The sequence below is a fragment of the Mesorhizobium sp. M0136 genome (assembly GCF_040322515.1).
In the GTDB taxonomy this organism is placed as follows: domain Bacteria; phylum Pseudomonadota; class Alphaproteobacteria; order Rhizobiales; family Rhizobiaceae; genus Mesorhizobium.
This window is the reverse complement of sequence record NZ_JAMYTP010000015.1, coordinates 109,833-163,503: the sequence shown is the minus strand read 5'-3', so window position 1 is coordinate 163,503 and position 53,671 is coordinate 109,833. Positions and strand designations below refer to the sequence as shown.

Annotated in this window: 63 protein-coding genes, 1 tRNA gene and 1 pseudogene (1 of these 65 running past the window's edge); 40 read left to right on the top strand and 25 right to left on the bottom strand. The window is 62.0% G+C overall.

Features of this window, described 5'->3' with window-relative positions:
- Positions 1-69: 69 nt before the first annotated feature.
- Positions 70-1,035: a glutaminase gene (locus NKJ35_RS19585; RefSeq protein ID WP_254817099.1), complete on the bottom strand. Its 966-nt coding sequence runs from the start codon at positions 1,033-1,035 to the stop codon at positions 70-72.
- Between the two features lie 10 nt (positions 1,036-1,045).
- Positions 1,046-2,194, bottom strand: a complete 1,149-nt coding sequence (locus tag NKJ35_RS19580; protein WP_352649234.1) for a pyridoxal phosphate-dependent aminotransferase — start codon at positions 2,192-2,194, stop codon at positions 1,046-1,048.
- Positions 2,195-2,339: 145 nt separating this feature from the next.
- Between NKJ35_RS19580 and NKJ35_RS19575 the strand changes: the two genes are divergently transcribed.
- The 6 genes from NKJ35_RS19575 to aat all read left to right on the top strand — a co-directional run bounded on the left by NKJ35_RS19575 (position 2,340) and on the right by aat (position 7,688).
- Entirely contained in the window at positions 2,340-3,734 is a 1,395-nt protein-coding gene (locus NKJ35_RS19575; RefSeq protein ID WP_352649233.1) for a M48 family metalloprotease, read from the top strand.
- A gap of 70 nt (positions 3,735-3,804) precedes the next feature.
- Complete coding sequence (locus NKJ35_RS19570) at positions 3,805-4,608, top strand: DsbA family protein (RefSeq protein ID WP_352649232.1); 804 nt, start codon at positions 3,805-3,807, stop codon at positions 4,606-4,608.
- 164 nt (positions 4,609-4,772) lie between these two features.
- Positions 4,773-5,207: a type II 3-dehydroquinate dehydratase gene (gene aroQ / locus NKJ35_RS19565; protein WP_031211260.1), complete on the top strand. Its 435-nt coding sequence runs from the start codon at positions 4,773-4,775 to the stop codon at positions 5,205-5,207.
- A gap of 26 nt (positions 5,208-5,233) precedes the next feature.
- Positions 5,234-5,692, top strand: a complete 459-nt coding sequence (accB, locus tag NKJ35_RS19560; RefSeq protein ID WP_352649231.1) for an acetyl-CoA carboxylase biotin carboxyl carrier protein — start codon at positions 5,234-5,236, stop codon at positions 5,690-5,692.
- Between the two features lie 19 nt (positions 5,693-5,711).
- The gene (accC, locus tag NKJ35_RS19555) at positions 5,712-7,055 is read left to right on the top strand and encodes an acetyl-CoA carboxylase biotin carboxylase subunit (protein ID WP_352477446.1); all 1,344 of its coding nucleotides are present in this window, start codon (positions 5,712-5,714) and stop codon (positions 7,053-7,055) included.
- 15 nt (positions 7,056-7,070) lie between these two features.
- Positions 7,071-7,688 (top strand): leucyl/phenylalanyl-tRNA--protein transferase, encoded by a 618-nt coding sequence (gene aat / locus NKJ35_RS19550; RefSeq protein ID WP_023674821.1) that lies wholly within the window; start codon positions 7,071-7,073, stop codon positions 7,686-7,688.
- 83 nt (positions 7,689-7,771) lie between these two features.
- On the opposite strand, the gene NKJ35_RS19545 is transcribed toward aat, so the two are convergent.
- Complete coding sequence (locus NKJ35_RS19545; RefSeq protein ID WP_352649242.1) at positions 7,772-8,140, bottom strand: hypothetical protein; 369 nt, start codon at positions 8,138-8,140, stop codon at positions 7,772-7,774.
- Between the two features lie 175 nt (positions 8,141-8,315).
- On the opposite strand from NKJ35_RS19545, the gene NKJ35_RS19540 reads away from it, so the two are divergent.
- Positions 8,316-9,269, top strand: a complete 954-nt coding sequence (locus tag NKJ35_RS19540; protein ID WP_352649230.1) for an IS630 family transposase — start codon at positions 8,316-8,318, stop codon at positions 9,267-9,269.
- Between the two features lie 12 nt (positions 9,270-9,281).
- Here the strand turns inward: NKJ35_RS19540 and NKJ35_RS19535 are convergent, their stop codons facing one another.
- The 3 genes from NKJ35_RS19535 to NKJ35_RS19525 all read right to left on the bottom strand — a co-directional run bounded on the left by NKJ35_RS19535 (position 9,282) and on the right by NKJ35_RS19525 (position 11,024).
- Complete coding sequence (locus NKJ35_RS19535; RefSeq protein ID WP_352649229.1) at positions 9,282-9,764, bottom strand: DUF2155 domain-containing protein; 483 nt, start codon at positions 9,762-9,764, stop codon at positions 9,282-9,284.
- Positions 9,765-9,919: 155 nt separating this feature from the next.
- Positions 9,920-10,318, bottom strand: coding sequence for an NADH:ubiquinone oxidoreductase subunit NDUFA12 (locus NKJ35_RS19530; RefSeq protein ID WP_254817092.1), 399 nt, complete (start codon positions 10,316-10,318; stop codon positions 9,920-9,922).
- A gap of 256 nt (positions 10,319-10,574) precedes the next feature.
- Complete coding sequence (locus NKJ35_RS19525; RefSeq protein ID WP_352649228.1) at positions 10,575-11,024, bottom strand: hypothetical protein; 450 nt, start codon at positions 11,022-11,024, stop codon at positions 10,575-10,577.
- Here NKJ35_RS19525 and NKJ35_RS19520 point away from each other — a divergent pair.
- From NKJ35_RS19520 to NKJ35_RS19500, 5 genes are all read left to right on the top strand, one after another.
- Positions 11,014-11,733 carry a helix-turn-helix transcriptional regulator gene (locus tag NKJ35_RS19520; protein WP_352649227.1) on the top strand — a complete coding sequence of 240 codons (720 nt, stop codon included), beginning with the start codon at positions 11,014-11,016 and terminating at the stop codon, positions 11,731-11,733. The two genes, NKJ35_RS19525 and NKJ35_RS19520, sit on opposite strands and share 11 nt — an antisense overlap.
- A 205-nt stretch (positions 11,734-11,938) precedes the next feature.
- On the top strand, positions 11,939-13,339 hold the full coding sequence (locus NKJ35_RS19515; RefSeq protein ID WP_352649226.1) for an ArnT family glycosyltransferase: 1,401 nt from the start codon (positions 11,939-11,941) through the stop codon (positions 13,337-13,339).
- A gap of 94 nt (positions 13,340-13,433) precedes the next feature.
- The gene (locus NKJ35_RS19510; RefSeq protein WP_352646745.1) at positions 13,434-13,733 is read left to right on the top strand and encodes a hypothetical protein; all 300 of its coding nucleotides are present in this window, start codon (positions 13,434-13,436) and stop codon (positions 13,731-13,733) included.
- 146 nt (positions 13,734-13,879) lie between these two features.
- On the top strand, positions 13,880-15,091 hold the full coding sequence (locus NKJ35_RS19505) for a hypothetical protein (RefSeq protein WP_352649225.1): 1,212 nt from the start codon (positions 13,880-13,882) through the stop codon (positions 15,089-15,091).
- A 142-nt stretch (positions 15,092-15,233) separates the two neighbouring features.
- The gene (locus NKJ35_RS19500) at positions 15,234-15,575 is read left to right on the top strand and encodes a hypothetical protein (protein WP_352649224.1); all 342 of its coding nucleotides are present in this window, start codon (positions 15,234-15,236) and stop codon (positions 15,573-15,575) included.
- Positions 15,576-15,591: 16 nt separating this feature from the next.
- Here the strand turns inward: NKJ35_RS19500 and NKJ35_RS19495 are convergent, their stop codons facing one another.
- From NKJ35_RS19495 to NKJ35_RS19480, 4 genes are all read right to left on the bottom strand, one after another.
- A complete protein-coding gene (locus NKJ35_RS19495; protein ID WP_352649223.1) occupies positions 15,592-16,080 on the bottom strand; it encodes a GNAT family N-acetyltransferase in 489 nt (162 codons plus the stop codon).
- Between the two features lies 1 nt (position 16,081).
- Positions 16,082-17,581 carry an Asp-tRNA(Asn)/Glu-tRNA(Gln) amidotransferase subunit GatB gene (gatB, locus tag NKJ35_RS19490; RefSeq protein WP_352649222.1) on the bottom strand — a complete coding sequence of 500 codons (1,500 nt, stop codon included), beginning with the start codon at positions 17,579-17,581 and terminating at the stop codon, positions 16,082-16,084.
- 190 nt (positions 17,582-17,771) lie between these two features.
- Complete coding sequence (locus tag NKJ35_RS19485; RefSeq protein WP_023717464.1) at positions 17,772-18,203, bottom strand: CBS domain-containing protein; 432 nt, start codon at positions 18,201-18,203, stop codon at positions 17,772-17,774.
- A 100-nt stretch (positions 18,204-18,303) separates the two neighbouring features.
- Positions 18,304-19,074: a rhomboid family intramembrane serine protease gene (locus NKJ35_RS19480; RefSeq protein ID WP_352508576.1), complete on the bottom strand. Its 771-nt coding sequence runs from the start codon at positions 19,072-19,074 to the stop codon at positions 18,304-18,306.
- A 392-nt stretch (positions 19,075-19,466) separates the two neighbouring features.
- On the opposite strand from NKJ35_RS19480, the gene NKJ35_RS19475 reads away from it, so the two are divergent.
- The 4 genes from NKJ35_RS19475 (at position 19,467) to NKJ35_RS19460 (ending at position 22,833) form a co-directional block, all read left to right on the top strand.
- Positions 19,467-20,105 carry a PAS domain-containing protein gene (locus tag NKJ35_RS19475; protein WP_352649221.1) on the top strand — a complete coding sequence of 213 codons (639 nt, stop codon included), beginning with the start codon at positions 19,467-19,469 and terminating at the stop codon, positions 20,103-20,105.
- Positions 20,106-20,222: 117 nt separating this feature from the next.
- On the top strand, positions 20,223-20,840 hold the full coding sequence (locus NKJ35_RS19470) for a PilZ domain-containing protein (protein ID WP_254817716.1): 618 nt from the start codon (positions 20,223-20,225) through the stop codon (positions 20,838-20,840).
- Positions 20,841-21,099: 259 nt separating this feature from the next.
- Positions 21,100-21,699 carry a transglutaminase-like cysteine peptidase gene (locus NKJ35_RS19465; protein WP_352649241.1) on the top strand — a complete coding sequence of 200 codons (600 nt, stop codon included), beginning with the start codon at positions 21,100-21,102 and terminating at the stop codon, positions 21,697-21,699.
- A gap of 213 nt (positions 21,700-21,912) precedes the next feature.
- Positions 21,913-22,833, top strand: a complete 921-nt coding sequence (locus NKJ35_RS19460; RefSeq protein ID WP_352649220.1) for an HNH endonuclease — start codon at positions 21,913-21,915, stop codon at positions 22,831-22,833.
- Between the two features lie 89 nt (positions 22,834-22,922).
- On the opposite strand, the gene NKJ35_RS19455 is transcribed toward NKJ35_RS19460, so the two are convergent.
- Positions 22,923-23,819: a LysR family transcriptional regulator gene (locus NKJ35_RS19455; protein WP_254817715.1), complete on the bottom strand. Its 897-nt coding sequence runs from the start codon at positions 23,817-23,819 to the stop codon at positions 22,923-22,925.
- Between the two features lie 96 nt (positions 23,820-23,915).
- On the opposite strand from NKJ35_RS19455, the gene NKJ35_RS19450 reads away from it, so the two are divergent.
- Both NKJ35_RS19450 and NKJ35_RS19445 read left to right on the top strand, forming a co-directional pair.
- Entirely contained in the window at positions 23,916-25,124 is a 1,209-nt protein-coding gene (locus NKJ35_RS19450; RefSeq protein WP_352649219.1) for an MFS transporter, read from the top strand.
- Positions 25,125-25,133: 9 nt separating this feature from the next.
- Complete coding sequence (locus tag NKJ35_RS19445) at positions 25,134-25,880, top strand: SDR family oxidoreductase (protein ID WP_352649218.1); 747 nt, start codon at positions 25,134-25,136, stop codon at positions 25,878-25,880.
- A 57-nt stretch (positions 25,881-25,937) separates the two neighbouring features.
- Here NKJ35_RS19445 and NKJ35_RS19440 read toward each other — a convergent pair whose 3' ends face one another.
- Both NKJ35_RS19440 and NKJ35_RS19435 read right to left on the bottom strand, forming a co-directional pair.
- Positions 25,938-26,465 (bottom strand): gamma carbonic anhydrase family protein, encoded by a 528-nt coding sequence (locus NKJ35_RS19440; protein ID WP_352649217.1) that lies wholly within the window; start codon positions 26,463-26,465, stop codon positions 25,938-25,940.
- Positions 26,466-26,483: 18 nt separating this feature from the next.
- Positions 26,484-26,828 (bottom strand): DUF6949 family protein, encoded by a 345-nt coding sequence (locus NKJ35_RS19435; RefSeq protein ID WP_254817711.1) that lies wholly within the window; start codon positions 26,826-26,828, stop codon positions 26,484-26,486.
- Positions 26,829-26,949: 121 nt separating this feature from the next.
- Between NKJ35_RS19435 and NKJ35_RS19430 the strand changes: the two genes are divergently transcribed.
- A complete protein-coding gene (locus NKJ35_RS19430; RefSeq protein ID WP_352649216.1) occupies positions 26,950-27,681 on the top strand; it encodes a hypothetical protein in 732 nt (243 codons plus the stop codon).
- A gap of 268 nt (positions 27,682-27,949) precedes the next feature.
- On the opposite strand, the gene NKJ35_RS19425 is transcribed toward NKJ35_RS19430, so the two are convergent.
- Positions 27,950-28,153, bottom strand: a complete 204-nt coding sequence (locus tag NKJ35_RS19425) for a DUF3126 family protein (RefSeq protein ID WP_023674799.1) — start codon at positions 28,151-28,153, stop codon at positions 27,950-27,952.
- Positions 28,154-28,366: 213 nt separating this feature from the next.
- Positions 28,367-29,215, bottom strand: a complete 849-nt coding sequence (gene cysE / locus NKJ35_RS19420) for a serine O-acetyltransferase (protein ID WP_352649215.1) — start codon at positions 29,213-29,215, stop codon at positions 28,367-28,369.
- A gap of 159 nt (positions 29,216-29,374) precedes the next feature.
- Here cysE and NKJ35_RS19415 point away from each other — a divergent pair, with 159 nt between their 5' ends.
- Complete coding sequence (locus NKJ35_RS19415) at positions 29,375-29,986, top strand: HD domain-containing protein (protein ID WP_352649214.1); 612 nt, start codon at positions 29,375-29,377, stop codon at positions 29,984-29,986.
- Between the two features lie 42 nt (positions 29,987-30,028).
- Here the strand turns inward: NKJ35_RS19415 and NKJ35_RS19410 are convergent, their stop codons facing one another.
- The 4 genes from NKJ35_RS19410 to NKJ35_RS19395 form a co-directional block, all read right to left on the bottom strand.
- Positions 30,029-30,400: a hypothetical protein gene (locus NKJ35_RS19410; protein ID WP_352649213.1), complete on the bottom strand. Its 372-nt coding sequence runs from the start codon at positions 30,398-30,400 to the stop codon at positions 30,029-30,031.
- 134 nt (positions 30,401-30,534) lie between these two features.
- A complete protein-coding gene (locus tag NKJ35_RS19405; RefSeq protein ID WP_352649212.1) occupies positions 30,535-31,302 on the bottom strand; it encodes an alpha/beta fold hydrolase in 768 nt (255 codons plus the stop codon).
- 24 nt (positions 31,303-31,326) lie between these two features.
- Positions 31,327-31,890, bottom strand: a complete 564-nt coding sequence (locus tag NKJ35_RS19400; protein ID WP_352477423.1) for a DUF192 domain-containing protein — start codon at positions 31,888-31,890, stop codon at positions 31,327-31,329.
- Positions 31,891-31,909: 19 nt separating this feature from the next.
- The gene (locus NKJ35_RS19395; RefSeq protein WP_502901847.1) at positions 31,910-32,506 is read right to left on the bottom strand and encodes a cold-shock protein; all 597 of its coding nucleotides are present in this window, start codon (positions 32,504-32,506) and stop codon (positions 31,910-31,912) included.
- 215 nt (positions 32,507-32,721) lie between these two features.
- On the opposite strand from NKJ35_RS19395, the gene gloA reads away from it, so the two are divergent.
- Complete coding sequence (gloA, locus tag NKJ35_RS19390) at positions 32,722-33,162, top strand: lactoylglutathione lyase (protein ID WP_254817704.1); 441 nt, start codon at positions 32,722-32,724, stop codon at positions 33,160-33,162.
- Between the two features lie 77 nt (positions 33,163-33,239).
- Positions 33,240-33,450: pseudogene (locus tag NKJ35_RS19385) on the top strand (DUF2218 domain-containing protein); the annotation flags it as partial.
- 86 nt (positions 33,451-33,536) lie between these two features.
- Here the strand turns inward: NKJ35_RS19385 and NKJ35_RS19380 are convergent.
- Together NKJ35_RS19380 and ilvA are read right to left on the bottom strand one after the other, a co-directional pair.
- Positions 33,537-34,109, bottom strand: coding sequence for a DUF1697 domain-containing protein (locus NKJ35_RS19380; protein ID WP_352477417.1), 573 nt, complete (start codon positions 34,107-34,109; stop codon positions 33,537-33,539).
- Entirely contained in the window at positions 34,106-35,362 is a 1,257-nt protein-coding gene (ilvA, locus tag NKJ35_RS19375; protein ID WP_352477415.1) for a threonine ammonia-lyase IlvA, read from the bottom strand. The genes NKJ35_RS19380 and ilvA overlap by 4 nt, the downstream gene beginning before the upstream one ends.
- 127 nt (positions 35,363-35,489) lie before the next feature.
- On the opposite strand from ilvA, the gene NKJ35_RS19370 reads away from it, so the two are divergent.
- From NKJ35_RS19370 to NKJ35_RS19360, 3 genes are all read left to right on the top strand, one after another.
- Entirely contained in the window at positions 35,490-36,776 is a 1,287-nt protein-coding gene (locus tag NKJ35_RS19370) for an aminopeptidase P family N-terminal domain-containing protein (protein ID WP_352477413.1), read from the top strand.
- A gap of 219 nt (positions 36,777-36,995) precedes the next feature.
- Positions 36,996-38,069, top strand: coding sequence for an alpha/beta hydrolase (locus tag NKJ35_RS19365; protein ID WP_352649211.1), 1,074 nt, complete (start codon positions 36,996-36,998; stop codon positions 38,067-38,069).
- A 131-nt stretch (positions 38,070-38,200) separates the two neighbouring features.
- Positions 38,201-39,364 (top strand): alpha/beta hydrolase, encoded by a 1,164-nt coding sequence (locus tag NKJ35_RS19360; RefSeq protein ID WP_352649210.1) that lies wholly within the window; start codon positions 38,201-38,203, stop codon positions 39,362-39,364.
- Positions 39,365-39,383: 19 nt separating this feature from the next.
- On the opposite strand, the gene ade is transcribed toward NKJ35_RS19360, so the two are convergent.
- Positions 39,384-41,195, bottom strand: a complete 1,812-nt coding sequence (ade, locus tag NKJ35_RS19355) for an adenine deaminase (protein ID WP_352649209.1) — start codon at positions 41,193-41,195, stop codon at positions 39,384-39,386.
- A 542-nt stretch (positions 41,196-41,737) separates the two neighbouring features.
- Positions 41,738-42,190 carry a cupin domain-containing protein gene (locus NKJ35_RS19350; protein WP_254817696.1) on the bottom strand — a complete coding sequence of 151 codons (453 nt, stop codon included), beginning with the start codon at positions 42,188-42,190 and terminating at the stop codon, positions 41,738-41,740.
- Between the two features lie 280 nt (positions 42,191-42,470).
- On the opposite strand from NKJ35_RS19350, the gene NKJ35_RS19345 reads away from it, so the two are divergent.
- The 3 genes from NKJ35_RS19345 to NKJ35_RS19335 all read left to right on the top strand — a co-directional run bounded on the left by NKJ35_RS19345 (position 42,471) and on the right by NKJ35_RS19335 (position 43,104).
- Positions 42,471-42,556: transfer RNA gene (locus NKJ35_RS19345), tRNA-Leu, on the top strand.
- Positions 42,557-42,592: 36 nt separating this feature from the next.
- Entirely contained in the window at positions 42,593-42,751 is a 159-nt protein-coding gene (locus tag NKJ35_RS19340) for a type II toxin-antitoxin system RelE/ParE family toxin (RefSeq protein ID WP_352649240.1), read from the top strand.
- A 29-nt stretch (positions 42,752-42,780) separates the two neighbouring features.
- Positions 42,781-43,104: a helix-turn-helix domain-containing protein gene (locus NKJ35_RS19335; RefSeq protein ID WP_352649208.1), complete on the top strand. Its 324-nt coding sequence runs from the start codon at positions 42,781-42,783 to the stop codon at positions 43,102-43,104.
- Between the two features lie 86 nt (positions 43,105-43,190).
- Here NKJ35_RS19335 and NKJ35_RS19330 read toward each other — a convergent pair whose 3' ends face one another.
- The gene (locus NKJ35_RS19330; protein ID WP_352649207.1) at positions 43,191-44,096 is read right to left on the bottom strand and encodes a hypothetical protein; all 906 of its coding nucleotides are present in this window, start codon (positions 44,094-44,096) and stop codon (positions 43,191-43,193) included.
- A 104-nt stretch (positions 44,097-44,200) separates the two neighbouring features.
- On the opposite strand from NKJ35_RS19330, the gene NKJ35_RS19325 reads away from it, so the two are divergent.
- The 4 genes from NKJ35_RS19325 to NKJ35_RS19310 all read left to right on the top strand — a co-directional run bounded on the left by NKJ35_RS19325 (position 44,201) and on the right by NKJ35_RS19310 (position 46,627).
- A complete protein-coding gene (locus tag NKJ35_RS19325) occupies positions 44,201-45,109 on the top strand; it encodes a hypothetical protein (protein ID WP_352649206.1) in 909 nt (302 codons plus the stop codon).
- Positions 45,110-45,265: 156 nt separating this feature from the next.
- Positions 45,266-45,733, top strand: a complete 468-nt coding sequence (locus tag NKJ35_RS19320) for a hypothetical protein (RefSeq protein WP_352649205.1) — start codon at positions 45,266-45,268, stop codon at positions 45,731-45,733.
- Positions 45,733-46,149 (top strand): helix-turn-helix domain-containing protein, encoded by a 417-nt coding sequence (locus NKJ35_RS19315; RefSeq protein ID WP_352649204.1) that lies wholly within the window; start codon positions 45,733-45,735, stop codon positions 46,147-46,149. Before NKJ35_RS19320 ends, NKJ35_RS19315 begins: the two co-directional genes overlap by 1 nt.
- A 1-nt stretch (position 46,150) precedes the next feature.
- A complete protein-coding gene (locus NKJ35_RS19310) occupies positions 46,151-46,627 on the top strand; it encodes a hypothetical protein (RefSeq protein ID WP_352649203.1) in 477 nt (158 codons plus the stop codon).
- Positions 46,628-46,741: 114 nt separating this feature from the next.
- Here NKJ35_RS19310 and NKJ35_RS19305 read toward each other — a convergent pair whose 3' ends face one another.
- A complete protein-coding gene (locus NKJ35_RS19305; protein ID WP_254817694.1) occupies positions 46,742-47,320 on the bottom strand; it encodes an NUDIX domain-containing protein in 579 nt (192 codons plus the stop codon).
- Positions 47,321-47,472: 152 nt separating this feature from the next.
- Between NKJ35_RS19305 and NKJ35_RS19300 the strand changes: the two genes are divergently transcribed.
- From NKJ35_RS19300 to NKJ35_RS19265, 8 genes are all read left to right on the top strand, one after another.
- Entirely contained in the window at positions 47,473-48,576 is a 1,104-nt protein-coding gene (locus NKJ35_RS19300; RefSeq protein WP_352649202.1) for an NADH:flavin oxidoreductase/NADH oxidase, read from the top strand.
- Positions 48,577-48,667: 91 nt separating this feature from the next.
- The gene (locus NKJ35_RS19295; protein ID WP_352649201.1) at positions 48,668-48,985 is read left to right on the top strand and encodes an SH3 domain-containing protein; all 318 of its coding nucleotides are present in this window, start codon (positions 48,668-48,670) and stop codon (positions 48,983-48,985) included.
- 62 nt (positions 48,986-49,047) lie between these two features.
- Complete coding sequence (locus tag NKJ35_RS19290; RefSeq protein WP_352467305.1) at positions 49,048-49,341, top strand: DUF982 domain-containing protein; 294 nt, start codon at positions 49,048-49,050, stop codon at positions 49,339-49,341.
- 28 nt (positions 49,342-49,369) lie between these two features.
- Positions 49,370-49,609 carry a DUF2188 domain-containing protein gene (locus tag NKJ35_RS19285; RefSeq protein WP_254817690.1) on the top strand — a complete coding sequence of 80 codons (240 nt, stop codon included), beginning with the start codon at positions 49,370-49,372 and terminating at the stop codon, positions 49,607-49,609.
- Between the two features lie 164 nt (positions 49,610-49,773).
- Positions 49,774-50,859, top strand: coding sequence for an ABC transporter ATP-binding protein (locus NKJ35_RS19280; RefSeq protein ID WP_352649200.1), 1,086 nt, complete (start codon positions 49,774-49,776; stop codon positions 50,857-50,859).
- Positions 50,860-50,892: 33 nt separating this feature from the next.
- On the top strand, positions 50,893-52,218 hold the full coding sequence (locus tag NKJ35_RS19275) for an ABC transporter substrate-binding protein (protein WP_254817688.1): 1,326 nt from the start codon (positions 50,893-50,895) through the stop codon (positions 52,216-52,218).
- An 86-nt stretch (positions 52,219-52,304) separates the two neighbouring features.
- Positions 52,305-53,255, top strand: coding sequence for a carbohydrate ABC transporter permease (locus NKJ35_RS19270; RefSeq protein WP_254817687.1), 951 nt, complete (start codon positions 52,305-52,307; stop codon positions 53,253-53,255).
- A gap of 1 nt (position 53,256) precedes the next feature.
- Positions 53,257-53,671: the start of a carbohydrate ABC transporter permease gene (locus tag NKJ35_RS19265; protein ID WP_352477400.1), read on the top strand. The gene runs 479 nt beyond the window's last position; the window shows 415 of its 894 coding nt (coding positions 1-415); it begins with the start codon at positions 53,257-53,259; its stop codon lies off the right edge, out of view.

Sequence of the window (53,671 nt, the reverse complement as noted above, 5' to 3'; positions counted from 1 at the left end):
TGATTAGAAAAGTCCCGCGTCGCCGATCGGCTGCACGGGATTTTTTTTCCCCAATTGCAGGCGACGACACTATGGTGCGAAGATCGACCAGTTCATTATCTTCGCCAGTTTTTCCAGCGCGATCGAGCCCAGCCTGGAATTGCCGTTGGCATTGAGGCCAGGCGACCAGACGGCAAGGGAGGCGACGCCCGGCACGATTCCCAATATGCCGCCGCCAACGCCGCTCTTGCCGGGAATGCCGACGCGGAAAGCGAAGTCGCCGGAGCCGTCATAGTGGCCGCAGGTCAGCATCATCGCGCCGATGCGGCGCGCGCGCTCTGCCGAGACGACGGAATGCCCGGTCGCCGGGTTCTTGCCGCCATTGGCGAGAAAGCGGCCAGCCAGGGCCAGTTGCCGGCAGCTCATGGCGATAGCGCAATGGTGAAAGTAAACGCCCAGCGCCAGTTCCGGCGCATGGTGGAGATTGCCGAACGATTTCATGTAATTGGCGAGCGCGAAATTGCGAAAGCCGGTGGCGCGTTCGGACGCCGCGACCTCGCGGTCGACGATAATCGTGTCGTCATCGGCCAGGAACTGGATGAAGCGCAGGATCTCGCCGATCGCCTCGCGCGGCTGATGGCCGGCAAGCAGGATGTCTGAGACCACGATGGCGCCGGCATTGATGAATGGATTGCGCGGAATGCCGTTCTCGTGCTCGAGCTGGACGATCGAGTTAAACGGATTGCCCGAAGGTTCGCGCCCAACCCGCTGCCACAGCGCGTCGCCGACATTGCCGAGCGCCAGCGTCAGCGTGAACACCTTTGAGATGCTCTGGATTGAAAACGCCTCGTCGGCGTCGCCCGCGGTCAGCACGCGGCCGTCATTGGTCACCGCGGCGATGCCAAATTTTTTCGGATCGATCTTGCCGAGCTGGGGAATATAGCTGGCGACGTCGCCGCGATCGGTGCGCTCCGCCATTTCGGTGGCGACCTCGCGCAAGGCCTGTTCAAGCTGGGGCGCCTGTTCAAGTTGAGACGCCTGTTCAAGCTCCGGCATCGTCGCCCCGCTACTTTAGCCAGCGTTCGATACGCGCCATCGCCTCGACCATGTCGTCGTGGCTGCCGGCGTAGGAAAAGCGCATCGTGCGATGGCCCTGCAGCGGGTCGAAATCGCGGCCGGGCGTCGCCGCCACATGCGCCTCGGCCAGCATCCGGCGCGCAAACGCCATGCTGTCATTGGTGTGCCTGGTGACGTCGCAGAAGGCGTAGAACGCGCCGTCCATGGGCGCGGCCAAAGCAAAGCCGAGCTCCGGCAGGCGTTGCATCAGGAGCTCGCGGTTCCAGGCATAGCGCGCCTTCACCGCTTCCAGCTCTGGGGTCGCCTTGAACGCCTCGATCGCCGCAATCTGGGACAGCTCGGGCGGCGAGATGTAGAGGCTCTGGGCGATGCGCTCGACCGGCCGCACCAGCTCCTGCGGCAGCACCATCCAGCCGATGCGCCAGCCGGTCATGCAATAATATTTCGAGAAGGAATTGATCACCGTCACATCCGCGCCGAAAGAAAGCGCGGTCGTGTCTGGCGCCGCATAGGCCAGCCGGTGATAGATTTCGTCCGAGATTACGGCGATGCCGAGCTCTTGCGCCGTCTTGACCAGCGCCTCGAGATCGCCGGCGGGAATGACCGCGCCGGTCGGGTTGGCCGGGCTGGCGAACAGCACGCCCTTCAGAGGTTTTTCGCGATGCGCGGCTTGCAGGTGCTCGGCATGGAGATAGGCGGCGCCGTCCAACTCGATCTCGGCGATGTCGATGCCGAGCGCGGCCATGATGTTGCGATAGGCCGGATAGCCGGGGGCGGCGATGGCGACGCGATCGCCTGGATCGAACATCGCCAGAAAAGCAAGGTTGAAGGCAGCCGACGATCCGGTGGTGACGGCTATCCGCTCGGGCGAAACGTCAATCCCGTAATGCTCGCCATAGTGCGCCGCGATCGCCTTGCGCAGACCGGCGAGGCCCAGCGCGTCGGTATAGCCGATGCGGCCTGCCTTCAAGGCATTGGCCGCCGCTTCGCGAACCCCGGCCGGCGCCGGATCGGAAGGCTGGCCGACGGCCATGGATACGACTGGCAGGCCCTTGGCTTTCAGCCGATTCGCCTCGGCCAGGATGTCCATGGCGTGGAACGGTTCGACCGCGCCGCGGCGCGAAAGCGAAACAATCATTTTTCAATCCACCACACTTGTCCGCGCGTGCCGGCCATGGTGGCCGCGCCGCACAAATGCCCGATTGGTGTGGGGATCACAAGTTCGGTAAGTTTAGGCTGCCGACTTTTCATCCTTCGCCCACTCGTCTACCAGTGGACCTGCCATGTTGAGCCGACCCAAATCGACGATCGCCAGGACAGCGCGCGCCTTCGCGACGCTTGCGCTTGCCGCGGTGGTCGCCATGGCCGGCTCGGTCGATGCATTTGCGCAGAATGTGCCGGTGGTGCGCGATGCCGAGATCGAGGCGCTGGTACGCGACTACGCGCGGCCGATCTTCAAGGCGGCCGGCTTGTCGGGCGACGCCATCAACATCGTGCTGGTCAACGACCAGAGCTTCAACGCCTTTGTTGCCGGCCGCCGCATGTTCATCAACACCGGCGCGCTGATGACGGCCGAAACGCCCAACGAGATCATCGGCGTCATCGCCCACGAGGCCGGCCATATCGCCGGCGGGCATCAGCAGAAACTGCGCGAGCAGCTCGAGCGTGCCAAGACGATGGCGATACTGGCGACGCTGCTTGGCGCCGGCGCCATGGTTGCCGGCGCCACCAGCAACAGCCGCGGCCTCGCTGGGGCCGGCATGGGCGTGATGGCCGGCGGCGGCGAGATGGCGCAACGCAGTATCCTCGCCTATCAGCGCACCGAAGAGATGACCGCCGACCGTTCGGCAATCGCTTATCTGAATGCAACCGGCCAGTCCGGCATGGGCATGCTGAAGACGTTCGGCCGTTTCCAGAACGCATTGTCGCTCTCGGGCGCGCAAGTCGATCCCTATCGCATCAGTCATCCGATGCCGCAGGAGCGTATCGCCAATCTCGAAGTGCTGGTGAAGCAGAGCCCTTACGTCGACAAGGTCGACCCGCCGGCACTGCAGCAGCGCCACGATATGATGCGCATCAAGATCGCCGCCTACATGCAAGGCCAGGCGGCGGCGTCACGATTGATGCGCAAGAACCCCGGCAGCCTCGCCTCGCGCTATGGCGACGCACAGATGACCTACCTTTTCGGCAATCTGGCTTCGGCGCTCACCAAGACCAACGCGTTTATCAAGGAACAGCCGAAAAACCCGTATTTCCAGGAATTGCGCGGCGACATCCTGATGAAGGCGAACCGGCCGAAGGATGCTGCCGACGCCTATGCCAAGGCGGTCAGCCTCGATCCGGCGCGATCCGGGCTGCTGCCGGTCTCTTACGGCCAGGCGCTGATGGCCATCGGCACGGAGGATTCGCTGAAGAAGGCAGTGGCGCAGATCAACACCGGCCTCGGACGGGATCGCGAAAACGCTGACGGATACCGCTATCTGGCACAGGCTTATGGGGAACTCGGCAACATCCCGGCCGCCGAGCTTGCAACCGCCGAAGGGCATTTCTATTCCGGCGACTACAAGAATGCGAAGATCTTCGCCATGCGGGCGCAGCAGAGCATGAAGCGGGGCGAGCCGGGCTGGCTTCGCGCGCAGGACATTATAAACTACGCACCATCAGGTAAGAAGAAGTGAACCTTTCGGACGCAGGCTGCGACACAGCCAAAGCGAGCGGACTGGAACACGGGCAAGAGGATCGAGGATCATGACCAAGGCAATTCTGCTGGGCACTACCGGAGTGGCAGCGGCTCTCGCCATGCTGGCGTTCGGCTTCGTCGCCGGCAATCCGCAGACGGCGAAGGCCGGCACGGCGCAGCTTGCCCAGACGGCGTCCTCGGGTACCAAGCTCGACCGCACCGAAGTCGAAGGCATCGTCCGCGACTATCTCCTGAAGAACCCGGAAGTGCTTCTGGAGGCACAGCAGGCACTCGAGGCCAAGCAGAAGGAAGAACAGCGCGTCGCCAGTCTCGGCGTCATCAAAGACGCCAAGGACCAGATCTTCAATTCCTCCTTTGACGGCGTTGTCGGCAATCCCAACGGCAAGGTCACCATCGTCGAATTCTATGATTATAATTGCGGCTACTGCAAACGCGCCATCGACGACATGCGCGCGCTGACCAAGGCCGATCCGGACCTGCGCTTCGTGCTCAAGGAATTCCCGATCCTCGGCCCGGATTCGCAGAAGGCGAGCGTCGTCTCGATGGCCTTCCATTTGCTGAAGCCGGAGAAATACGGCGAATTCCATAATGCGCTGCTCGGCGGCCAGGGGCGCGCCACCGAGGCGGCGGCAATCAAGGTGGCGCTGTCGCTCGGCGCCGACGAGACGGCGCTGCGCGAAAAGATGAAGGACCCGAGCATCACCGAGGCCTTCTCCAAGACCTATGATCTCGCCACCAAGCTCGCCATCACCGGAACGCCGTCCTACGTGGTCGGCAACGAGGTTGTGTTCGGCGCGCTTGGCCAGGAAGTGCTGGCCGAAAAGATCGAGGCGGCGAAGGCGGCGCTCTGATTAGCGTTCGGGTTTCGATTGGGGCTGCGGGTTTCCGGCGCGGGCCGTTTTCCGGCTGTTGTGGACGGCGAAAGAACGCACTTGCGCTCTTTTCGCCAGCGTCTATGCCCATTATAGAGGGTCCGGCGCGCCGGCTTAGCCGCGCCGGGAAAGGTCGGCATTTTTTGAAAACGGTTTTCGTCCTGAACGGCCCCAATCTCAACGCGCTCGGCAAGCGCGAGCCGGGTATCTATGGCGGCAAGACGCTTGCCGCGATCGCCGACGACTGCAAGCAGGCAGGTGCCGCACTTGGGCTGGAGATCGATTTCCGCCAGTCGAACCATGAGGGCGACCTCGTCGACTGGATCCAGGAGGCCGCCGACAAGGCCGCCGCAATCGTCATCAATCCGGGCGCCTACGGCCATACCTCGATCGCCATTCACGATGCCATCCGCGCCGTCGCGCCGCTGCCGGTGGCTGAGGTGCATCTTTCCAACATCCACGCGCGGGAACCATTCCGCCACGTCTCCATGGTCGCGCCGGTCGCCGTCGGCATGATCTGCGGGTTCGGGCCGCTCGGCTACACGCTGGCGCTGCAGGCGCTGGCTGCACGCCTATGACCGGCCCACAAACAGAAGGCTCGAAAATGTCGATAAAGAAGAACGGTGTTGACCAGCAGCTGATCCGCGATCTGGCGGGCATACTGAACGACACCAACCTGACCGAGATCGAGGTCGAGCTGGGCGATCTGAAGGTGCGCGTCTCGCGGCAGGCGCCGGCCGTCCATCCGGTCGCCGCAGCGCAGCCGGCCCACGCGCCGGCAGCCGCGCAGCCCGTGGCAGCCGCCGCGCCGGCGGCGCCCGACGTGTCGAAGAACGCCGTCGCCTCGCCGATGGTCGGCACAGCCTATCTGGCGCCGTCGCCCGACGCCAAGGCGTTCATCGAGGTCGGACAGAAGGTCAAGGAAGGCCAGACGCTGCTGATCATCGAGGCGATGAAGACGATGAACCAGATCCCCTCGCCGCGCGCCGGCACGGTGACGGCGATCCTGTTCGAAGACGCGCAGCCGGTCGAATATGGCATGCCGCTCGTCGTGATCGAGTAGAGCCGGGAACAGGCGAAAGATGTTCCAGAAAATCCTCATCGCCAATCGCGGCGAAATCGCCCTCAGGGTGCTGCGCGCCTGCAAGGAGCTCGGCATCCAGACGGTGGTGGTGCATTCGACCGCCGACGCCGACGCCATGCATGTGCGTCTCGCCGACGAGAGCGTCTGCATCGGCCCGCCGCCGTCGCGCGACAGCTATCTCAACATCCACCAGATCGTCGCCGCCTGCGAGATCACCGGCGCCGACGCAGTGCATCCCGGCTACGGTTTTCTGTCGGAGAACGCCAAGTTCGCCGACATCCTCGCCGCGCACAACATCACCTTCATCGGCCCGACCGGCGACCATATCCGCATTATGGGTGACAAGATCGAGGCCAAGCGCACCGCAAAGCGCCTCGGCATCCCCGTGGTGCCCGGCTCCGACGGCGCGGTCACCGAGGACAAGGAAGCCAAGCGCATTGCCGCCGCGATCGGCTACCCCGTGATCATCAAGGCGTCGGCCGGCGGCGGCGGGCGCGGCATGAAAGTGGCGCATAGCGAGGCCGACCTCGAGGTGGCGCTGCAGACGGCACGCTCGGAGGCGGGTGCGGCCTTCGGCGACGACGCCGTCTACATCGAGAAATATCTGCAGAAGCCGCGCCATATCGAAGTGCAGGTGTTCGGCGATGGCGCCGGGCGCGGCGTGCATTTCGGCGAGCGCGACTGCTCGCTGCAGCGCCGTCACCAGAAGGTCTGGGAAGAAGCGCCCTCGCCGGCGCTCAATGCCGAGGAGCGCGCGCATATTGGCGGCGTCTGCGCCAGGGCGATCGCCGATCTCGGCTATTCCGGCGCCGGCACCATCGAATTCCTCTATGAAGACGGCGAGTTCTATTTCATCGAGATGAACACGCGCCTGCAGGTCGAACATCCGGTAACCGAGGCGATCACGGGCATCGATCTCGTGCACGAGCAGATCCGCGTCGCCTCGGGCGGCGGGCTTTCGGTGCGCCAGGAGGATATCCGCTTCCACGGCCATGCCATCGAATGCCGCATCAACGCCGAGGATCCGCGCACCTTCACCCCCTCGCCAGGCACCATCACCCACTTTCACACGCCGGGCGGCCTCGGTATCCGCGTCGATTCCGGCGTCTATTCGGGCTACAAGATCCCACCCTACTACGACAGCCTGATCGGCAAGCTGATCGTGCACGGCCGCAACCGCGTCGAGTGCATGATGCGGCTGCGGCGCGCGCTCGACGAATTCGTCGTCGACGGCATCAAAACGACCCTGCCGCTGTTTCGCGACCTCGTTGGCAACGCCGACATCGCCAATGGCGACTACGATATCCACTGGCTGGAAAAATACCTGGCCGAAGGCGAGTGATACAGGGGCGAAGCGATGACCCGTCCCTACGCACCCGGTTATCGCATCCCGACCGACCTTTTGCTCAAAGCCTATGCCTCCGGCGTCTTCCCGATGGCCGAAAGCGCCAATGACCCCGAAGTATTCTGGGTGCGGCCGGAGACGCGCGGCATCATTCCGCTCGACGGGTTTCACATACCGAAAAGCCTGAGAAAGACGATCCGCAAGAACCTGTTCGAGTTCCGCATCGATTTCGACTTCGAGGCGACGATCGAGGCCTGCGCCGAAAGGCGCGAGGAACGTCGATCGACCTGGATCAACGCGCCGATCCGCGAAGCCTATATCGAGCTGCATCGGATGGGCCATTGCCATTCGGTCGAGGCCTGGCACAACGACCGGTTGGTCGGCGGGCTCTACGGCGTATCGCTCGGCCGCGTGTTTTTCGGCGAGAGCATGTTCGCCAGGGAGACCGACGCGTCAAAGGCCTGCCTGGTTCACCTCGTCGAACGCCTGAAGGCGCGCGGCTTTGCACTGCTCGACACGCAGTTCACCACCGAGCATCTCAAACGCTTCGGCGCAATCGACGTGCCGCGCGGCAAATACGAGAAGATGCTGGCCGAGGCGCTGAAGGGCGAGGCCGTGTTTTTTCCATAACCTGGAGAATGGTTCATCGTTCACAGAACGCAATTCCGGACGGAAACCGTTCACACTTTTCGTGGAATTGCTCTAGCGGCCAGTCAGCCTTTTGCTGCCGTCACCAGCGGCGTCTGTGCGTGGAACATCATCTTCCAGCCATTGACGCGGTGGACATAGCCAGTGCTGACCAGCGCCGCATAGGCTTCGCCATTTTGCCGGATCGCACGCGCCTCGTAAGTCAGCATGACGATGTCGCTGCCCGGCTCGATGATGCCCTTGAGGTCGATGTCGAGATCGCGCCAGCGGTTCGGGTCCGTGGCGGTTTCGGCCAGATCGGAATTGCTCATCACCCGCGCCATCTGCGGGAAGGCCACCAGGCATTCGGTATCGGCATTGGCCTTGAAGTAGTCGGCACCGCCGCTCCAGAATCCCCTTTCGATGTCGAGAAGTTCGTTCTTGTTGGCCATCATCATGGCAACCTCCTCCGTAGAGAGGCACCAACGCTCGGGCAACGCGGCGGTTCCGCAAGGCGCGGGTATCCACCGCGCGCTGACAGATTCTAGAGCGTCGGACATTCAGGTTGAATCGCGAAGGATTCCGCTAACGTCGGGTTTGTGGTTCACTTCCTTAAGGAGGTGATTTGCCATGCCCAAGCCCTATTCGCTCGATTTGCGTGAACGCGTTGTGCGGTTTGTCGAGGCTGGCCATTCGCGGCGTGCGGCGGCGGCACATTTTGGGGTGTCGGTTTCGTTCGTCGTGATCCTGATGAGGAACTATCGAAAGACCGAGAGCCTGGTGCCCAAGCCGAGCGGAGGCCGCCGCCATTCCAAGCTCGACCCCCATCGTGCGTTCCTGATTGGTTGTGTGGCCGAGAAGGACGACATCACCATGCCGGAGCTTGCCGCCGAGCTGGTTACTGCTACAGGCGTCCAAGTGGCTCCCGCCTCGATCTCACGTTGGCTCATCAGGAACGGCTACCGCTTCAAAAAAACGCTGCTGGCCAGCGAGCAAGATCGACCCGACATCAGCAAGGCGCGCCAGCAGTGGCGGGCCAAACGCCAGCCGCGGATGCGGCTTGAGCCACATCGGCTGGTGTTTATCGACGAGACCGGAACCACTACGAAGATGACGCGCCTGCGCGGTCGCTGCCTGAAGGGCCAACGGCTGCGCTCAAAGGCACCGTTCGGACATTGGAAGACGCAGACCTTCATCGCCGGGCTGCGCTGCCATGGGCTCACCGCCCCTTTCGTCGTCGACACGCCGATGAACCGTCGCATCTTCGACACCTACGTCGAAACGCAGCTCGCTCCGACGCTGGCAAAGGGCGATGTGGTCATCCTCGACAATCTCGCAGCCCACAAGAGCCCGCTCGCTGAGGCGGCGATCCGGGCAAGAGGCGCATGGCTTCTCTTCCTGCCGCCCTATAGCCCAGACCTCAACCCGATCGAAATGGCCTTCGCCAAGCTTAAGGCGCATCTGCGCGCAAAAGCCATCCGAACCATCGATGCCCTGTGGCAGGCCATCGGCGATATCTGCAATCTCTTCTCCCCAACAGAATGCAGAAACTACTTCACTGCCGCAGCCTATGGACTCACATGAAAGTCCGCCGCTCTAGTTGGTTTTGGGGGCGGCCGGTGCCGGCACGTCGGACTTTTGCTTGCAGCCCTTCAGCCAGATATCATAGACGGCATGCTCGACGGCGTTGATCCCGGGGCTTTCGGCAAACATCCAGCCGGTGAAGATACGGCGTATCTTCCGGTCGAGCGTGATCTCGTCGACCTCGACGAACGAATCCGTCTTCGGCTCTTCGTTTTCGGGCCGCGAATAGCAGATGCGCGGCGTCACCTGCAAAGCGCCGAACTGCACCGTCTCGTCGATATAGACATCGAAGGTGATGATACGGCCGGTGATCTTGTCGATGCCGGCGAATTCAGCGACGGGATTGGTGAGGCGTTCGGGTACTGCCGGTGCTGCAGGCGCCACCGACGCGTCAGGCGCGGGCGGCGCCAATTCCTGCGCAGCAGCAAGCGTCACCATAGAAGCGAGAACGACCGCGGTTAATCCGCCCGTCAAAATTCGGCTGAACATGCTCATGCAAGGTCCGGTGGTTTGCGCCCGGGTGATTCTCTTAACGCCAAGGCTAGTTGCTGCTGTCGGATCAGCAAACAGCTAAACAGTAATTGTGGCGACAAAGGACCGCCCCGTGGGGACCGCGCCCTTGGGGACCGCGCGCCTGTCGCGGCGATCGATCACGAACCGGGCGTCCAGGCGTCGTAGTCGCCCGTCACCTGCGGACGATGCCGGTTGGTCAGCACCGACCCCTTCGGCCGATAGGCTGCGGGGCTGCCGGTGAGGTTCGGCACATGCGGCTTTTGCCAGTCGCGTGGCTTGTAGTCTTCGCTTGGCGGCGGAACGTCTACACGGTGATGGATCCAGCCATGCCAGCCGGGCGGAATCGCCGAGGCTTCCGAATAGTCGCGGTAGATGACCCAGCGGCGGGTCCGGCCTTCCGAATCGACGCCGCCCTCATAGTAGACGTTGCCGACCTCGTCCTGCCCGACCTTCTTGCCATGCCGCCAGGTGTGAAAGCGCGTTCCCAATGTCTGGCTATTCCACCAGGTGAAAAACTGCAGAAGGAAAGTCTTCATCCAAATCCTCGTGGCAAGTCCTTGTGGCAAGTCCTCGCGGCGGCTGCGGCGCCTGTACCTGCTTATGGCGTCACGGCATTGCGAAGGCAAGGGTCTTGCCGCAACCGGCGAGCAAATGGCTGACGGAAAAGCGATACGTTCATGCTATTTTCGCGGCCGTCCGAAGCAGATGAAATAAGTTGTTGGCAACCTTACGCAGCGTTATTCTAACAGTTGATGCTTCGTTGCCTAGGACGGCAAATGAGAGGGGTTTATGTCATCGCTGGCGGGCACGGCCGGTCGCGCATTGCCGCAGGTCGTTGAGGCGATCTACGATTCGATTGCCGACGTCGACCGCTGGCAGGCGACACTCGAGGCCATCTGCAATCTGGCGGAAGGCCGGCTTGCCATGCTCGCCGTCATCGACACGATCAGCAGCTCTGCGCGGTTTTCGGTATCCTGCGGCGATCCCGCAGTTCTTGAGCCGTTGAAGCATGACTACGGCTCGCAAGTACCGTTCTATGCGGCGGTTCCCAAGATGGAGATCGACGTGCCCTTCACCGTCGATTCGATCTACGCCCTGCAAGGCCCGGATACACGACAGAGATGGCTCGAAAGCCGCATCGTGCGCGAATGGGTACAACACCAACCGGCTGGACGATTTCTTCTGGGTGGCGTTGATGAAGCGGCCGACCCGGATCGGTACGCTAATGGTGGTGACCGACAAGGACAGACGCCAGATTTCCCGCGAGGATCTCGAGCTTGTCTGCCTGCTGGCGCCGCATGTGCGGCGCGCGGTGACCATCGGCGACCTGTTCGAGGCCGAGCGGCGCAAGGCCGAAATCTTCCGCTCCATCATCGAAAGCCTCGACCATCCGGTGCTGATCGTCGCCGAAGACATGACCATCATCTTCGCCAACCCGTCAGCCGAAGCGCTGCTCGCCGAAAACATTTCGGTCGCTTGCGTGCGCGGACAGCTGTCCTTCACCTATGCCAACGCCAACGCCGCGATCGGCCGTGCCGTCCAGCTCGGCACGCGCGACGAATTCGCACTCGGACCTTGCGGCATCAACATTCCCCTGGCCAAGACGGCCGTTCCGGCGGTGGCCCATGTTATGCCGCTGGCGCGGCGTGAAATCTCGGCGCGCATCTCGCAGCGGGCCGCCGCAGCGATCTTCATCGCCGCGGCCGGTTCGACACCGACCCCGGCGCTGGACGCCATTGCGGCGCTGTTCGGACTGACCGCGGCAGAAAGGCGAGTCGCCGGTCACGTTGCCGCCGGCCTGACGCGAAAGGAAATCGCCGCGGCCGGCGGCGTCTCGGACGGCACCGTCAAGTCGCAGCTGGCGACGATCTTCGACAAGACCGGCACCGGCGATCAGCGCGAGCTCGAACTCTTGATGCGCGAATTGTCACCGCCGTTGCGCTCCAGTTGATTTGCGCAGATTCTCGAACCGGCGGTGGTCCAAATGACTCGGCCGGTAAGTTTTTCAACCTTTGCCACCATCGTCCGCAAAATCTGGGAAACGAAACCGGCATCGTTGCAATTCGGCCAAAATCGTGGTGCGGTCGTTCGCGGTCCAGAAACGCAGCACTCTGCTCGGCTGGAAAGAAAATGGTTTCTGGCGCGGATCTCAATCTTTGACACCGACATCTACCAAGCGGCTGCTCCCCTACCTCTTTTTGCTTGGGCTGATCGTAATCGCAGTCGCTTTCCGGCCACTGCTGCCCGTCGACGAAACGCGATATCTCAGCGTCACCTGGGAAATGTATCTGAGCGGACAGATCTTCGTCCCGACGATGAATTTCGCGCCCTATCTGCAGAAGCCGCCTCTGATGTTTTGGCTTATCGACCTTGTCTGGAAGATTTTCGGCGCCAGCCGGCCGGCCGCGATGCTGGTCATCTTCGCCGCCTCCTCGCTCGTCATCTGGCTGACGACGGCTTTGGCAAAGACCCTGTTTCCGGGCCGCGACGACATCGCACGGCGCATCCCCTGGCTGGTTGCCGGAAGCTGCGTGTTCGTCATCTATTCGACGCTGATCCTATTCGACCTGTTGCTGACGGTGTTTGTGCTCGCCGCGCTGTTGTCGTTGATTGCCTTTGCCCGGAGCGGCAATCGCTGGCAGGCCGTTCTGGCCGGGCTGTTCATCGGCATGGGCGTGCTGACGAAAGGCCCGGTGGTGCTGATCCATATCGGCGCGCCCATCCTGTTCTACCCGTTCTGGCGCGACCGACGGGCGGGACTGACGACACCGAACTTCCTCGCTGGAGTGGGCCTGGCGGTGCTTGCCGCGCTGATTCCGGTGGCGATCTGGCTGGTGCCGGCGACGATCCTGACAAAGGGCAGTTTCGTCTATGATCTGGTCTGGAACCAATCGGCGGGGCGCGTCACCGGCAATTTGCGCAATTCGCACGGCCGGCCGTTCTATTTCTATCTGCTGCTGCTGCCGGTCATGTTCATACCGTGGATCTTCATACCCGAGGTCTGGCGGTTGAAGCTGCGCACGCGGATACGCAGCCTGATCGAGACGAAGTCGCCGGATCTGCGCGCCTTGCGCCTGCTGTCGTTCTCGTTCGTTGCCGTGTTGCTGGCGTTCAGCGCGATATCCGGCAAGCAGCCTCACTATGTCGTGCCGATGTTGCCGTTCGTGACCATCCTGTTCGGGTATTTCATGGCGGAGATCCCGCTCGCCAGGCTGAAAAGCTCGGCCGTCGTCATGCTTGTCATTTTCGGCATCGGCCACGCGGTGGCATCGGCAACCGCGTTCAAACGCTATGACCTGACGCCGCTCGCCAACTTCATAGACGAGCGAAAGGATGCGGACTGGGCCGTGGCTTTCGACTATCAAGGCGAAGTCGGCTTCCTGGCCCGGTTGCAAAGGCCATTCGAAAGCACCGACAAACCGGAAGAATGGCTTGGCTCGCATCCCAGCGGCTATGTCATCGACAAGGTTTCCAAGGATCCCGGCACTGCAGGGCAAATCGCCTTCCGGCTTCGCGTCGAACGCGGTTATCTCGTCGTGCTGAAGGGACAGCATTGACGATCGTCACCGGTATGCGAGTTCGTCCCCCGCGCGGGAGATGAAAGCGTTGCTGCTTCGTGGTTCCATCGCTCGATAGAACCGGGAGGTATTCATGCGCAAGCTCATCTCGACGACGCTTTTTGCCTTATCGCTCGCTGTGGCCGGCCTTGCCGCCGATCCGGCATGGAGCTTCAAATGTCAGTCCGGAACGATCGGGCAAGGCAGTTGCTCCTGCTCCGGGACCGCCGACTGCACCGATATGCGGCACTCCAAAATGTGCAAGGGCGACCTGAACTGCGGTTCGGGCAAGTGCTCCTGCACGGCTGCATTGGTAGTCGACCCCGGCCCGAAAACCCCCAAGCCCAAGGTCGTCGCGCCGAAGGCGACAACCAAAGGCGTCGTGAAGCAGTAGATGTCCGATCCGAAAGGACGGCGGCTCGACGTCGCTGGGCCGGCCCGACGTTTCGCGGTTCATCCCCCGTGCGGGCGATGAACCGCCATCGAAGAAGTGCTGCTGTCTAGCCGGAGGGTGGTTTCCAACGACAGAGCGAGGATACCATGTTGAAAACCTGCATGATGCTGTTCTTCTGCCTGATGGCGGCCACCGCGGCCGCCCAGCCGCCGCCTTCGGGGCCGCCGGTTCCCAGTGCGGCACTTGCCCCATGCAACGCCACACAATCGAACAAGCCGTGCAAAGCCGAACTCGGCGTGTTCCTGATCACCAACACCGTCCGCAACCTGGCGCAAGCCAAGGTCGACGCCACCAACGCACAGCTGGCCGCCCAGGGACGATCGTCACGCGCATCGATCGAATCGCTGAAGCAATGGCGGCCGTCGCGCTTTGCGACGCAGATGCTGAACCAGCCGAACAGCTGGTTTGTCAAAGTTCCTTACATCCTGACCATCAAAGTCTCGATCCCGGTGACCTCCGACCGCCACATCGGCATTCCCATAGACGTCAACGTCTTCTGCAGCGGCTGGCAGACCGATTCCAGCCAGGTCATCATCCGCTCGCAACCCGGCCCGGCGAGCTTCGAGGGCGGCAACATCCTCGAGGACGTTTTCAACGTCGGCAATTACATCGACGCGCAGGTACGCAACTCGTTTTCGGCACCCCTACCGGTGACGACGCCGGTTCCAAATTCGAAATGCTCGGCAATAGACGGCTCCGATGCCGGCACGCAGGCTACCGGCGATGATCTCATCTTCTGGACGGTGCCGCGGCGCAACCTGGTGGTGACGGACGCCATAGCCAAGCCGACGGTTGAAGTCACCTTCGACAGCCTCACACGCCTGTCAGCCCGCGACTTCCACAGCAATGTCGTCTATGCGGAATCCGAGGCTATAAACCTCAACGTCTACGCCAATGAGGACGGCCTTCAGAAGGCGCTGACGATGCGCGAAGGCGACGTGGCTGCGCTGAACCTTCCCGCAGTACGGCTCGACGCGCGAAAATACGATTCGCTGGTGGTCATCGGCAATGTCGACCAGCCGCCGAACGATCCCAGAGACAGCGCCTTCGCAGTAGCGGCCAAGACTGCGGGATTCGGTGCCGGTTCCAAGATCATGCAGATCCCGAAGTGGTATTCGAGGCCTCCGGACCAGTTCAATCCCAAGCCTACATGGATCAGAGTTCCCGCCTATGAGCTGCACTATACGGTACGCTATCTCAATAGCGGCGAGCTGGCCGTCGATGGTGGAACCAGTACGGTCCGGCCTCCAAAAGTCGCCGTTCCGATAAAGACGCTTATCAAGCCGAAAACGCGCTGACGCGGCCGCTCGCGGATCACGGCGGCAGTTCCCGCCATCCCCCGCGCGGCCGATGCGGCAGCGCCGGCGTCATGGCCTGATCTTGCGGAAACAAACGCGCCGCTGCGCCGCGAGCGAGCGGCGCCATCGATGGAGACGCACGATGCTGCACTCGCCCCACACCATGCCCGCCGTCCGGATCATTGCGGCAATCTCGCTGCTTGCCTTCCCGAACTTCCTGCCGCCGGTCACGATCCCGGCGAACGCGCTGCCGGTCAGCCAATCCTGCCGGATCACCACCTATTACAAGACGGCGGCAAAGGCGACGGAGGTTGGCGTGCGCTCGACGTGCCAGGGCGTTAAAAAATGGGGCGTCACCTCGAAATATTACGAGGTCGAAAAGATCGAAGCCGCTACGCCCCCGCACACGTCGGGCGGCGGCGGCAGCCTGCCGTGCGAGTTTCTCGCCGCCGGCTGCTTCAACCTGCCCGTGAAACGCAACTGAGCGCCAGGCGAACGAGCTAGCCGATCGCCTTCTCCAAAACCAGCGCCGGCAATCCTGAGGCGCCGCCGCAATCGGCCGTGTTGCCGGCGGGCGTGAACCCTCTCGAGCGGTAAAAGGCAACGGCCGGAGCATTTGCTTCCTCGACCTCGACGCGCAGCGTTCGGGCCTCCGGAAAGCTGGCCTCGATCTCGTCCAGCAGGGCCTGGCCGATGCCTTGCCTCTGCCAGGCCGGATGCACGTAAAGCTGGTTCAGCATGACGACCCCGGCATCCGTCGTGGCGGCCGCGAAAGCCATGCCACCGATGCTTTTGCCGTCGTCCGCGACCAGGAATTCCGAGTTCGGTCGTGTCAACCGCGCTTTGAGCGCGGCGATCGAATGCCATTCGTCGGTGATTTCGGTGACCCGCGCCGCGCCGTAGATGGCGTCATAGGTGGCGTGCCATGTCTCCACCAGCAATGCGCGCACCGCCGCAAGATCGCGCTCGCTGGCGGTGCGGACGAACATCCTATTCGATCCCGAGCTTGGCCTTGACCAGCTCGTTGACCACCTGCGGGTTGGCCTTGCCGCCGGTCGCCTTCATCACCTGGCCGACGAACCAGCCGGCCATGGTCGGCTTGGCGCGCGCCTGTTCGACCTTGTCCGGGTTGGCGGCGATCACCTCGTCCACCGCCGTTTCGATAGCCCCGGTATCGGTGACCTGCTTCATGCCGCGGCTTTCGACCAGCTGACGCGGATCGCCGCCCTCGTTCCAGACGATCTCGAACAGATCCTTGGCGATCTTGCCGGAGATGGTGCCCTCCTTGATCAGATCGATGACCGCGCCGAGCTGATCGGGCGAAACCGGAGCATTTTCAATACTCTTGCCGGCTCTGTTCAACGCACCCAGCAAATCGTTGATGACCCAGTTGGCGGCAAGCTTGCCATCCCGACCAGCGGCCACCTTCTCGAAATAGTCGGCGACCGCCTTTTCCGATACCAGGATCGAGGCGTCGTAGGTCGACAGGCCGAGCGAGGAGATCAGCCGTGCCTTCTTGGCGTCCGGAAGTTCAGGCAGGTCCTTTGCCAGCGCATCGACATAGGCCTGGTCGAATTCCAGCGGCAGAAGGTCGGGATCCGGGAAATAGCGATAGTCGTGCGCTTCTTCCTTGGAACGCATCGAGCGCGTTTCGCCCTTATTGGGATCGAACAGCCGCGTTTCCTGGTCGATCTTGCCGCCGTCCTCCAGGATGGCGATCTGGCGGCGCGCCTCGGAGTCGATGGCCTGGCCGATGAAACGGATCGAGTTGACGTTCTTGATCTCGCAGCGCGTGCCGAATTCACCGCCAGGCCGGCGTACCGAGACGTTGACGTCGGCGCGCAGCGAGCCTTCGTCCATGTTGCCGTCGCACGTGCCGAGGTAGCGCACGATGGTGCGCAGCTTGGTGACATAGGCCTTGGCTTCATCGGCGGAGCGCATATCCGGCTTCGAAACGATCTCCATCAGCGCCACGCCGGAGCGGTTGAGATCGACATAGGACATCGTCGCATGCTGGTCGTGCATCGACTTGCCGGCATCCTGCTCCAGATGCAGGCGCTCGATGCCGACCTCGATATCCTCGAACTCGCCCTGCCGGTCGGGGCCGACGGAGACGATCACCTTGCCCTCGCCGACGATCGGTTGCTTGAACTGCGAGATCTGGTAGCCCTGCGGCAGGTCGGGGTAGAAATAGTTTTTCCTGTCGAAGACCGATTTGTGGTTGATCTGGGCCTTCAGGCCCAGACCGGTACGGATCGCCTGCTTGACGCATTCCTCGTTGATCACCGGCAGCATGCCAGGCATCGCCGCATCGACCAGGCTGACATTGGCATTGGGCGCGGCGCCGAAAGTGGTCGAGGCGCCGGAAAACAGCTTTGCCTGCGAGGTCACCTGCGCGTGGACTTCGAGGCCGATGATGATCTCCCAGTCGCCGGTGGCGCCGGGAACCAGGCGCTTGGCGTCGGGCGTGCGGGTATCGATGATGCTCATAAGGGCCTGCATATTGGAATTGCGGATATGCGGAACGCATATTTTGGTGTGCAACTTCGCTAGTGCAAACCGCTTCGCGAGACAAGCGCCAAGCCGCAGGTGCCGACGCGGCACAGGCCCGCAGCTGCCGCGATGGACTGCTATAGCAGCTTGAAAAATTCAAATGGCCGGCAACCCGGCCGCCGCCGCCTCATGCCGTGGCGATATAGGCCCTGATCTCCTCGGCCTCGCGCTCGACATCCTCGATGCGCCGCTTGACCACATCGCCGATCGACACGATGCCGTCGAGCAGCCCGTTCTTTTCCACCGGCAGATGGCGGAAGCGACCCTTGGTCATGATCTCCATCACCTCGTTGACGGTGTGGTTCTCATTGCAGATCTTCACCTTGGGCGTCATCGCCGAGCGGATGGCAAGGTCGAGCGCCGCGGCTCCCTCCTTGGCGAGAACCCGCACCACATCGCGCTCGGAAAGAATGCCGACGATCTTGTGATCGCCGTTGGTGATGACCAGCGCGCCGATCCTGTGTTCGGAAAGCATGCGGATGGCTTCGCTGAGCTTTTCGTTCGGCCCGAGCGTCACCACGTCGTGGCCTTTCGCCTCGAGAATTGCCTTAACAGTCATGGCGTCCTCCTCTGCATTTCCTGCCGGCTCCTGCCCTGGCCGGCTTTCCCTGGGATGAACATGGTGCGCCGCGATCGGTTGCTTTTCAAGTGCGGAGGTCTCAGCTCTCCGGCTCCTCCGTCTGCCGGGGCACCTGCTCTCGCCGATCAAAAAACCGCAGGCCGAAGAAGCCGGCAACAAAGCCGCCAATATGGGCTTCCCAGGCGATCTGGCCGTCAATGCCGGGCGCCAGGCCGAAGAGGCCGGTCGCCAGGTTGATCACCATCCACATGGCGAGAAAGGTGACGACGCCGCGCGAGCGGAGGACCGCCGCCATCGGTAAGGGCCGGCCAGCGAAGGCGGCCCTGCCCGACGAGCGGTCGATGCGGAAGCCGTAGCGCGCCGCCGCGCCCATCATGCCGGAAATCGCGCCGGAGGCGCCGACCAGCGGTGCGTCGCCAAGCGGGTGCATGGCCCAGAACAGCGCCACCGCCGCCAGTCCGGTGGCGGCGAAGAACAGGCTGAAGCGCAGCGCGCCGAAGCGGTTGGCCAACGGTGAGCCGAAGGCCGCAAGCCACACCATATTGATGGCAAGATGGGCAAAGCCGCCATGCAGGAAGGCATAGGTAAAAGGGCTTGAAAACGCGAAGAAATCCAGGTCGAAGCGGCCGGAATAGCGAATCGGCACGAAGGCAGCCCGGACAAGCAGTTCGAAGTCCTGGTCGTCGGTCAGCCAATAGACCCGGATCAGATGGACCGCGACGCAGATGCCGATCACCGCCAGCACCACGGGCGGCAGGTTGAACACCGGCTCGCGGCGCTGCTCCGGTTCGCGGGCGACAGGCCCACCCTGGCCCTGCTCGATCTCCGGTGGGCTTTCTGGGTCACTCATATGGCTTGCACTCAGTCGCTGGATTGGACTTCGCGAGCATGTAGATCACGGCCAACCGAATCACAAACGGCGAATCAGCAGGCCCGAATCGAAAAAGAAGCCGTCCAAGGTTTCCCTTGAACGGCTGGTCGAGCCCCCTTGCTCCCCCTGAACTCTTGACTGAAGTGCTGCCGATCGTCGCAAAACGACCGCTTCTGGAGTGGTTTTTGTGTGCCACAGGGCTGGCAGGCGCGCAACGTAAACTAGTTGTTAACCTTAACCGCCCCGACCCGTGAACAAGTATTAACGATGCTGGCACGCATCCTGCTCCGCAACGCATGTAGGTCTTCGGAGGGCGCCCTTCTGTTCACCGATGGGACATCTGAAGACAGAATGCGCGGAGCAGCATTAGCATGAACCAGACCGGATCGATCACGCTGTTCCATTATTGGAACCGGTTGCGTGACGGACGCCCTGCCCCGAAGCGCTCGGAAGTCGAACCGGCCGACATCAAGTCGCTGCTGGCCGACACGTTCATCCTGGAAAAGGACACGCGCGGCGAAGCGGTGTTCCGGCTCGCCGGCACCAGGCTTTGCGCAGTCTATGGCCGCGAATTAAAGGGATTTTCATTCCCTTCGCTGTGGCGCGAAAAGGACCAGCGGCTGATCTCGAAGCTCACCGACGGCGTCTTCGACCTGAAATCGGCGGCCCTCATTACCTATGAGGGTTTCAGCCGCAATGGCCGCTCCAACAGGTTTGAGCTGCTCGCGCTGCCGCTCGACGGCGGGGTCGAGAGCCCGCGCTGCCTCGGCGTGATAAGCGCCGTCGAAAAGCCCTTCTGGCTGGGCGCGGACCCGGTTTTCGACGCGTTGATCGATTCGATCCGTGTCGTCGATCCCGACAAGGAGCCGATGTTCCTGAAGAACCGGCCGGCGATGGAGGTTCCCTCGCTCGCCCCGTCGGAATACGACCCGCCCGAGACGATTTCGGCGCTCGGCCAGGCCCGCCGCATCCGTCACCTGGTCGTCTTCGACGGCGGACGCGAGGAATGATGCCCAAAGCTTAAAGCAACAGCGCCGGATTTTCCCCTTTGTTAACCTGCTTTGTTGTAGTTTTCCGCTGAAATTCCCCGCATCCATGCGCGGAATGCCGAACGGGGTATGGCAGTGATGAGGTCAGCGGCGGTCGACCATGCACCGTCCCAAGCTGAAAGGCGTAACTTTCAGCGCGTCCGCGTGAAGATTTACGGACGCTTCATGCTGGAAGACCGCACCGAACATCCCTGCCAGGTAGTCGACATGTCGCCCGGCAACGTTTCGCTGCGCACCGAGCGCGCCGGCCTGGCTGGCGAAAAGGTCATTGCCTATATCGATCATATCGGACGCATCGAGGGCGTCATTACCCGCACTTTGCAGGATGGCTTTGCGATGACCGTCATCGCGTCGGAGCGCAAGAGGGACAAGCTCGCCGCGCAACTGACCTGGCTTGCCAACAAGCACGAGCTCGACTTGCCGGAAGACCGCCGCCATGAACGCGTCGCGCCGCGCAACCCGACGAGCGTGCTGCAGCTTGCCGACGGACGCCAGTACCAGTGCCGCATCATCGACCTGTCGCTGTCGGGCGCGGCGATCGAGATCGACGTCAAGCCGGCCATCGGCGTCCAGGTGACGCTGGGCACCATGCGCGGCCAGGTGGTGCGCCATTTCGAAGATGGCATCGCCATCGAGTTCGCCGTCATCCAGCGCCCCGAAACGCTTGATACCGAATTCAGCTCACCGCGCGGCTGACGCGGAAGCGTTAGCGCCATCGGGAAGCGAGGCTGGCGACCTTCGCGCCCCCTCGTCCCGCCATCTTAGCTGTTCGAACGGGGCGACGAAGCATGGGAACGCACCCGGCTAGAATCCATAAACAATTCTATACTCAATTGCATCAAATTTTATGTTTATTCTATTGCTGTTTTACTTAATGTCTACTTCGCGCTTTTGCGTCAAATAAATCCAGCCGTGTCATTGTCTCCTCAAACGGGGAGACGGAATAATGAACAGGATGAGGGGCAAGCTGTTGCTGGCGGCAATAGCGATGCAGCTTTTCGGCTGGGGGACTGCAAACGCGGCGGAGCCGGCCTTCATGCACACCGGCGGCCGCACCACACAGCCGGTCGGTCACTACGAATTGTGCCAGCAGTTTCCGCGGGAATGCAATCAGAGGACGCCTGGCGGGGCACCGGTCGAGCTCACCCGCAAGCTGTGGGCGACAATCGTCAAGGTCAACAATTCGGTCAACAGCAAGGTCACGCCGCGCACCGACATGGAAATGTGGGGCAAGGAGGAAGTCTGGTCCTTTCCCAATAACGGCTTCGGCGACTGCGAGGACTATGCGCTGGAAAAGCGCCGCGAGCTGATGAGCATCGGCGTGCCGGCCGGCGATCTGCTGATGACGGTCGTGCGCCAGCGCAACGGCGACGGCCATGCTGTGCTGACCGTGCGCACCAGTCTTGGCGAGTTCATCCTCGACAATCTCCAGCCCAAGGTGCTGTCCTGGACCAATACCGGCTACACCTACCTGAAGCGCCAGTCCGAGCGGAATTCCGGCGCCTGGGTGACGATCAACGACGGCCGCTCCGACGCGGTCGCCAGCGTCCGCTGAGGACGCGACGCAAAACCCGGTCGAGTCCCCACCCTCCCCGTCCCCAACGACGGGTTTTAAGGAGCCGGCCCCGTCCCCGGGCCGGCTCCACCATTCCCAAGCAAGCGGTTGGCGCTAATTGCAAAACGGCGCAACATCGCCGTGAGGCCTCTGAAACGTGTATGGTGTTGAGATCACCATGTGCAACGCTGCATGATAGTGATGGGGGTCTCAATGGCGGTCACGATCGCGGTAGCTGTAACGGATGGCGACTGGTTCAATCAGCTGCGCCGTCAACCGGAGCTTACTGAAGTCAATTTCTGGTCGCCTTCGCCAAAATCATTCCGAGCTTTGGAACCGGGCGAGTTGTTCCTGTTCAAACTGCATTATCCTATCAACATGATCGTTGGTGGTGGCATCTTCGCTTCATCGACGATCATGCCGCTATCACTCGCCTGGGACGCCTTCGGGGTAGCGAATGGCGCGACCGGCCTTGCCGAAATGCGAACTCGCATTCTTCGCTACCGAAAAATGGACCCGGCTACAGCAGGGCCGGTGGAGATCGGTTGCCGAATACTGACACAGCCCTTTTTTCTGCCCGAGAGCCGGTGGTTTCCTCCCCCTTTGTCTTGGGCAAGAAACCTTGTGTCATTTCGAGGATACGGTACGGACGAAGCAGAAGGCAGGGCCCTTTGGGAAAGCGTTCAAGATGCGATGGCACCAGCTATTGAATCCACGGGCTTCTCTGAACCCGTACGCTACGGGGAGCCGACGTTGATCCGACCACGGCTTGGTCAGGGAGCATTTCGCCTCGTTGTGACAGACTTGTACGGAAGACGTTGCGCCATAACCAAGGAGCGCACGTTACCAGCTCTGGAAGCAGCACATATTCGCCCTTACGCGGATGGCGGCGAACACTCTGCAAGCAATGGAATCCTCATGCGAAGGGACATCCACAGCCTCTTTGATCAGGGTTATGTCACGGTGTCGCAAGACCACCGATTTGAGGTTAGCGGTCGGATCCGAGAGGAATTTGAGAACGGTCGGCACTATTACGAACTGCACGGATCAGAGATCTCACTCCCGGCCAACAAGAGCCAGCAACCGGATGCGGCGGCGCTGCGCTGGCACAATGAGAGCCGATACCTCGGCTAATGAGCATCATACTGACGGGCTCGATCATTAGGCGCGCTGTCTCACGATCGTTTGTGGGATACGAGCTGCCGTTTGCCGTCGAAACGCTGTTACTTGCCCCTGATACGGAACGCGTCGACAAAGGCGGAAAACGCCGGAGAGGGATGGCGTCGGCTTGGATAGTACAGGTGGTAACCCTGGAACGTCGGGCACCATTTGGTCAGGACTTCCTGAAGAAGGCCACTCTCAATATGTGGCAGGACGAGTTCGCGCGGTAGATAGGCCAAGCCCACTCCGTCAAGCGCGGCCTGGATCGCCGGCCCCATGTTGTTAAGCGTCAGTTGCCCCTCGACCCGAGCACTGAACTCGCGCGCTCCTTCCCGCAATTCCCATGCATAGACCGATCCTGACGTCGGCAGCCGGTAGTTGATGCAGTTATGGTCGGTCAGCTCCTGCGGCGTCTGCGGCGGTGTCCGGTGGGCGAAGTAACGGCGTGAGCCGACGACAGTGTAGGTCACGTCGGCTCCGATGCGCACGGCTACCATGTCCCGGGCAATGGACTCGCCCAGCCGAACACCGGCGTCGAACTGGCGCTCGACGATGTTGGTGAAGGCGTTATCGACCACCAGCTCGACATTGATATCGGGGAAGTCGCTCAGGAACTTTGGCAGCCGGGCGCGGAAGACAATGTCGACCGAATCGTCGGTGCACACCAGGCGAATGTTGCCGGACGGCCTGTCGCGCAGGACGCCGAGAGCGCTGACCTCAGCCGCGATGCCTTCGAAATGCGGTTCGATGCCTTCCTTGAGGCGTTGACCGGCCGCCGTCGGGGCCACGTCGCGCGTGGTGCGAGACAGAAGACGGACGCCAAGCCGCGACTCCAGCGACTTGATGGTGTGGCTAAGAGCCGAAGGAGTGACGCCGAGCTTGGCGGCTGCTCGGGTGAAGCTCCGCGTCCGGGTGATCTCCAGAAACGCGCGCATTTCGGCGAACTCGTCGCGTGGCATTGATGAGCCTCATTCACAACCACATCAAAATTATACCCGCTAGTCGCATTTGGCCAGCCCGACTACTTAATTCGGGAACGGACAGGAGACTGCCTTATGACCATTGAACTCGCGCTGGGCGAGGCCGCCGCTGCTGACAGCACGACGACCCCATGGTCTGCGGTGGTCTGCCTGTCGCTGCTGACCTTCCTTCTAGTCGGACTGGAGTTCCTGCCGGTGAGCCTGCTCACCCCGATCGCTCAGGATCTGGCCGTCTCCGAGGGTCAGGCCGGCCAGGCAATCGCGGTATCCGGATTCTTCGCCGTGGTTACCAGCCTCTTCGGCAACTCGCTGTTGCGAAACGTCGATCGACGGACGGTGGTTCTGCTCCATACGGCAGTGCTGGCCGCATCGAGCCTGGCGGTGGCGGTTGCTCCCAACTTCCTGGTCTTCCTGGCCGGGCGGGCGCTGGTCGGCATCGCGATCGGCGGTTTCTGGTCACTGTCGACGGCCATTCTGGCCCGCTTGGCCCCGGGACCCGACCTGCCCAAGGCCATTGCCTTGCTCCAGGGTGGCACTGCGTTCGCATTGGTGATCGCCGCGCCCGTCGGCAGCTTCCTCGGATCGCTGATCGGATGGCGGGGAACCTTTTTCGTCACTGTCCCCATCGGCCTTGGGGCGCTCGTGTGGCAGTTGGCCGTTCTCCCGAAGATGCCACCGATGGAGGCCGCCTCGGTGTCGAGCATGTTCGGCCTGCTGCGGAATCGCAGATTCGCCATCGGCATGGGCGCAACCGGGCTCGCGTTCATCGGGCAGAACGCGCTCTCGATCTACCTGCGGCCGTTTCTGGAAAACGTGACGGGCCTCGAGGTCAACACCCTCTCAATGGCTCTATTGGGCGTCGGCCTCGGCGGCCTGGCGGGACTGTCGATCATCGGCCTCATACTCCGGCGGCACCTCACAGCCGTGCTGATCGGGCTGCCGAGTGCACTCGCGGTCTTCGCTCTACTGCTGATTGCCTTTGGACCGTTTGCACGCGCCACGGCCGGCCTGCTGGTTCTTTGGGGACTGTTCGCGACCCCGATCCCGGTGGCGTGGAACACCTGGATGACCACGCTCATCCCTGAAGACCTGGAGGCCGGGGGCGGACTCCAGGTCGCCCTGATCCAGTTCGCGATCGCGGGCGGCGCTATCGCGGGAGGCCTGCTGTTCGACGCGGCCGGCTGGTGGAGCGCCTTCCTTCTCGCCGCCGTCCTGCTCACGGGTTCGGCCTTGCTCGCCGCCTCGGCCGGCCCCCGCACCCGAACTCTTTCAATTCTTGTCTAGGAGAATCTCATGTCCGAAGGAATCGAGAACAAGGTCGTCGTCATCACCGGTGCCAGCAGCGGCCTCGGTGAAGCGACGGCACGCCATCTTGCCGCGCGAGGCGCTTCCGTGGTCCTAGGTGCACGCCGGTCACACCGCATCGACGCCCTTGTCCAGGAACTGACCGCCGCTGGGCTCGAAGCCAAGGCCGTCACTACGGACGTCACCGACGCCGGCCAGGTCCAGAACCTGGTGAACACGGCGGTCCGGGAATTCGGCCGCATCGACGTGATGCTGAACAATGCGGGCCTCATGCCGTTGGCCCCGCTCGAACGGCTCAAGATTGACGAATGGGACCGGATGATCGACGTCAACATCAAGGGCGTCCTTTACGGCATCGCGGCCGCACTTCCGTACATGAAGGAACAGCGATCGGGGCACATTATCAATGTCTCGTCCGTATACGGCCATGTGGTCGACCCGGGTGCGGCGGTCTATTGCGCCACCAAGTTCGCCGTGCGTGCGCTGTCCGAGGGTCTGCGGAAAGAGGTGAAACCCTACAACATCCGCACCACGGTGATCTCGCCGGGCGCTGTCAGCACAGAGTTGCTCGAGCACATCAGCGAGAAGGATATCCAGCAGGACACTAGGGACTTCGTGAGCAAGATCGCCGTGGGGCCGGATACGTTTGCCCGCACGGTCGCCTTCGCGATCAACGAGCCCGACGACGTCGATATCAGCGAGATCTTGTTCCGGCCGACCGCCCAGCCGGTTTGACTTGGAAGGGGCTATGCTTTCGGTATCCCAAGGCCGGCTCCACCATTTCTGGATCGGCTAGACCTTCTTCAGCCCAGCCCTGAATCGCCTGCCGTTGGCCACATAATGCGCGGCCGAGGCGCGCAGCCTGGCGATTGCGGCTTCGTCGAGCGTCCTGACGACGCGCGCGGGCGAGCCGACGATCAGCGAATTGTCGGGGAATTGCTTACCTTCGGTGACCAGCGCGCCGGCCCCGACCAGCGAGTTGTTACCGATCTTCGCGCCGTTCAGCACGATGGCGCCCATGCCGATCAGGCTGTTGTCGCCGATCGTGCAGCCATGCAGCAAGGCACGGTGGCCGATCGTGCAGCCTTGGCCGACGGTCAGCGGAAAGCCGGCGTCGGTGTGCATGATTGTATGCTCCTGCACGTTGGTGTCGGCGCCGACGACGATCGGCTCGTCGTCGCCGCGGACGACGACGCCGAACCAGAAGCCGGCATTGCGGCCGATCCTGATATTGCCGATCAGCGTGGCGTCGGGCGCGATCCAGTTGCTGTCGGCGTCCTCGAAGGCGGGCGCTTTTCCGTCAATCGCGTAGATCGGCATTGCTGTCTCCAGATCGTCTCACACCGACAAGCTGCCAGACCCTAGAAGCGAAGCCGCCCAGGACGCAATGGCGATCACCACCATGCCCAGCGCCAGCGCCCAGATGGTCGCCGTACAGCCGCAGGAGATCAGCCCCAGCACCGAGATGCGACGCTCGCGCCAGGCGTCCAGCGCCTCGTTGGCGAACATCAGCGGCCCGGCGCAAGCCGTCGCGGCGAGCGAGCGCAGCATGTGCTTCGACGATACATAGGGCTGGACGAAGGCCAGCCTACGGCCGGCGATCAGCTCCATCGCCGATCCGGCCAGGCCGCAAGCCGTCAGCCCAGCCATAAAACTGAATATGATTTGTTCGACCGGCCCCATCTTTACTCTCTGTTTACCATGAAATCGCACAGTCGTCCGCAAAAGCTGCGAAGCAAGAGCCGTGCCGCGCCGAGATGTGCCGCTCAGGTACACCCCGATGAGACGGCAAACGAGGGTCGCGATGAAGCAGGCAGCCGCCACAGAGGGCCCGCAACTCAGCGTCGTCGATTCGACGCTGATGAAGCGGGTGTTTCATGCGTTCGCGACGCTGGCGCTGCTTTCCGTGGCGATCAGCCTCGGCGGCAAATGGTTCGGCCGCTCGATCGCCATGGCCGGGTACACCGACGACACCACGGTCCACAAGGTCGTCATCGGCAACAACGTCATCGCCGTGCCGGCCAATGTCATCCGCTTTGCCCAGGCCCGGCGCGACGGCATCGCCTCGCGGCTCGACCTCTATCTGCGCTATCCCGAGATGGACGGCTACAGCGAGGCTGCCCGCAACGACTTCAACCACACCGGACCCAGCAAGGACATCGTCTTCCTGTCGTTCGAGCCGCAGATGATGTCGCGCGACATGAGCGGCCGCTTTGCGCCGATCTACAGCGCGCTGATTGCCAAGCCGGGTACGCCCGGGCCTGGCGGCGCGACGCTTTACGCCTTCAGCGAAAAATCGGGCTATCTCAACGAAGTGCTGGCGGTGGCCGACCGCCCCGGCAAGGATCCGTTCGTCGCACGCTGCCTGAGCGGCCCGAGCGCGGACGAATCGCTGGCGCCCTGCGAGCGCGACATCCTGGTCGGCGACAATCTCAGCCTCACCTACCGCTTCCCCCGGGAATTCCTGGGCGACTGGCAGACGCTCGATGCAGCGATTTTGGGCGAGGCAGCGCGTGTGCTGAAGACCGGGCGGTAAGCAACGAAACGAGCCGTTCCGTAGCGATCCTTCGCGCCCCTCTCTGTCCTGCCGGACATCTCCCCCACGAGCGGGGAGATCGGCCGTCATCTTGGCTTTCGCCAATGTTGCAGGAAGAGCGCAGCGCCGAGGCTGCCAATCTCCCCCCAAGTGGGCCCAAGTGGGGGAGATGGCCGGCAGGCCAGAGGGAGGCGCTGTCCCGCCGGCGTCTTGCAAGGTTCCGTACCGCCGCTGCGCTTGAGGCGTAGCGGCCAGCTAAATCTCCGGCTCAGGCCAGATCGATGTCGAGGATCGCCATCGAGAAATTATAGTCCCCGTCGTCCTCGTCCTTGAAGACGATGCCGAGGAACTCGTCGCCGACATAGACCTCGGCCGAATCTTCCTTGCGCGGCCGCGCCTTCACTTCGAGTTTTGGGTTCTGGAAGGTGCGCTTGAAATAGGCGTCCAGCTTTCTGATTTCGTCCGGCTTCAACAGTCTTCTCCGATCGTCGCTTGCTAAAAGTGCGTCGCGTCTGAAGAGATCGATGCGACGCGCTTTGAATCTTGCTTCATCCATGTCGCTATCCCAAAACCGCTGGGCACTTTTGGGCGACATGCATTGGTGAGCGCGCTTCTGGCACGTCGACAATGGCCATGTAAAGGCAAGCCGGCATAGGGGGCAGGAATTCAGCCCCTGCCCGAGCACTCAGATGTCGAAGCTGACGACGTGGTCCATCGTCTGTGATGGCAACAGCTGGTCCATCTGCCGCGAAGGCTGATCGCAGCCGGTCTCGCCGACGACGCGGGCCGGCACGCCGGCAACCGTCTTGTTGTGCGGCACCGGTGACAGCACCACCGAGCCGGCCGCGATCTTCGAACAATGGCCGATCTCGATGTTACCGAGGATCTTGGCGCCGGCGCCGATCAGCACGCCGTAGCGGATCTTGGGATGGCGGTCGCCGCCGGCCTTGCCGGTGCCGCCCAGCGTCACGCCGTGCAGGATCGACACGTCGTCCTCGATCACCGCCGTCTGGCCGACGACGAGGCCGGTGGCGTGGTCGAGGAAGATGCCCTTGCCGATGCGGGCGGCCGGATTGATGTCGGTCTGGAACACCGAGGACGACCGGCTCTGCAAATACAGTGCAAAATCCTGGCGGCCCTGGTTCCACAGCCAATGCGCCAGCCGGTGCGTCTGGATGGCATGAAAACCCTTGAAGTAGAGCACCGGCATGATGAAGCGGTCGCAGGCCGGATCGCGGTCGTAATAGGCCTGGATGTCGACGCGCACCGTCGTCGACCAATCATTGTCGTCGGCCGCCATCGCCTTGAACGTCTGGCGGATGAGGTCGGAGCCGATGTCCTGGTGGGCGAGGCGCTCGGCCAGCCGGTGAATGACCGCTTCTTCCAGGTTTTCCTGGTTGAGGATGGTCGAATAGAGGAACGCCGCCAGCAGCGGATCGCGGTTGACCGCTTCCATCGCTTCGTCGCGGATCGAACGCCAGATCGGATCTACCGGCTGCACCATGGTGGGACGAGAAATCGTAACGCTGTTCATCTGATGTCTCCGGCCATCCAATGTCTCGGCCATCCACTGTCTCGGTTGGCGGCTTGCCTATTCTCCGGCCGCACCTATAAGCCAGATCATAGCACGGGTGAACTCAATTTTCCTTAGTGCTTCGTCAAATGGATTTGGTTGGCGGAATTTCAAGCAGCCATGGAAAACGCAACCTTGATCGACGAGACCCTGAAGCGCGAGCTTTCCGCGCTCTATGCGGCCGAAGATCGCCACTACCACGACCTTGACCATATCGAGGCGATGCTGGCGCTAGCCAACGATTACAAGGCATTGCTGCATGATCCTGAAGCAGTTGAAGCGGCGATCTGGTTCCACGACGCGATCTACGACAGCCGCGCCAAGGACAATGAGGCGAGGAGTGCCGCACTTGCCGAGGAGAAGCTCGCCGGCCGCGCCGACGCACGACGCCTCGGCCACATCGCGGCGATGATCACTGCCACTGCCAGCCACGAATTGCCGCCCCTTGGCGATCAACATTCGGTTCGTGACGCGGCGCTCTTCCTCGACATGGACCTGGCGATCCTGGGTGCTGCGCCTGACGTGTTTGACGCCTACGAACAGGCGGTTCGCCTCGAATACCAGTGGGTCGACGAGCCTATGTGGCGGGCCGGCCGTGCCGCTGTCCTAAAGGGCTTCCTCGCGCGCCCGCATATCTTTCACAGCGAGGAATTCCGCCGGCACTTCGAAACCCAAGCCCGGCAAAACATGGCGCGCTCGCTCCAGGCGCTTGGGCACGGCCCGGGCGGATAGTAGTTTGCGTCGCTCGCGTGCGTCCGCGATATTTGCCCGAAATCAGGTGAATGCGCCAAAAGTCGATGCCATTCCCCACAACATGAACACCCCAGCCGCCAGCGACGCACCATTGACCACGATGCCAGCCAGGCCGAGCACACGATTGTCGTTTGGGCGACCAACGGCTATCAACCCGAAGACCACTCCCGTAAGATGTGCCAAAGGCCCGGCCAGAAAAAATACCGCAGCGAAGAAGCCCGTCGCACTGTTCTGGAGCAGTGGAGACGCGTCGCTCGGCATTGCTATCAACGCGGTGATCGCCATCGCCCCTGCCGCTAAGGCAGCCAGCGCTAGAACAACGGACCATTCGCCGAACGTGCTTTTTGCAATGACGCCCGGTAAAGCGGCGTCGGTCCTTCCCCATTGTGCCATGATACCCCCTGCCCTCCGTTCAGCGCATGGCGGGTTTGAACCGATCCATACGTCGCGCTTATTTACTCCTGTATCGTTGCAAAACCGCTAAGGACCCCAGCTTCAGGCGCAATGGTCGCTTTGGGAGCCGTCCATCAAAGCGGATGCTCGGCATAAAACTCCAGCACGCGCTGCTTGAAGGTCTTGTCGCCGACCGCCAGCATATGGTCGCGGCCTTCGATGTGAAAGGCCCTGGCGTTGGGCATCAAGGCGGCGAGCTTATCCGGCGAGCCGCCGATGTCGTCCTTGGTGCCGACGGCGATCAGCGTCGGCTGGGCAATGCGGGCAATGTCGGCCTCGCTCAGCAATTCGCGCGAGGTGGCGATGCAGGCGGCGAGCGCCCGGCGATCACTGCGGGTCTGATCGGCGAAGGCGCGGAACGAGCGGCCGCGCGGATCGCTGGTGCCTGCCGGATCGTCGGCCAGAAGGGCGTCGGCTATCGGATCCCAGTCGCCGACGCCGTCGACCATGCCGATGCCGAGACCGCCGAAGACCAGCGTCGCCACCTTGTCCGGGTCGGAGAGCGCCAGGAACGCCGATATGCGCGCGCCCATCGAATAACCCATGACATGGGCGCGTTCGATGCCGAGATGGTTCAAAAGCGCTGCCGCGTCGGACGCCATTTTTGCCGGCGTGTAGTCGGCTTCGTCATAGCTCTTCGACGACGAGCCATGGCCGCGATTGTCGAAGGCGATCGCACGGTAGCCGGCATCGTTCAGCGTCTTGAACCAGCCGGGCGACACCCAGTTGACGTAATGGCTCGAGGCAAAGCCGTGGATCATCAGCACCGGATCGCCCTGCCCTGACGCCGGTTGGCGATCAAGGAAAGCAAGGTCGAAACCATCATGGGAGAAGAACTGCATCGGCCGAAGATCCTGCACGTTCGTTCAGTCGGAATCGACACTCGGCGCGTCGCCCTTGTCGGGCGGCGGCATGGCCGGCCCCGGCGCCGTGCCGATGGCCGGATGGCGCAGCAGGTCGCCGTCCTTAATGCCCTTTTTGGCGGCGGTGCCTGCCTTGAGCTCGAGCACGAAGCGCACCGGTTCGTCCGGCGAGATGATCGCCTCCGACTGCGGCTCGCCCTGCTCGATCGCCCGGATCCGGCCGTCCTGGCCGACGAAGATCAGGTCGAGCGGCATCGGCGTGTTCTTCATCCAGAAGCTCACATCCTGCGGCGCACCGAACACGAACAGCATGCCGTGATTGTCGGCCATGTGCCGGCGGAACATCAGGCCGGCCTCGCGCTCGGCGGGCGTGTCGGCAATTTCGACGGAGAAAGAACGCTCGCCGGCCTTCGTCACCGCGACCAGCGGCGCCGGGTCGACGGGAAGGATCATCGCCTTGCCGTCGGCCGAACTCGGTTGCTGAAAATAGAAGAACGCACTTGCGGCGACGATGAGGAAAATCCCGGCGCAGAGCGCGCCCGCCGTCAGCCGGTTCCTGTGAGCCATATGAAATCCTCGACCGGAACTAATGCGAGACCGGCAAGGTACCCATATCGGGGTGAATTTCGGCAGCCATAAGGCCTTTGTCGCCGCGCCCGAAGCGGACCAGCACCACCTGGCCCGGGCGGAGTTCGGTGATGCCGTAGCGGCGCAGCGTCTCCATGTGGACGAAAATGTCCTCGGTGCCCTCGCCCCTGGTCAGAAAGCCGAACCCTTTGGTGCGGTTGAACCATTTCACCAGCGCCCGTTCGAGGCCGCTTTCCGGCGTCACCGCGACATGGGTGCGCTGCTCCTGCATCTCCGCCGGATGGATCGCCGTGGTGACATCCATCGAGAGCACGCGGAAGGCCTGCAGCCCGCGCTCGCCCTGCTTGACCAGGCAGACGACACGGGCGCCTTCAAGCGCGGTCTGAAAACCGTCCTTTCGAAGGCATGTCACATGGAGGAGGATGTCGCCCGAAGTACCATCATCGGGAAGGATGAAACCGTAGCCCTTGGCCACGTCGAACCATTTGATGGCGCCGGCGATTTCGACGAGATCGGCCGTATCGGCGCTCTCATCCCGCTTCAACGCATCGCTACCGGCCCCGTCCCGCCCCATGAAAGAGGCCTTTTCCCCCATAAGAACGCCCCCTTTTTTCAAGAAACACTGCAACTGATTCTTGGTATCAGATTAACACCGCGGCTTCCGGTGTGTGCAAGACCTGACGTGCCTTTTTTCACGGTTCCGTACAGGAATAGCGGATTTGCCGTTTGCCGGCGCTGGCAAGCGTGGCCGATTGCCCTTTGGCCGGGCCGCCCCTATGGTGCGCCGCAACGCAACATAAGGAGGAAATCATGCGCTATCTGCACACCATGGTCCGCATCGCCGACATCGATGCTTCGCTCGATTTCTACTGCAACAAGCTTGGTCTCAAGGAAGTGCGTCGCCATGAAAACGAGCAGGGCCGCTACACGCTGATCTTCCTCGCCGCGACCGAAGACGAGCAGAGCGGCATCTCCGAAAAGGCGCCGCTGATCGAGCTGACCTACAATTGGGACCCGGAAGACTACAAAGGCGGCCGCAATTTCGGCCATCTTGCCTATGAGGTCGACGACATCTACGCCACCTGCCAGCGGCTGATGGACAATGGCGTTACCATCAACCGGCCGCCGCGCGACGGCAACATGGCGTTCGTCAAATCGCCGGACGGCATCTCGATCGAGCTGTTGCAGAAAGGCCCGGCCAAGCCGAAGGCCGAGCCGTGGGCGTCGATGCCGAACACCGGCAGCTGGTAGCCATCACGCCATCTTGAGCGGACGTCGGCGGGCCCTGGTTCGGTTTTCCCGTTCGCATTCCCAAGGAGAATTCATTCATGCCGGCCAGCCATGTCGACGTCGCCACCGAACATGCCAGCCGCTATCTGCAGCAGCTGTGCAAACATTGGGCGCACAAGTTTCGAATTCGACCCGAACCACGGCACGATCGATCTGACACTCGGCCGCACGGTTCTCGATGCGGACCCGGCTGCGCTGCACATTGCGGTGATGACCGATGAAGCTGGCTCGCTCGAGCGCCTGGAAACGGTCGTCGCCGAGCACATCAAGCGCTTCGCCTTCCGTGAAGAGCTGGCATTCGACTGGAAACGCGCTCCGGCCGCGTAGAAGACCTGTCAAGCGCGGGCCTTGGCCATCTCGAGCAGCATCAGCACGGTGCGCCAGTTGCGCGCCGTGCAGTGCACCTTCAGAACGCGCGGGATGAGATTGGCAAAGACCGATTTGCCGAGGCCGTCGGGCGCATGCAGGTAGAGCACGTCGCCCTTGATCTCGAAGCGTTCGGGCCCGGTGCATTTTTCCGCCAGACGGGCCACCTCCTCGGCGGTCGGCCGGCGCTCCAGCGCATAGGCATGCAGCTTGGTCGGCTCGCCGGCCACTTCCGGATAGGGATTGTCCGCCGCCAGCCGCTCGAGCCAGCCGAGATCGCGCACCATGATGCGCGAATGGAAGCCCCATTTCTTCTCGAATTCCGCTTCCAGCCGCCTGATCAGCATCGCCGCATCGCCGTCTGGCGACCGGAATACGGCGTTGCCGCTCTGCACATAGGTGGCGATATCGGAGAAGCCGAGCTGCTCCAAGAATGACCTGAGCTCCGCCATCTTGACGATGCGGTTGCCGCCGACATTGATGCCGGAAAACAGCGCGATAAAAACGTTCGCCGGAGCGTTCGGAAGATCGTTGCTGCTCATATGATGAACCCGGCGAGCGTCTCGTTGTCGGTAATGTCCTGGTAGTGGACGCTTTCGGCGTCGAAATTCGCCTTAAGCAGGTCGAAATTGCGGCGGTCCTTGGTTTCGATGCCGATCAGCACCGAGCCGAAATTGCGCGCCGATTTCTTCAGATATTCGAAGCGGGCGATGTCGTCGTCAGGACCAAGCAATTCGAGGAAATCGCGCAACGCGCCGGGCCGCTGCGGAAAGCGGATGATGAAGTATTTCTTCAAGCCCTCGAAGCGCAGGGCCCGTTCCTTCACATCCGGCAGCCGCTCGAAATCGAAATTGCCGCCGGACACCACGGCGACGATGGTCTTGCCCCTGATTTCCTTTTTGGAAAAGTCCTTGAGCGCATCGATCGCCAGCGCACCGGCCGGCTCGAGCACGACGCCTTCGACATTGAGCATCTCGATCATGGTCGCGCAGAGCCGGTTTTCCGGGATCAGCCGCACTGCATCGGCAGCAAACTCCTTGAGGTGGCGCAACGGCTCGCGGCCGATCTCGGCTACCGCCGCTCCGTCGACGAAATTGTCGACCTTGGCGAGCTTGACCCGCTTTCCGGCGGCAAGGCTCTCGCTCAGGCTCGGGGCGCCGGCCGGCTCGCAAAAGACGAAACGTGTTTCACGCAGCTGGTCGGCGAAATAATGGGTGACGCCGGCGGCCAGTCCGCCGCCGCCGACCGGCAGCATGACGATATCAGCCATGCGCGCGCCGGGCATCTGGCCTGATATCTCGTAGGCGACGGTCGCCTGCCCCTCGATAATGTCCTTGTGGTCGAAAGGCGGCACCATATGCGCGCCGGCAGTTTCGGTGAATTCGAGTGCCGCGCGGTAGCAGTCGTCGAAAAAATCGCCGACCAGCCTGATCTCGACGAATTCGCCGCCGAACAGCCGCGTCTTGTCGATCTTCTGCTGCGGCGTGGTCACCGGCATGAAGACGACGCCCTTCTTGCCGAAATGGCGGCAGACGAAGGCAAAGCCTTGCGCATGATTGCCGGCCGAGGCGCAGACGAACAGCTCGGCAGCGTTGCCGGCGGCAAGCGTCTTGCGGAAGAAGTTGAAGGCGCCGCGGATCTTGTAGGAGCGCACCGGCGTCAGGTCCTCGCGCTTCAGCAGCACCCGCGCGCCGCTCTTCTTCGACAGATAGTCGTTTTCCTGCAGCGGCGTTTCCGGAAAGATCTCGCGGATCGCGGCAGCGGCGGCAGCGACGCGAGAGGAGAAACTGGTCATGGCAAGAGCACCCCACAGGCTAGCCGAATTCGGTCCCGCTATTGCATATCCGGCTTCACGAAGCCATTGTCCGGCCACCCTGAAAGGGTGTTCCCAAAACCTCGTTGGCCGTTAGGAGCGTCTGTTCATGCCTGTCGCATCGGTGGCCCAGAAAACCGTGTCGCTGCCGGAGTTCGGCGAACCGACGGTGATGCCGCTGGTCCCGCGCGCCACCTATGAGGCCCGCATCGCTGCACTGGTTGCACGCGGCGGCGAAGCGGGGTTCGACGCGTTCGTCGTCTATGGCGACCGCGAACATGCCGCCAATGTCGCCTATCTCTGCGGCTACGATCCGCGCTTCGAGGAGACGCTGCTGCTCATCGTTCCCGGCAAGCCGCCGAAACTGCTGGTCGGCAATGAGGGCTGGGGCTATGCCGAGATCTGCGACGGGCCGTACGAGCGCGTGCTCTACCAGACCTTTTCGCTGCCGGCGCAGCCGCGCGACCGCTCGCAGGCGCTTCCCAACATTCTTGCCGATTGCGGCCTGAAAGCCGGCCAGCGCATCGGCGCCATCGGCTGGAAACCGTTCGGCCCCGGCGATGTCGGTTTTGGTGAAACGACGCTCGACCTGCCGTCCTTCATCGCCGACACGCTACGCACGCTTGCCGGCGACAGGGGGGTGATCGTCAACGCCGCGAACCTTTTGATGAACCCTGCCGACGGCCTGCGCGCCATCAACGAGGCCGACCAGCTGGCCGCGTTCGAATTCGCCGCGACCTATTCCTCGCAAGGGCTGCGTAACGTCCTGCAAGGCATCGAACCCGGCATGACCGAATTGCAAGCGGCGCGGCTGATGGGCATCAACGGCCTGCCGCAATGCTGTCACCCGATGCTGTCGGCCGGCAGGCGCGCGGCCTATGGCCTGCCAAGCCCGCGCCTCGAAATCATCAAGCGCGGCGACCCGATCATCATGGCCTACGGCATCCATGGCTCGCTCAACGCCCGCGCCGGTTTTCTGGTCGAGGGCGCGGCCGAACTTCCAAGGGGCATCCAGGACTATGTCGAGAAACTGGTCGCGCCCTATTTCTGCGCCGTCGTCGACTGGTACGAGACGGTCGGCATCGGCGTTCCCGGCGGCGCGCTGTGGCAGGCGGTGCACGACCGGATCGGCGATCCGTTCTTCGGCGTGTCGCTCAATCCCGGCCATCTCATCCATATCGACGAATGGATGCATTCGCCGTCATTCTCCGGCTCCGACATCAGGTTGAGGTCGGGCATGGCCTTGCAGGTCGACATCATCCCGGCGACCGGCACCGATTATTTCACCACCAACATCGAGGACGGGATCGCGTTGGCAGACGACGCGCTGCGCGAAGAGATCGCCGCGCGCTATCCGAAGCCTGGCGCCGCATCGAGGCGCGCCGCGCCTTCATGACCGACGTGCTTGGCATAAGACTGAAGCCGGAAGTGCTGCCGTTTTCCAATATCCCGGCGTTCCTGCCGCCGTTCTGGCTTTCGCGCAACAGTGCGATGGCCGTCGCGAGGCACTGAGCGCATTTCGGCATCCGCGACTTACTTCTGCCGCACTTCGCCTGTCCGGGAGGGGCGGCGGAGGTGGATGGGCCTTTGGTCAGGCCGGAGTGGAATTGCTTAAGTGCCCTTGAAGACGATTTGCATCATTGTCCTTGCAGCGCTGCTCGCCGGCTGCGGCGGCCGCCAAACCGAGGAACTGCTCGGCAGCGCCATGATGGCGGTGCCGGTGACGGAAATCGCCGGCAACCACTCGATCTTCATCGCAACGACGCGCAAGCGCTCCGACGATCCCAACAAGGTCTTCGACGGCGAGCGGTCGGCGACGCTGAACTATGCCCGCGTCAACGTCACCGTCCCCGGCATCCACAAGACAGGCCAGATCGAGCGGCGCTCGCGCGGCAAGTCGGACGATCCGGCCAAATACTTCATGGCTTCCGAGGTCGTCGGCTACGATACCCAGCCGAAATTCTCCAGCGCGCTCAGCGCCGACATCGCGGCGCGCGGCGGCCGCGTCATGGTCTTCGTCCACGGCTACAACACCGGCTTCGACGACGCGGTCTACCGCGTCACCCAGATCACCCATGATTCCGGCTATCCTGGCACGCCGGTGCTGTTTTCCTGGGCGTCGGGCGCCAAGACCACCGACTATGTCTACGACAAGGAAAGCGCCAGCGTTGCCCGCGACCAGCTGGAAGTGACGCTGAGAATGCTGGCGCAGACCGGCGCGCGGCGCATCGACATCGTTGCCCATTCGCTGGGGACCTGGGTCACCATGGAGGCGCTGCGCCAGCTCGCCATCACCGGCGACCGCGATCTCGGCGGCAAGCTCGGCGACGTCGTGCTGGCCTCGCCCGACATCGACGTCGACGTGTTCAAGAGCCAGATGCGCCGCTACGGCAAGCCGGACAAGCCGTTCATCCTGCTGCTCTCCGACGACGACCGGGCGCTCAGGCTGTCCGGCCTGATCGCCGGCGCGCGGCCGCGCGGCGGCGACTACAAGGACGCCGCCGACCTTGCCAGCTATGGCGTGTCGGTCGTCGACCTCTCCAGCGTCAAGGGAGCCGACCGCTTCAACCACACCAAATTCGCCGACAATCCGGAATTGGTGCAGTTGATCGGCCAGAAGCTGCGCGAGGATGACGGGTTTGCCAGCGACCGCGAGGTGACCGACCGCATCGCCTCGGTCGGACAATAGCTGCATTGCGCGGCAGTCGTTGTTGACCATTGCCGCACCATCGGAACAGTTTGAACTGGACCGTGCCGGCCTCTGCCTCTATCGAATAGGCAAGACGTCTCCGGCTCGACGTCGCCTTTGCGGGAGCCCGCGTGATCGTGCCTTCGAAGATCTTTCTCGTCGTTGCGTTCGCGCTCGCGCTGGCAGGCTGCGCCGGTCAGAACACGCACGATCTGCTCAACAAGACGACGATCACCGTGCCTGCTTCGGACATTGCGGCGACGCACAAGATCTTCGTCGCCACAACCCGGCAAAGGGCAACGAAGGAGCCCCGGCAGGTGTTCGACGGCGACCGTTCGCCGACCACCAGCTTTGCCAGCGTCGAGGTGACGGTGCCCAAGATCCACCAGCTCGGCGCCATCGAGCGGGTCAAGGGCTCGGCCAACAGCAATCCGGCGAAGGATTTCACGGCGACCGGCGTCACCTTCTACGAAGGCGCGCCGCAGTTCGCCAAGGCGGTCGGCGCCGACATCGCGATGCGCGGCGACCGGGCGCTGGTTTTCGTGCACGGCTTCAACAACGGGTTCGACGACGGCATCTACCGGCTGACGCAGATCGCGCACGACACGAAATACCCGGGAACGCCGGTGCTGTTTTCGTGGGCGTCGAGCGGCAAGACGACCGGCTACATCTACGACAAGGAAAGCGCCAATGCGGCGCGCGACGATCTCGAAGCGACGCTGCGCATGCTCGCCAAGAGCCGCGCCAAGAGCATCGACATCATTGCCCATTCGATGGGGACCTGGGTGACGATGGAAGCGTTGCGCCAGCTTGCCATCACCGGCGACCGCGACCTCGGCGGCAAGCTCGGCTACGTCATCCTGGCTTCGCCCGACATCGACGTCGACGTGTTCAAGAAGCAGATGATCCGCTACGGCAAGCCCGACAAGCCGTTCGCCGTGCTGCTTTCGGGCGACGATCGGGCGCTCAGGCTGTCGACCCTGATCTCCGGCGACAAGCCGCGCGTTGGCGACTATGGCGACGCGGCCGACCTCGCCAGCTATGGCGTTTCGGTGGTCGACCTGACCAAGACCAAGGGCGGCGACCGGTTGAACCACGCCAAATTCGCCGACAACCCGTTCCTGGTGCAGCTGCTCGGCGACCGCCTGCGCGCCCCGGCCGGTCTCGCCTCCGAAGAGACCGCGCCGGCCCAGCTCGACAATCTCGGCCAGGGCCTCGGCAAGGCCGTCGGCTCGGTCGCCGAAATCGTCATCACCACGCCGTTCAAAGTGCTGACCATCGCCACTGGCGGATGAATAGGCGCCCCGGCGGCGTTCAAACGAACAAATCAACCTTCTGGAAGGTCGTCACGTCGATCAGGCCGACGTCGGAAATCCTGAGCTCGGGGATGACGACCAGCGCCAGCAGCGAGTGCTGCATGTAGGCGTTGTTCAGCGAGCAGCCCATCTGCCGCATGGCGTCGCTGAGTTTGTCCGCCTTGGCGGCGACGATTTCCGCCCGCTCGTCCGACATCAGCCCGGCGATCGGCATTTCGACCAGCGCCAGTTCCTTGCCCTTGGAGAACAGCACGACGCCGCCGCCGACCTCGCCCAGCCGGTTCACCGCCAATGCCATGTCCTGCTTGTTGGTGCCAACGACGATGATGTGGTGGGCATCATGCGCCACGCTGGAGGCCATGGCGCAGTCGCCGATATAGCCGAAGCCGGAGACGAAGGCGTTGGTGACGCCGCCGGTGCCCTTGTGGCGTTCGACCAGCGCGATCTGGCAGACATCGTTGCGGCGATCCATGGCGACCAGCCCGTCCTCGACGGCAAGATCGGCCTCCAGCGCCCGCGTCGGCGCCTGGTTTTCGATGACGCCGATGACCCGCACCCGCACTTCGTTGGCGCCAATGGGTGCCGCGATGTCGAAATCGCCTGCCTTGAGCTTCCTGCCGAGCTTGACGGTGTTCTTCGCCGTCCGCGGATAATTGTAGGCCGGAATGTCGATTTCGAGCTTGCCGCCCTTGGCCAGCCTGACGCCGCGGCCATAGACCTCGTCGATGGTCATTTCGGCGAGGTCGGAGACGATCAGCAGATCGGCGAGCCGTCCCGGCGCTATCGAGCCGATCTCGCGCTCCAGCCGGAAATGCTGGGCGGTGTTGAGCGTCGCCATCTGGATCGCAGTCACCGGCTTCAAGCCCTGGCTGATGGCATGGCGGACGACCCGGTCCATATGGCCTTCGTGCACCAGCGTGCCGGAGTGGCTGTCGTCGGTGCACAGGATGAAGTTGCGCGGGTCGAGCCCGCTCTCCGTCACCGCCTTGATCTGCGAGGCCACGTCATACCAGGCCGAACCCAGGCGCAGCATCGCCTTCATGCCCTGGCGGACGCGGGCGATGGCATCCTCGGCGCGCGTGCCTTCATGATCGTCCTCGGCGCCGCCGGCGACATAGCCGTGGAACGGCAGGCCGAGATCGCGCGAGGCATAGTGCCCGCCGACAGTCTTGCCGGCCCTCACCGTCGCCGCGATCTCGCCCGACATCACCGGATCATTGGCGGCGACGCCCGGAAAATTCATCACCTCGCCGAGCCCGATAATGTTTTCCCAGGTCATCGCCTCGGCAACATCGGCGACGGTCAGCTCAGCGCCGGCATGCTCCAGCCCCGGTGCCGACGGCACACAGGACGGCATCTGCACGTGCACGTTGACCGGCATGGCGACCGCCTCGTCATGCATCAGCCGCACGCCCGGCAGGCCGAGCACGTTGGCGATCTCATGCGGATCGATGAACATCGATGTGGTGCCGTGCGGGATCACCGCGCGGCAGAATTCCGTCACCGTCACCATGCCGCTCTCGACATGCATATGCGCGTCGCAAAGCCCCGGCACCAGATAGCGGCCGCCGGCATCGACCACCTTGGTGCCCTGGCCGATGGCGTGGCCGGCATTCGGCCCGCAATAGGCAAAGCGACCGCCGGCGATGGCGATGTCGGTGCCGGCGATGATCTCGCCGGAATGAACGTTGACCCAGCGCCCGTTGCGGATGACGAGATCGGCGGGCTTGCGGCCCATGGCGACATCGACCAGATGCGTCGCCATCTCGGCCCAGGGTTTTGGTTTTGTCGCATTGGCGGTCTTCGGCATCAACAGGCTCCCGTTTGCCCGACTGTGCCAAGCCGCGAGGATTTTGACCAGCGAGGAAGTAAGCGCGGACGGCGAAGTTGCAGATCTCCCTCCTTGAGGGGGAGATGTCGCCGAAGGCGACAGAGGGGGTCGCCGATCCACGCGAGACGCCCCCCCCCTCTGGCCTGCCCTCTTGCCACAACTTGCCATCTCCCCCTCAAGGAGGGAGATTGATGCCACCACGGCTTTCGCCAATCGCCAAGGCCCGGAAGGCAGGACAAAGGCATTATGCTTTTGTGCCGGCCGCAGCAACTTTGTTCTTGCTTTGTGCCGGCAGCTATGCTACTAATTTGGCTATGGTGCTAATTGGCTCCAACGACCCGCCCGCCGAGGCGGGTTTTTTGTTTTAGCGTCGTTCATGGCAAAATGGCCCAAGCGGAATATGATTCCGGCTAATCAGCTTTCGCCGCGTTAGCGGATCTTACTGAATCGACGGTCGCGGAGTGTGACGCACCCCATCGTTCGAGCCTTCAGCCGGTTCAATCAATTCGATCCCCGAACTGTCACTTTTTGCTCGGATCGTCTGCCGGGTTGACGTAGGTGATCTTGAATGGCCCCTCGCCATGAACCTCTACGATCGTATCGCTTGTCGTCCAGGCGAAGTGATTCATTCCGGCCGGTGCGACGCCGAAGCCGCCAGCAGTCAGTTCGACGCCTTTCGCCTCGTCGAGCTTATCGCCCATTCCAAAATGGAAGTTGCCGGAAAGCACCGTCATGTATTCCGTGGTGGGATGATTATGTGCGGCAATTTTGTAGCCGGCGGGTGCCTTCAACCGCAGCACAAAGGCGCCGTCCTTTGAGGGATCTCCAGCGACAACAGCCATTTCCGCCCCAGCCGGAATGACAGCGGGAGCAGGACCCCATTTGATGTCTTTGGCGTTCATCGGCATCTCGTCAGCAGACAGAGGCGCCGTCCCAACAAGCAGCAGTGCCAGGGCAGAGGCAAGCTTGAGCATGACAATCTCCCAGTGTCTGTAGACGACTGCGTCGAGTATCGGCGCGCCGATCCACTTGCCGATTGGAGTCTATCAGGCCAGAGCGCCCGAACGCATCCTGCGAACGGGGGACACGCATTCGCGGTAGTCTCGGAAGCTGTCGCTAAAAAACATCTCCAGGTGAAACGATTTTGTTTGTATCTCCGTGGGTGATTGGCCCTCGCTAGCTTCCAGTGCCAGATTTCTCTACGGCAGAAGACGGCTTGACGGCCTTTGGCTGGCGGCTGAAAAGGGCTGGCCTGCGGACGTGGCGGAATTGGTAGACGCAAGGGACTTAAAATCCCTCGATCTCTGATCGTACGGGTTCGATTCCCGTCGTCCGCACCAGATGTAATCAGATATTGATTTGATTTTCTAAACTGGATTTACCGGGCGGCGTACACGGTGCGCTTCGAGGGTGTGGTGTACGTGCTCCATGCCTTCCAGAAGAAAAGCCCGTCCGACAAGCGGACCGCGACAGTCGACGTCGACCTCATCAGTGAGCGGTTGAAGCGGGCGCGGGAAGGCTACGAAACAAAATGATGAGACCGGATGAACGGCAGGAGACGGATATGACGATCGATATGGAACACGGGACGGGTAACGTCTTCGCTGATCTTGGGCGACCGGATGCTGTCGACCGGCAGACCAAGACGCGTCTCGCTCTCGTCCTCAACGAGATCGCCAAGGCGCGCAAGCTCCGCCAGATCGCGACAGCGAAGCTGCTCGGCATTCCACAGTCCAAAGTGTCGGCGCTGGTAAATTATCGCCTCGACGGTTTTTCCGTCGAACGGCTCATGGGCTTCCTTACGCTGCTAAACCGCGATGTCGAAATCGTCATCCGCCCGAGCCGCGACGACCGGGAAGGGCATGTTTCCGTGCATGGTTTGCGATGAGCGGGTATCGGCTATTTAAGGAACTACGCACAACAGCGATGCCAGCATAGCCGTCATGTCCTAACGCGCACCAGTTTAGCGTAGGACTAGGCTTTTGGCTTGATCCGGCTAAAGCGCGCTTCGACCGCGCCGGCCAAAAAGTATTCAAGCCATTCGTGCTGATGATAATGGTAGACATAAAACTTCTGATCGGTGAACGATTTAATGACGCGCGGCTTAATCGATCGATAAAAAATGTAATCCTTCGAATATATTTGAACCACGCCATTAAAGAAATCTACCTCATCCCGGCTGAGCCGAACAGTTCGGACGCCAGACCTGTAGCTTCCGTTAGCCGTAAAATACACGACTGACATGGTTGGCGTTATGGGAACTATGCATCTTCCGAAGGCATACGAAGAATCCCCAAAAGCGCAAAAATTATGTAAGAATCCATCCCCATATATGAACTCCTGCTCGTCAGAATACATTATTATGAATATCCCATGCCCTTCCATGCTTTTGGTCACGCCAAGGTGACTCGGTCCGATATTCAAAGGAATAAGATAATGCCTGGCGGGAAGTCCATTCTCGTATCTTATGGGGCCTAGTTCTTCCACTGTCCTACCTATCTCAGTTCTAAATCGTGGAGCGCGCACGATTAGCGAGGACAGGCACATTGCAAGGTTGTGGGTCTCCTCCTTGGAGAACGGGTCAAGAAGGAGGAAACGATCGTGAATTTGTGTGTTGGCCAACGTGACCTTACTTTCAAAGGCGAGCAGTCTTTTGATGAGGTGCGGAAATTGAGAATCTGCCGCATCAAAGATTGGCTCGATAGAGTGATCCCACGGTTCACCTAGCTTGATGTGGTGGGCATTTCCGATCGAACCAAATTTGTTGGGACTGTTCCTGAGCGCAGAACCGTCCGGCCTAAGCTGCGTTGTCATGCCATCGCTGTCGGCCCAAAACTGCGAGACGCCTTCCGGCCACCAGTGATGTTGTGCGCTCTTCATGTCTGCTGCAGGGCCCGATACATGTATTTCGCCACACCTATGTCTTCGACCAACCCACCCACTCGGGGGAACTCGATCTACGCATTGTCGGTCGTAAGCGTCTCGTGAATGGTGTCGAAGCAATCGCGACAAACTTGGGACTATTGGCTTTTAGCTTCAAAGAAAGTTCACTCGGCGGCTTTCGCCGCCTGGATTTTAGAGGCATCGGTGAGGTGCCCGAGGTCGTCATGGGAAACAACGAGGCCATCGTCTCGTTGCAGATTGATCGTTTGAGGATGGCTGTGTTTGTGACCGCTTGTATCTACGGCGTCCACTCCAAGCGCAATCATATCGCCCTTGATCGCCCGCTTTTTCCCGGACTTGACGAGATTTACAACTGGGTTGAAGTACCTGACCATGGTGTTCTGTTGCCAGAATTTGACAGCAACCGGCTGCGTGATCGACTTGGCCCACGCGTGGCAGAGCTCAAAAAACGCCAGTTTGTGCTATCCTCGATCAGCGTTGACGACCTTACCGAAGGACTTGCGTTCGCCGATCGCTTGCTTAGGGCAACCCCCACCTACACTGCGGTAGACCCAATGGCGATGATTGTGATGACCTATCAGGCGATGATACTGCACGGTCGACAGCACGCTAGCGCGAGTATCGCGCTGGCTGCGGTAGTGGTCGAATCGGCACTTGAAGAACTGATGTTTGCGAGTGGTCTTGTTTCGGGAGTGGCCAAGCGCCTCGACTACACAGCACCCGCTAACCGTACAGGGCCAGCGACGCCGATCTCGCGTCGCCGGCTCAAGGAGTTGGGATTCAACGGCACGATCAACACGCTAAAGACCGCAGGCGTATTGAATGACTACCTCGTTCAGCGTGTCGAAAACCTGCGCCAAACTCGCAACGCGCTTATGCATGGCGGCGCAGATGCAGTTCCAAAGCAGTCGGGCGAAGCACTTACAGCGGTACGGGACATTCTCTGGCTTTGTACCGGCGAATGTGGTTTTCAGCTGATCGTGGGTTGATTTGGCATATTCATAAGCGCGACGCAACTAGGACGGCAGCTAGATACCCCATTAGCCCAGCTGTTGCAAATCTCGTGCATTGCAAAATAGATAGCTACTGACGTTGCGCCACGTCTTGATTCGTGTTTAGGCATACCTTAACTTTTGCAGAGAAGTATGGATCGACGAAATCGCGATCGAGGCAAGAAGCGCATTACGTCGGCAGGACCGACGCGTGCGGCGACGCCGAAAATTCGCGATGGAATGCATGTGGCGTCCGGAGACTATGCCGATGTGTGGCTGTTCGGTGAAGCTCGAAGAGAATACGAGGCACTACTCACTCGAACTGACGAAACCAGCCGAAAGTCTGCGGTTCAGCTCCCACGCTATTTTGGTCGATACGCAGAAAATCAGCCCCTTGGGGACCAGATGTTCAAACCGCTGGGGCGCTTCAAGGGCGCTTCGGGGAACGACGTGCAGATCTATGAGTTCAAGTCTTGGCAATTTCGCATTTATGGCGTTGTCAGACTTTTCCGCGGGAAAAGGTGTTTCCTCGGGATAGCATGCGACCCCAGCAAAAAGAAAAACCGAGCCGACCCAGCGAAAATGAAAAAGGCGGCGGCCGAAGCAGAGGATATCACTTGATGAAAAAAGAGAACAAGACGGCGACGGATTTCGTTGGCATAGAAGAAAATGCTCTGATGGATTTCCAGTTTGCTCTGCTGGACGCGATGAAAGAAAAGGGCGTCACGCAGGTCGAGCTTGCGGAACGACTCGGTGTATCGCGCGCGCGAGTGAGCCAGTTGCTCTCTTCCGAAGCCAACCCGACTATCAAACTTGTGGCGCGTGCTCTTTCGCTTCTTGACCTCAAGGCTGAGTACTGCCCGTTGCCGAAGCCGGAACTTAAGGAGAGTCAAGACTTGCAACCGGGGCGATCCAGCGTAGATCGCGGTTACGCTATCATGGCTTATCAGGTTCGCGAAGCTACCCTTGCCTGGGGCCGGAGTACCGGCCCCGCGAATGGAAATTATGTTGACTGTCTCGAATACGAAGCGGCGTAGAATGGCCAAAGCAGTCACTACCGACGCCGAATCCATTCAGCGAGACCGCATCGAAAAATACGGCGATGTAGTGGAGTTGGCTCAATTGCGGGCCGTGCAAATGACCAACGTCAAATTCGATGTAAAGCCGGAATTTTTTGCGGATGAAGACAGGCGGGGCCTTTCCTACACGGTTCAGAAGGGCAATCGGGAGTATCTTCGTTCGGAGCAGGCCGGAATGGCTTTTATTTCCTTCAAGGTGGATGCGAAAACTGGCCGCAAGAAGACCTTGATATGCGAAGCTGAGTATTTGGTCACGTACGATAACCTAGTTGAGTGCAACCAAGAGGCCGTAATCGCCTTTTTGGATAGGGTGGCTCCCTTTGCATGCTATCCCTATTTTCGCAGTCTCTTTGCAAATCTCGACTGGGCAGCGTCGACAGGTCTGCCACCGCTGCCAGTGCACAAAGAGCCAGCGAAAAGGCGTGTCGCCAAGTAGGTCGGCACTCGCCCATCCTGCGAAGACGCCCCTTTTTCAGTACATTCAGCGGAACCTTGGACCGGCTGCGACAGATGCGGCCGTCCACGAGATGTCTGCATGCTCCACCACCTCTCACCTCCCAATCGGGTTCAGCTTCAGGTGCTGGATCAAAATGATGGTTTTGGCATCGATGATCCGACCATCGTGGATGCCGGCCAGTGCCTCGTCTAGCGGCATTTCGAGAACCTCGATGTCCTCGCCTTCGTCGTGGGCGCCGCCGCCGTCGGAAATGCGGTCGGCGGGCGAATAGCGGGCGACGAAGAACCAGAGCCGCTCGGTCACGCTGCCGGGGCTCATATAGGGCGAAAACAGCCGCTGCACGTCCTTCAGACGGTAGCCGAGTTCCTCCTCGGCCTCCTTGCGGATGCAGGTTTCGGGATCGTCTTCGTCGAGCAGGCCGGCACAGGCCTCGATCAGCGGCTCCTTGTGGCCGGTGACGTAGGCGGGGTAGCGGAACTGCCGCACCAGAAGCACCGTCGACCGCTCGGGATCGAAAGGCAGGATCACCGCGCCGTCGCCGCGATCGTAGGTTTGGCGGGTATGCGTTTCCCATTTGCCGTCGCGCCGGCGATAGTCGAAGACGGTCTTTTTCAAAACCGCCCATTCGTCGGAAAGGACTTCCTCGGAGCGGATGCGAATGCGATCTTCCATGGTGGACTCCCTGCTGCCGCGGCAAGGCGTAGCCGCGAACGGCCGTTCGTGCAATCGGTCCACCAATTGGTCCAGGGGCCGTTTCACCGTCTCGTGTCTGGCGCTGGCACAGTCGGCTGCCTAAATAGCGGCAACCCTTCGCGGAGTTTTTTATGACCTCATCGCTTTTCCAGCCGATCACCCTAGACGGCCTCACCTTCCCCAACCGCATCGCGGTCGCGCCGATGTGCCAGTATTCGGCCGAGGACGGCTCGGCCAGCGATTGGCATCTCTATCACTGGATGAACCTGGCGATGTCGGGCGCCGGCATGGTCACCGTCGAGATGACCGATGTCGAGCGGCGCGGCCGCATCTCGCATGGCTGTCTCGGCCTCTATTCCGAGGACAACGAGGCGGCGGCGCGACGCACGCTGGATGCAGCCAAGCGTGTTGCCGCACCGGGCACGAAATTCGGTACGCAGCTTGCCCATGCCGGACGCAAGGCCTCCAACCGCAAACCCTGGGAGGGCGGCGGCCCGCTGCACGCCGATCAGGACCCGTGGCCGATCGTATCGGCATCAGCCATCGCCTACGACACCGGCTGGCAGGTGCCGCGGGCGCTGGAGGACGACGAGATCCTGCAAATCATCGAACGCTTTGCCGACGCGGCGCGGCGGGCGGAGCGCGCCGGCTTCGACTTCATCGAGCTGCATGCCGCGCACGGCTATCTGATCTTCCAGTTCCTGTCGCCGCTTTCCAACCGGCGCACCGACCGCTGGGGCGGCTCGCTGGAAAACCGCATGCGTTTCGCCGTCGAGATCGCCAAGGCGGTAAAGAAGGCGGTGCCCAGGCTGATGCTGGGCGCGCGTCTGTCGATCAAGGAATGGGTCGATGGCGGCTTCGACGTCGAAGATGCGATCGAAGTGGCAAAAGCGCTGAAGGAAGCCGGCGTCGCCTATCTCTGCTGCTCGAGTGGCGGCAATTCGCCGTTGCAGAAGCTGCCCTCCGGGCCCGGCTACCAGGTGCATCTGGCCGAAGCGGTGCGTAAGGCCGTCGGCATCCCGACGCGGGCCGTCGGCCTGATCGACGATCCGAAACAGGCCGAGGCGATCGTCGCCGACGGCCGCGCCGACATGGTGGCGCTGGCGCGCGCCTTTCTTGCCGATCCGCGCTGGGGCTGGCGCGCCGCGGCCACCTTCGGCGAGAAAATCCACCCGGCGCCGCAGCTTGCCCGCTCGGTGACGACGATGCAGCACTGGATGAAGGCGGCGAACTGACGGCGGGTTCGTCTCGCTGGACGGGCCAGCACAGCTTCGCATGATCCTCTGCCGGTGTAGAGTGGCCGCGGCGGGTTGGGGGAGCAGAGACATGTCGTTCAGGGGGATTTCCATTGCGGCTGCCGCCGCGGTCGTGGCCGGGCTGTCGTTCGCCGCATCGACGCCGGCCGGGGCGCAATATTGCGAAGGTACGGTTCACTGTCTTTCCAGGCACTACAATCTGGCAACGGGAAGCGGCTTTCTCGCCGTTCGGGCCCGACCGAACTCGTCGTCACGCATGATCGGGCAATTGTTCAACGGCGAGCAAACCGAGATCTTCGACCGGCGCGGAAACTGGTACCAGGTCGATTTCGGCGGCCGCACCGGCTGGGCGAATGCGCGCTGGCTGCGCAATGACTGCGGCTATTGAGTTATTTTCGCCTGAGCTAAAATAGCAGTTGCAACCAAATCGGCCGCTCCGCGTTGGCGGCGATGATGGACAGCAAGCCATTTGAAAAGCCGGTCGTGGTCGAACTCGGCCATGTCGGCAAGTATCGCCACATCCGCAGCGCTCAGGAGGCGGCGGAGTGCCTGATGACGGTCTGGCCACTCAATCGCGGGCCCCGTCATCGTGATGCCCTCGACACTTGCCTAAAAGTGCTGGAAGGTTATCGTTCAACGGCGGATGCGCGCCGGGCACTGATCGAAGCCGCCAGGGAATCGGACGTGCTGGTCGCAGACGACAGGCTGCCAGACGACAGGCTGGCCGACGACAGGCTGCATTGAGGCAACGGGCTTTCAACCGGAGGGTTTCATGGCGAAACTGACCTACAAGATCGTCGAGCATGACGGAGGCTGGGCCTACAAGGTCGGCTCGACATTCTCCGAAACGTTCCCCACCCATCAGGATGCCTTGCGCGCCGCCGAGATCGCTTCGGCCGAACAGCAGGTCGCCGGCAACACCGACGGCATCCAGTACGAGGACGCCGACGGCAACTGGCACGACGAGCTCGCCGACGGCCGCGACCGGCCGCAGACCGAGGTTTCGGATTAGGGTGTGTCGATATCCCGGTGATGCCGGCGTGCTTTACAGGTCGGTTTGGTAGCGCTACCGTCTCACATCGCGCGTGACCGGGGAGGAGCCTGGGCGTCGCCGCGGGCCAGGCAGGAAAGCGGTTTCCTTCGAAGTCGTTGCAGGAATCAGTCGGGAGGAGATCGATGGCGTCTGTCGCAATCGGCGATGTCTACAAATCATTTGGGACCGTCGAGGTCCTGCACGGGGTCAGCGTCGATATAAACGACGGCGAGTTCGTCACGCTGGTCGGACCTTCGGGTTGCGGAAAGTCGACCCTTCTCAGGATGATCGCCGGCCTGGAAAAGATCTCGCGCGGCCAGATCGCGATCGGCAAACGTGTCGTCAACAACGTTGCGCCAAAGGAGCGCGACGTCGCCATGGTCTTCCAGAACTATGCGCTTTACCCGCATATGACGGTTGCCGAGAACATGGCGTTCTCGCTGATGCTCAAGGGCGTTCCCAAGACGGAGAGCGATGCCGGCGTGCGGCGTGCGGCCGAGATCCTGGGACTGGTGCCGCTGCTCGACCGTTATCCCCGCCAGCTTTCCGGCGGGCAGCGCCAACGCGTCGCCATGGGCCGGGCGATCGTGCGCGACCCGCAGGTTTTCCTGTTCGACGAGCCGCTGTCCAATCTCGATGCCAAGCTCCGGGTGCAGATGCGCGCCGAGATCAAGGAACTGCACCAGCGCCTGAAGACGACGACGGTCTACGTCACCCACGACCAGATCGAGGCGATGACCATGGCCGACAAGATCGTCGTCATGCATGACGGCATCGTCGAACAGATCGGGCCGCCACTCGAGCTCTATGACCGGCCGAACAACCTCTTTGTCGCCAGCTTCATCGGGTCGCCCGCCATGAATATGCTCAGGGGCGAGATCGTAAGCGAGGGCTCGCCGTCGTTTCGCGGCGCCGGAGGGATTTCGGTCCCGTTGGCCTCTGCACTTTCCATCGGCAATGGTGAGCCGGTCGTGCTGGGAATACGGCCCGAGCATTTACGGCTGTCCGACCATCAGGGCATTCCGGTCACCGTCGCGGTGGTCGAGCCGACAGGATCCGAAGTGCAGCTCATCGGCCGAACCGCCGGCGGCGAGGAGATCGTCGCCAATTTCCGGGAACGGCATTCCTTCACGCCGGGCGAAACCATCCGGCTTACGGCCGAGCCAGGCCTCATCCATCTCTTTCACGGCAAAACCGGACAGCGGTTCGAAACACCCATCGAGCAGTAGGACGGCAAGGACAATAAGCAGGAGGAAGCGAACATGAAATTCACCAGACGTGACGTGATCCGCACCACCGCCGGCGCGGCCGCGGGAGCCTTGGGAAGCCGGTTCATCGGCTCTCCCGCCTTTGCTCAGGAGGGGTTGAAATACAAGCCCGAGGACGGCGCCAAGCTCAGGCTGCTGCGCTGGTCGCCTTTCGTGCAGGGCGACGAGGATCAATGGCTGGCCAACACCAAGCGCTTCACCGAAGCGACCGGCGTCGAGGTCCGCGTCGACAAGGAAAGCTGGGAGGACATTCGCCCCAAGGCGGCGGTCGCCGCCAATGTCGGCTCCGGCCCGGACCTGATGTTCGTCTGGTTCGACGACCCGCACCAATATCCTGACAAACTGCACGATGTGACGGAACTAGGCGAATATCTCGGCTCGAAATATGGCGGCTGGCACGACGGACCGCACCAATATGCGACACGGCAAGGCAAGTTCCTCGGCCTGCCGCTGGCGACCATCGGCAATGCCATCGTCTATCGCGAAAGCTGGGTGAAGGAAGCCGGCTTCTCAGAATTTCCAAAAGACACGGCAGGCCTGCTCGAGCTTTGCAAGGCATTGCAGGCGAAGGGGCACCCGGCCGGCTTCACGCACGGCCACGGCGTCGGCGACGGCAACAACTACGCGCACTGGCTGCTGTGGAGCCATGGCGGCCAGATGGTCGACGAGAACAGCAAGGTGACGATCAACAGCCCCGAGACGCTGAAGGCGATCGAATACGCGCAGCAACTCTACAAGACCTTCATTCCCGGCACCGAAAGCTGGCTCGACGTCAACAACAACCGCGCCTTCCTGGCCGGCGAATTGAGCGTCATCGCCAATGGCATTTCGGCCTACAACACCGCCAAGATCAACAAGGACAAGGATCCGAAGCTGGCTGAAATAGCCAAGGACATCCGCACCACCAACCTGCCGATCGGCCCGGTCGGAAAATCCGTCGAGCTGTTCCAGGTGACCACGGCCGTGATCTTCGACTACACGCCCTACCCTAACGCGGCCAAGGCCTACCTGCAGTTCATGTTCGAGGATCCGCAAATGTCGCAGTGGATCACGTCGTCGGCAGGCTATTGCTGCCAGACGCTCAAAGCCTTTGACAACAACCCGGTTTGGACGGCCGATCCGAACAATGCCGCTTACGCCAAGGCCTCGGCGACGCTGCGGCCCAACGGCTATGCCGGCCCGCTCGGTTATGCCTCGGCGGCGACCATGGCCGACTATGTGCTGGTCGACATGTTCGCCAAGGCGGTGACCGGCCAGGCGACGCCGCAAGAGGCGATGGAAGAGGCTGAAAAGCGCGCCAACCGCTACTATCGCGTTTGAGCCGGCTCGGCCGGGCAGCCATGCTGCCCGGCTTCGAATCGCGCATGGCCGCCCGGCCGTTTACGAAACCTTAGAGGAGCCGACCCATGGCCGTGACCTCCGCCGCCGTTCAGCCGCGTCCCTCGATCTTGTCTCGCATCCTGGCGACCTTGGCCGATAGCCGAAACGCGCTTGGCTTCGGCTTCATGCTGCCGGCGGCGGCACTGCTGCTGGTCTTCCTGACCTATCCGCTCGGGCTCGGCGTCTGGCTCGGCTTCACCGATGCTCGCATCGGCCGCCCCGGCATCTTCATCGGCATCGAGAATTACGAATATCTGTGGGACGACGCCGTCTTCTGGCTCTCCGTTTTCAACACCTTGCTTTATACGATCAGCGCCTCGATCCTGAAGTTCGTGCTCGGCCTCTGGCTGGCGCTTATCCTCAACCAGAACCTGCCGTTCAAATCGTTCTTCCGCGCGATCGTCTTGCTCCCCTGGGTGGTGCCGACGGTGCTGTCGGCGATCGCCTTCTGGTGGATCTACGATTCGCAGTTCTCGATCCTGTCCTGGGCGCTTATGGAAATGGGCCTGATCGACCATCGCATCAATTTCCTCGGCGATCCCGAGAATGCGCGGGCTTCGGTCATCGCCGCCAATGTCTGGCGCGGCATTCCTTTCGTGGCGATCACGCTGCTTGCCGGCCTGCAGACGATTCCGCAGTCGCTCTACGAGGCCGCCACGCTCGACGGCGCCAGCCGCTGGCAATTGTTCCGCTACGTGACGCTGCCGCTGCTGACGCCGATCATCGCCATCACCATGACGTTTTCGGTGCTGTTCACCTTCACCGATTTCCAGCTGATCTATGTGCTGACGCGGGGCGGGCCGGTGAATGCCACCCATCTGATGGCAACGCTGTCGTTCCAGCGCGGCATTTCCGGAGGCCAGCTTGGCGAAGGCGCCGCGATCGCAGTCGCCATGATCCCGTTCCTGCTGGCGGCGATCCTGTTCAGCTACTTTGGCCTGCAACGGCGCAAATGGCAGCAGGGCGGCGGAGATTGACATGACCGCGATCGAAACGAGCAAACGCCCGAAACTCGACGAAGGCGGCATGGGCTACCTGCAGAGCGTGCCGCGCCGCGTGGTGACGGTCTATCTGCCGTTGCTGATATTCGTCATCGTGCTGTTGTTTCCGTTCTACTGGATGACGATCACGGCGGTTAAGCCCAATCTCGAGATGACCGACTACGCCAATTTCAATCCGTTCTGGGTGGTGCATCCGACACTTGAGCATATCCGCTACCTGCTCTTCGAGACGTCCTATCCGGGCTGGCTGCTCAACACGATCATCATCTCGACCGCCGCCACGTTCCTGTCGCTGCTGGCTGCGGTGTTCGCTGCCTATGCGATCGAACGCTTGAGGTTCTCCGGGGCGCGGCAGGTCGGCCTCGCGGTGTTCCTCGCCTATCTCGTGCCGC

Bases quoted from the DNA above. Each gene is read 5' to 3' on its own strand.
- NKJ35_RS19445 (WP_352649218.1), top strand. From the start codon at position 25,134: ATGTCCGAAGGAATCGAGAACAAGGTCGTCGTCATCACCGGTGCCAGC.
- NKJ35_RS19480 (WP_352508576.1), bottom strand. From the start codon at position 19,074: ATGAGTGACCCAGAAAGCCCACCGGAGATCGAGCAGGGCCAGGGTGGG.
- NKJ35_RS19500 (WP_352649224.1), top strand. From the start codon at position 15,234: ATGCTGCACTCGCCCCACACCATGCCCGCCGTCCGGATCATTGCGGCA.
- NKJ35_RS19405 (WP_352649212.1), bottom strand. From the start codon at position 31,302: ATGCAGTTCTTCTCCCATGATGGTTTCGACCTTGCTTTCCTTGATCGC.
- NKJ35_RS19505 (WP_352649225.1), top strand. From the start codon at position 13,880: ATGTTGAAAACCTGCATGATGCTGTTCTTCTGCCTGATGGCGGCCACC.
- NKJ35_RS19585 (WP_254817099.1), bottom strand. From the start codon at position 1,035: ATGCCGGAGCTTGAACAGGCGTCTCAACTTGAACAGGCGCCCCAGCTT.
- NKJ35_RS19280 (WP_352649200.1), top strand. From the start codon at position 49,774: ATGGCGTCTGTCGCAATCGGCGATGTCTACAAATCATTTGGGACCGTC.
- NKJ35_RS19440 (WP_352649217.1), bottom strand. From the start codon at position 26,465: ATGCCGATCTACGCGATTGACGGAAAAGCGCCCGCCTTCGAGGACGCC.
- NKJ35_RS19400 (WP_352477423.1), bottom strand. From the start codon at position 31,890: ATGGCTCACAGGAACCGGCTGACGGCGGGCGCGCTCTGCGCCGGGATT.
- NKJ35_RS19545 (WP_352649242.1), bottom strand. From the start codon at position 8,140: ATGATGGCCAACAAGAACGAACTTCTCGACATCGAAAGGGGATTCTGG.
- cysE (WP_352649215.1), bottom strand. From the start codon at position 29,215: ATGAACAGCGTTACGATTTCTCGTCCCACCATGGTGCAGCCGGTAGAT.
- ilvA (WP_352477415.1), bottom strand. From the start codon at position 35,362: ATGACCAGTTTCTCCTCTCGCGTCGCTGCCGCCGCTGCCGCGATCCGC.
- NKJ35_RS19510 (WP_352646745.1), top strand. From the start codon at position 13,434: ATGCGCAAGCTCATCTCGACGACGCTTTTTGCCTTATCGCTCGCTGTG.
- NKJ35_RS19300 (WP_352649202.1), top strand. From the start codon at position 47,473: ATGACCTCATCGCTTTTCCAGCCGATCACCCTAGACGGCCTCACCTTC.
- gatB (WP_352649222.1), bottom strand. From the start codon at position 17,581: ATGAGCATCATCGATACCCGCACGCCCGACGCCAAGCGCCTGGTTCCC.
- aat (WP_023674821.1), top strand. From the start codon at position 7,071: ATGACCCGTCCCTACGCACCCGGTTATCGCATCCCGACCGACCTTTTG.
- NKJ35_RS19370 (WP_352477413.1), top strand. From the start codon at position 35,490: ATGCCTGTCGCATCGGTGGCCCAGAAAACCGTGTCGCTGCCGGAGTTC.
- NKJ35_RS19315 (WP_352649204.1), top strand. From the start codon at position 45,733: ATGAAAAAAGAGAACAAGACGGCGACGGATTTCGTTGGCATAGAAGAA.
- NKJ35_RS19310 (WP_352649203.1), top strand. From the start codon at position 46,151: ATGGCCAAAGCAGTCACTACCGACGCCGAATCCATTCAGCGAGACCGC.
- NKJ35_RS19330 (WP_352649207.1), bottom strand. From the start codon at position 44,096: ATGAAGAGCGCACAACATCACTGGTGGCCGGAAGGCGTCTCGCAGTTT.
- NKJ35_RS19305 (WP_254817694.1), bottom strand. From the start codon at position 47,320: ATGGAAGATCGCATTCGCATCCGCTCCGAGGAAGTCCTTTCCGACGAA.
- NKJ35_RS19535 (WP_352649229.1), bottom strand. From the start codon at position 9,764: ATGAGCATGTTCAGCCGAATTTTGACGGGCGGATTAACCGCGGTCGTT.
- NKJ35_RS19415 (WP_352649214.1), top strand. From the start codon at position 29,375: ATGGAAAACGCAACCTTGATCGACGAGACCCTGAAGCGCGAGCTTTCC.
- accC (WP_352477446.1), top strand. From the start codon at position 5,712: ATGTTCCAGAAAATCCTCATCGCCAATCGCGGCGAAATCGCCCTCAGG.
- NKJ35_RS19495 (WP_352649223.1), bottom strand. From the start codon at position 16,080: ATGTTCGTCCGCACCGCCAGCGAGCGCGATCTTGCGGCGGTGCGCGCA.
- NKJ35_RS19350 (WP_254817696.1), bottom strand. From the start codon at position 42,190: ATGCTCAAGCTTGCCTCTGCCCTGGCACTGCTGCTTGTTGGGACGGCG.
- NKJ35_RS19290 (WP_352467305.1), top strand. From the start codon at position 49,048: ATGATGGACAGCAAGCCATTTGAAAAGCCGGTCGTGGTCGAACTCGGC.
- NKJ35_RS19320 (WP_352649205.1), top strand. From the start codon at position 45,266: ATGGATCGACGAAATCGCGATCGAGGCAAGAAGCGCATTACGTCGGCA.
- NKJ35_RS19570 (WP_352649232.1), top strand. From the start codon at position 3,805: ATGACCAAGGCAATTCTGCTGGGCACTACCGGAGTGGCAGCGGCTCTC.
- NKJ35_RS19575 (WP_352649233.1), top strand. From the start codon at position 2,340: ATGTTGAGCCGACCCAAATCGACGATCGCCAGGACAGCGCGCGCCTTC.
- gloA (WP_254817704.1), top strand. From the start codon at position 32,722: ATGCGCTATCTGCACACCATGGTCCGCATCGCCGACATCGATGCTTCG.
- NKJ35_RS19465 (WP_352649241.1), top strand. From the start codon at position 21,100: ATGAGGGGCAAGCTGTTGCTGGCGGCAATAGCGATGCAGCTTTTCGGC.
- NKJ35_RS19430 (WP_352649216.1), top strand. From the start codon at position 26,950: ATGAAGCAGGCAGCCGCCACAGAGGGCCCGCAACTCAGCGTCGTCGAT.
- ade (WP_352649209.1), bottom strand. From the start codon at position 41,195: ATGCCGAAGACCGCCAATGCGACAAAACCAAAACCCTGGGCCGAGATG.
- NKJ35_RS19540 (WP_352649230.1), top strand. From the start codon at position 8,316: ATGCCCAAGCCCTATTCGCTCGATTTGCGTGAACGCGTTGTGCGGTTT.
- NKJ35_RS19295 (WP_352649201.1), top strand. From the start codon at position 48,668: ATGTCGTTCAGGGGGATTTCCATTGCGGCTGCCGCCGCGGTCGTGGCC.
- NKJ35_RS19270 (WP_254817687.1), top strand. From the start codon at position 52,305: ATGGCCGTGACCTCCGCCGCCGTTCAGCCGCGTCCCTCGATCTTGTCT.
- NKJ35_RS19455 (WP_254817715.1), bottom strand. From the start codon at position 23,819: ATGCCACGCGACGAGTTCGCCGAAATGCGCGCGTTTCTGGAGATCACC.
- NKJ35_RS19470 (WP_254817716.1), top strand. From the start codon at position 20,223: ATGAGGTCAGCGGCGGTCGACCATGCACCGTCCCAAGCTGAAAGGCGT.
- NKJ35_RS19485 (WP_023717464.1), bottom strand. From the start codon at position 18,203: ATGACTGTTAAGGCAATTCTCGAGGCGAAAGGCCACGACGTGGTGACG.
- NKJ35_RS19380 (WP_352477417.1), bottom strand. From the start codon at position 34,109: ATGAGCAGCAACGATCTTCCGAACGCTCCGGCGAACGTTTTTATCGCG.
- NKJ35_RS19460 (WP_352649220.1), top strand. From the start codon at position 21,913: ATGGCGGTCACGATCGCGGTAGCTGTAACGGATGGCGACTGGTTCAAT.
- NKJ35_RS19335 (WP_352649208.1), top strand. From the start codon at position 42,781: ATGACGATCGATATGGAACACGGGACGGGTAACGTCTTCGCTGATCTT.
- NKJ35_RS19580 (WP_352649234.1), bottom strand. From the start codon at position 2,194: ATGATTGTTTCGCTTTCGCGCCGCGGCGCGGTCGAACCGTTCCACGCC.
- NKJ35_RS19450 (WP_352649219.1), top strand. From the start codon at position 23,916: ATGACCATTGAACTCGCGCTGGGCGAGGCCGCCGCTGCTGACAGCACG.
- NKJ35_RS19285 (WP_254817690.1), top strand. From the start codon at position 49,370: ATGGCGAAACTGACCTACAAGATCGTCGAGCATGACGGAGGCTGGGCC.
- NKJ35_RS19475 (WP_352649221.1), top strand. From the start codon at position 19,467: ATGAACCAGACCGGATCGATCACGCTGTTCCATTATTGGAACCGGTTG.
- NKJ35_RS19275 (WP_254817688.1), top strand. From the start codon at position 50,893: ATGAAATTCACCAGACGTGACGTGATCCGCACCACCGCCGGCGCGGCC.
- NKJ35_RS19395 (WP_502901847.1), bottom strand. From the start codon at position 32,506: ATGGGGGAAAAGGCCTCTTTCATGGGGCGGGACGGGGCCGGTAGCGAT.
- NKJ35_RS19410 (WP_352649213.1), bottom strand. From the start codon at position 30,400: ATGGCACAATGGGGAAGGACCGACGCCGCTTTACCGGGCGTCATTGCA.
- accB (WP_352649231.1), top strand. From the start codon at position 5,234: ATGTCGATAAAGAAGAACGGTGTTGACCAGCAGCTGATCCGCGATCTG.
- NKJ35_RS19435 (WP_254817711.1), bottom strand. From the start codon at position 26,828: ATGGGGCCGGTCGAACAAATCATATTCAGTTTTATGGCTGGGCTGACG.
- NKJ35_RS19530 (WP_254817092.1), bottom strand. From the start codon at position 10,318: ATGAAGACTTTCCTTCTGCAGTTTTTCACCTGGTGGAATAGCCAGACA.